Raw genomic sequence first — 56,080 nt, 5'->3', positions numbered from 1 at the left:
AAAGCCGACCTCGGACGATCTCGACGTCGCCGTCAATCTCGCCAAAACCGCCCGCGCCTCCGGGCTCAAGCATGGCGTGGTGCAGGACAAGCTGTTCCTGCCCGGCCTGATGAAGCTCAAAATGCTGCGCGACAGCGGTTTCTTCGGCAAGATTTTGTCGGTGCGGGGCGAGTTCGGCTATTGGGTGTTCGAGGGCGACTGGCAGAAGGCGCAACGCCCAAGCTGGAATTATCGCAAGAACGATGGCGGCGGCATCATTCTCGATATGCTCTGCCACTGGCGTTACGTGATGGACAATCTCTTCGGCGAGGTGAAAGCTGTCTCCTGCCTCGGCGCCACCCATATTCCGCAGCGCCTCGACGAGAAGGGCAATGTGTTCGACTGCGACACCGATGACGCCGCCTATGCCACCTTCGAACTTGAAGGCGGGGTGATTGCCCAGATCAATTCCAGCTGGACCACCCGCGTCCGCCGCGACGATCTGGTCACCTTCCACGTCGATGGCACTCATGGCTCGGCGGTTGCTGGCCTCCACAAATGCTGGACCCAGCATCGGGTGAACACGCCCAAGCCGGTCTGGAATCCCGACCAGCCGCAGACCATGAACTTCTTCAACGATTGGGAAGAAGTGCCGGACAACTGGCCCGCCGATAACGGCTTCAAGGCCCAGTGGGAAATGTTCCTGCGTCACGTCGCCGAGGACGCGCCTTGGGAATATGGCCTTGAAGCCGGTGCCAAGGGTGTCCAGCTCGCCGAACTTGGTTTGAAGAGTTGGGCAGAACGCCGCTGGCTGGATGTGCCGAAGCTGGAATTCTAAGTCGCTGACGGAGTAAGCCCCCTCACCCGTCTCGGCCTTTGGCCGATCCACCCTCTCCCGCGAGGGGAGAGGGGGCACCGAGACAAACCTCGCCCTCGACGCTTGCCTTCTCCCCTTGCGGGAGAAGGTGCCCGAAGGGCGGATGAGGGGTATTCATGACTACCATCAATCTACCAAATGCCGATCGCTCGATAACGCCCTATACGCTGACTGGCGACCCCATTCCCTTCGTCAAGGTCAAGGCCAGCGACTTTCCCCGCATTGCCTATTCGGCGGCCCATGTCGTGGCCGATCCGCTGGCATTGAACGATCCCTGGCTGACCCCGGTCATCGACTGGGACACGACGCTGAAATTCCGCCATCGCATGTGGGATCTGGGCCTGGGCGTCGCCGAGGCTATGGATACCGCGCAGCGCGGCATGGGGCTGACATGGACTGAAGCCCAAGAGCTGATCCGCCGTTCGCAGGCCGAAGCGCGGACCCGCGATGACAGCCTCATCGCCTATGGCGCCGGTACCGATCACCTCATGCCCGGGCCCGATGTCACCATCGACGACATCATCAAAGCCTATGAAGAACAGGTCGGTTTCGTTGAAGCGCAGGGTGGCCGCGTCATCCTGATGGCCAGCCGCGCTCTGGCGGCGGCGGCGAAATCTCCGGACGACTATGCCCGCGTCTATGGCCATGTGCTGAGCCAGGTAAAGCAGCCTGTGATCATGCATTGGTTGGGTGAAATGTTCGATCCCGCCCTGCAGGGCTATTGGGGCAATATGGACCACGACAAGGCGATGGATACCTGCCTCGAGGTCATCGCTGCCAATGCCGACAAGGTCGATGGCATCAAGATTTCCCTGCTCTCTGCCGAGAAGGAAATCGCTATGCGCCGCCGCCTGCCTGTAGCGGTCAAAATGTATACCGGCGACGACTTCAACTATGCCGAACTGATTGCCGGGGACGAACAGGGCTATTCTCACGCCCTGCTGGGGATTTTCGACGCCATCGCCCCCGCCGCCTCTGCAGGCCTCTCTGCCCTTGGACGTGGCGACACCAAAGCGTTTTTCGATATCCTCGAACCGACCGTACCGCTCAGCCGCCATATCTTTGCGGCGCCAACGCGGTTCTACAAGACGGGCGTGGTGTTCCTTGCCTATCTCAATGGCTTGCAGGACCACTTTGCCATGATTGGCGGGCAGCATTCGACGCGCTCATTGCAGCATCTGGCGGAGCTGTTCCGCCTCGCCGACAAGGCACGGGTGCTGGCTGACCCTGAACTTGCAACGGCACGGATGAAGGCTGTGTTGGCCGTGCATGGAGTGGCATCATGACGACGCGCGGTATCTCCCTCAATCTCGCCACGACCCGCCAGCAATGGGGCTTTGCCGAAGCAGTGGATGGATGCCTGCGCGCTGGAATCACCGCTATCTCGCCCTGGCGCGACCAGATTGCCGCCATCGGCCTGGATGAAGCCGCCCGTATCGTGCGCGAGAACAAGTTGCAGGTCACGGGCGTCTGCCGTGGCGGTATGTTTCCGGCGGCAACGGCCGAAGGTCGCCAGGCCAATATCGAGGACAATCTGCGCGCCATCGACGAGGCGGCAGCGCTTAATGCCGATTGCCTGGTGCTGGTGGTTGGCGGGCTGCCGCAAGGCAGCCGCGATATCGGCGGCGCCCGCCAGATGGTAACGGACGGGATCGCTGCCATGCTGCCGCATGCCAGGGCCTCGGGCGTGAAAATCGCCATCGAGCCGCTACACCCAATGTATGCGGCGGACCGCGCCTGCGTGAACACCATCGATCAGGCGCTCGATATTTGCGAAATACTGGGCGAAACCGTTGGCGTCGCCATTGATGTCTATCACGCCTGGTGGGACCCGAACCTCGCCAATGCCATTGCCAGGGCTGGACGGATGAAGCGCATCTTCGCCCATCACATCTGCGACTGGCTGGTTCCGACCAAGGACATGCTGCTCGATCGCGGCATGATGGGCGATGGCGTCATCGACCTGCCCGGCATTCGCGCCATGATCGAAAGTGCCGGCTTCTTCGGCCCGCAGGAGGTCGAAATCTTCAGCCAAGACAATTGGTGGAAGCGGGACGGCAACGACGTACTCGCCGTAATCAAGGAGCGGGTCGCCACGGTCTGCTGACCCCGCCAAACAAAAAGCCCCGGCAGAACCGGGGCTTTTCTTTTTAACCGACGCCTCGTTTAGGAGACGCGCTCATAAGTCAGCGTCTGGCAGAGGATGGCCGCACGGCAACCGGTAATGGTCAGCGTATTGGCGTCAACCTGCTCGACTATGGCCTTGGCAGTACCACCGCCCATGGCGATCTGGCCTTCCCACTTATTATCCGCGGTCTGGGCAGCGGTCACGACCTGCGAGTTGACGAAAGCCAAGTTCTCAGGCGTACGCGAATTGCCCTGAACGTCGTTCAGCGTACCGCAGAGCTGGGTGCCATCACCGCAGGTCTTGAAGGTAAAGGTGGTCCCCCACTGGTCCTTCCAGACACCATCGGGATTGGCTGCAGACTGGGCCATGGCCGGAACAGCAAGTGCTGCAAGAGCGATGGAGGTGGCGACGAAGGATTTGAACATGGATTTCTCCGCAGACAAAGATGAAGGCGACGTGGCCGAACCACGTGCCGGAATTGGTGATGTTGGTTATGCAGAGAAAACGTGGCGAGCATCGGATCGGTTGCAGTTTTTGCCTGCAACCGGGCGGCCTCGGGGTCCATGTAAACGCCGAAATCGGACCTAAATAGCCATCAGTTCAAGAAATTCTTCTCGCCGTTTGGGCGATCACGTTTTTCTAGAGCGCCGGAAGGTGGCGGCGATTTCGATGTGACTGGACCAGGCAAACTGGTCCACGGCGACCAGGTTGGACATGGAAAAGCCACCTTTGAGCAAGGTTGCGGCATCGCGCGCAAAGCTGGCCGGGTCGCAGGCAATCATCACCACATGACCCAGCTTGGAGGCGACGATCTCGCGGACCTGGGCATCGGCCCCAGCGCGGGGCGGATCGAGCACCACGCAGTCGAAATCGAGCTCGAAGCGCGTCAAGGGATCGCGGAAGAGGTCGCGGGGCTTGGTGGTGATGGTCTTGAGGCCCTTGGTAAAACGCACGGCCTTTTCCAGCGCCTGGGTGGCGGGCTTGTCGCTGTCGGCAGCATAGACAGCTGACTTCTCTGCCAGGCGCAGCGCGAACGGCCCGATCCCGCAAAAGAGGTCGGCGACGCTTTTCACCTTGCCTACCGCGGCGACCACATAATCGGCGAGCACCTCTTCGGCGGCAGCCGTGGCTTGCAGGAACGAGCCAATAGGCAGATCCACCTCGGCGCGCCCCATGGTGATGGTTGGCGATTGGCGCAGCAGCACCATGTCGCCCTCCAGCGCCAGCCGAGCAACGCCGAGACTATTGGCCAGGGGCACGAGCTTTTCCACCCGCACTGACTTGGCGGCCTTGCGGATGCCGACATCGATCCCCGCATTTGTGGCGGTGAAACTGATGTCGCAATCGCCAAGGGCCGCGCCCAGAGCGCGCGCGATATCGGGCGCACGCGCCAGGGCAGGCACGAGGATCGGACATTGATCGAGATCGAGAAGATCGTGGCTGCGCAGTCGCATATAGCCGGCGCCGTCGCGGCGGGCGTGCAGCGTGGCGCGGCGCCGACCGGCGCCATGAGCCAGTACAAAGCCTTCGACCGACTGGTCGATGCCTGCCTGGCGCAAGGCGTTTTCCACCAGCCCGGTCTTGAATGCGGCATAGCTGGGCGCATCCAGATGCTGCAACTGGCAGCCTCCGCAGACGCCGAAATGCGCACAGAACGGGGTGGCACGATGGCGGGATGGCGCGGCGATCGCTTCAGCCCTGCCGCGATCCCCCTCAAAGCTCAGCTCGATCGTTTCGCCCGGCAGGGTGAGGGGCACGAACACACGCTTGCCATCGACAAGGGCGATGCCCTCGCCCTTGTGGCCAAGGGATTCAATAGTGGCGGTGATGGTCATGGCTCATCCGGGGCTTGCTGGCCCGAGCCCTAACGGGTTTGACGCTGTACGGCAACAGTCGCCGGTCGCAGACATCCTCGCCCGGCAGGTTTGACCAGCGGGTGGCCGAGACGATCAGGGCGCGTAAAAGATGTGGGAGTCCACTGCCGCCACCCGCGAGAAGGTGCTGGCCCAGGACGGGCGCACGGCGGTGGTGTGGTAGTATAGCGCTGAGCGCGGCAGCACGCCGATTTCTTGCCCGGTGGCATATTCTGCATAGACCTTGCCGGCCAGGGCGACCGAGCGCGACCAGGCGGCGCGTTCACTCGGCGTATCGTCACGGCCATCGCAGGCGAAGGTGAACTGGCAGCGATAGCGGCCCTTGTCGGCATTCTGGTAGACGACGCCGCATAGCGAGGACGGGAACTTGCTGGAACGGGCGCGATTGACGATGACATTGGCCACGGCCAGCTGGCCGGTTGCAGTCTCGCCGCGCGCTTCGTGGTAGATGGCCTGCGCCAGGCACTGCCGCTCATTGTCGGCGAATTCGACACGCTTCGCGGTCGGCTGATAACCGCTTTCGACATAGGCGGCCAGCAGGTCGGGCGTCACGGTCGGCTCGGGGCGCGGGACGGCCGGCTCGGTGAAGCTGGCAATAGCCGAAAGGGCGGTGTTGCCGCCTCCCAGCGAACCGCGGGCAATATAGCCCATCAGCAATTCGGTATTGAGTTCGGGCTGCGGACCGGCCAGCGTCACATCGACCGAGCGCAGTTCCTGCTGGCGCTTGACGTAATTGGCGAGCAGCGCCTCGGTCAGGGGCTGTTCACCCGCGCGCACCGGCACGGCGGTCGGGCCGATGGCGGGCTGCAGGCGGAGTTTTGCAACAGCTTCGGGAATGGGCGCCGGCAGGACCGGGCTCTCATTGGCATGGCTCGGCGACAGGGTGACAAACAGGACGAGGGCGGCGGCGCACAATGCCAGCCCCTGCGATGCAAGACGTCCGAATTTACCCTTGCCGCTGTTCTGCAATGCCCCGACCTTGCCCCTGAGCTCGTCCGGCCGTATCCGGCGAGCCTTCTATGTGGACAGTGCGCAAGGGCCCTGTCCTCAATTCCGGCAGCACACTAGCCAAGCCGGACGCACTATGGAAGCTGAAATTTACAGCCTATTAACCATAGCGCTTAGCATGTTAAAGTACGGTTAATCCAGGCGCGGGGCGATTGAAAGCCTTGATTTTCAATGACTTGATTGTTGCTGAACGGGAGGTTTCGCCATTCCGTACAGTTTTATCTGTTTACCGGAGTGGTTAATGCGTCTTCACGTTTTGGGCTCACGCAGACAAGCCCCAGCCGGCAGCGGCCGGGGTTGAAACGCTGCTGCTGCGAGGAGGTCAGCGGCGCAGGCGCGGGAAAGCGGCTAGATGCACATCCACCATGCTGGTCATCACCGAGACGCCCAGCGCATGGATCTCGTCACTGGGGCCCACAAGGTCGGGAACCATGATGGTCTGCATGCCGGCGGCATGGGCGGCGCGGACGCCGGTATGGCTGTCTTCCAGTGCCAGGCATTGGGTCGGCTCGACGCCAAGGCGTTGCGCAGCCAGCAGGTACGGTTCCGGATGCGGCTTGGGGAAGGTCACGTCGTCCCGTGTCACCACGGTTTCGAACAGGTCGAGCAAGCCGACAGCGCTCAGATGGTGCTGGGCATGAGGATTGCGTGAGGATGTGGCCACCGCCGCCGGAATGCCGCGATCGCGCAACTCGGTGATGAATTCGCGTGCCCCGGCTTTGACCGGTACGCCATCATGGCTGCGCTCGCGCATGATCACCCTGCACTTTTCGTCGAACAGCGCATAGGGGAAGGCGACGCCATAGGCCTCGAGCAGCAGACGATTGGTGGTTTCGTGGCTCGAGCCGATCATCGAGCGATGCACGTCCTCGGTCATCTCGAAGCCCAGTTCGGTGCAGACCTCGAAGACGATGGTCTTGAACACGGATTCGGTGTCGAGAATGGTGCCGTCCATGTCGAAGATGACGGCGGTGAAGGGGCTGAGGTGGCGGGTATCGGCAAGCATGGTCATCTGGCATGCTATAGTCCGATTTTGTGACAACCTCCAGACCGCGCCCTTGCAAGGCCGGTCTGCACGGACAAGAAGCCAAGGCCCGCCTCGATGACCGTTTTTCAAGCCGCGCGACGCCATGCCGAGCTCGGGACAGATTTTTTCGACCCTGTAGCCCCGGCCGATTTTCCGCGCCTGACACTACGCCATCGCGACCGCCGCTGGGCAGCGCGCCTCGGGCTTGATGGCTTGAACGAGGCGGAATGGCTAGCCCATTTCGGGCGCTTCGAGCCCCTGCCCGGCTCACTGCCAGAGCCGCTGGCCCTGCGCTATCACGGCCATCAGTTCCGCTCCTACAATCCCGATCTCGGCGACGGGCGCGGCTTTCTCTTCGGCCAGTGCGTCGATCCCGTCGATGGGCGGCTGCTCGATTTCGGCACCAAGGGCAGTGGCAAGACCCCCTGGTCGCGCGGCGGCGACGGGCGGCTGACGCTCAAGGGCGGGGTGCGCGAGGTGCTGGCCACGGAAATGCTGGAAGCCCTGGGTGTCTATACGTCCAAGAGCTTTTCGCTGGTCGAAACCGGCGAGCAACTGCATCGCGGAGACGAGCCTTCACCGACCCGTTCCTCGGTACTGACGCGGCTGAGCCACAGCCATATTCGCATCGGCACCTTCCAGCGCCTCGCTTATCTCGAAGACACGGCCAATCTCGCGCGATTGGTCGACTACGCCATCGCCAATTATTACCCGGAGCTGGCGGACGCAGATGACAAAGCCGTAGCCTTCTTGGAAGCGGTGACAAAAAACGTGGCCCGGTTGGGGGCACAATGGATCGCCGCCGGCTTCGTCCATGGGGTGCTCAATACCGACAATATCAACGTAACCGGCGAGAGTTTCGATTATGGCCCCTGGCGGTTTTTACCCGCCTATGATCCCGATTTCACCGCCGCCTATTTCGACGAAACCGGTCTCTACGCTTTTGGCCGCCAGCCCGACACACTGGCCTGGAACCTGACTCGGCTGGCCGAGTGCCTGGTGCCGCTGTCCTCCATCGAAGCGCTGGAGCCGGCGCTCAATGCCGTCTGGCCGAGTTTCCGCGCCGCCCTGCCCGCAGCCATCCTCAGGCGGCTGGGCTTGGTACCGCGCGATGTCGAAACCGATGGCGCCTTCGTCACCGCGCTGTTCGGGTTCCTGGGCGCCACCCGCGCGCCTTATGAGCAGTTCTTTTTCGACTGGCGCGGCGGGGCCCTCAGCGCCGAACGCGCTGCCCGCAGCCCATCGGCGGAACATTATGCCAGCGAGGCGTTCCGCCCGGTGGCCGACGGGCTCGAAGCCTATCACCCCACCGCCGAGGTCAATCTCGACCATCCCTATTTCGCCCGCACAACCCCGCGCACCATGCTGATCGATGAGGTCGAAGCCATCTGGGCGCCGATCGCGGCGAGCGACGACTGGTCGCTTTTCGAAAGCACACTTTCGGAAATCGCCGAGATGCGTCAAGCATATGGCATCGTTCCCTGACGGAGGCCCGCATGCCCGTTTATGCCCTTGATGGCGTTTCGCCCGAGATCGATGCTGACATCGCCTGGATCGCGCCAACGGCGGTTCTGGTTGGCGATGTGGTGGTGGGTCCCGAGGTCGGCATCTGGTTCGGGGTGGTGGCGCGCGGCGATATCGAGCGCATCACCATCGGTGCTCGCACCAATGTGCAGGAAAACTGCGTGTTGCACACCGACAGTGGCCATCCGCTTGAGATTGGCGCCAATGTCACCATCGGTCACGGTGCCATCGTGCATGGCTGCACCATTGGCGATAACTCGCTGATCGGCATGGGCGCCACGGTGCTCAATGGGGCGCGCATCGGGAAAAACTGCCTGATCGGCGCCAATGCACTGGTCACCGAGGGCAAAGTCATTCCCGACAATTCCCTGGTCATGGGCGCCCCGGCCAAGGTGGTGCGGGAGATCGACGCCGAGGGCGTGGCGGCACTTACCGCCTCGGCCGAGCGCTATGTGAAGAATGCCCGGCGCTTTGCAGCAGGGATGACGCCTGCTGATCGCTTGGCACCCGATTTCGACCCGGCATAAAGGCTGAACCCCCAGTTCAGTTCCGGTTCAGCCACAGGCCGGTAGCGTGACCTCACAACAGTTGATGAGGGAACCGAACATGAAACGCCGTCTTGCTGCCGCGCTCGTTGCCATCCTTGCCATTCAGCCGGTTGCCGCTTTTGCGCAATGCCATATCTATCAGCATCGCGACTATGGCGGCTCCAGATGGACGGTGGGGAGCAACACTATTCTCTATATGAAGAACAACCCCAATCCTGGTCTGTCCTCGACCACCAATGGCCACGGCATCGATCCGGAATATAACAAGTCCTGGAACGACCAGCTGTCCTCGTTCAAGGTCGCCCCGGGCTGCACCATCACGCTGTGGAAGAACCACGACGCCAAGGGCGACCGCTGGGAAGCCAATTCGAACTACAGCTATGTCGGTGGCAAGTGGAACGACGAGGCCTCCACGGTCATGTGCAGCTGCCGCCGCTGACGCAATCAGCCGATCTCGTAGGGCACGACGCTGCGCCGGTCCGTCGGGACACTGATACTGGCCGCCAAGGGCGGGACCGAGCGCTGCGGGCAATTGCGCCGCTCGCAGATGCGACAGGAAATGCCGATGGGATCGAAACCGGCTTTGCCCAGATCGAGATCGTCGGCATAGACCAGCCGCCCGGCATGGGTGATTTCGCAGCCCAGCGCATAGGCATAGCGCCGCGTGGTGCCGCGATAGCCGCCCAGACGCTTTTCATGGCTCCAGGCGAGGCAGAGATATTGCTTGCCATCCGGCGTTTCGGCCAATTGCCTGATGATCTGGCCATGTGCCTCGAAGGCCCGGTGCACATTCCAGAGCGGACATGCCCCGCCGAAACGGGCGAATTGCAGGGCTGTCGCGGAATGACGCTTGGTGATGGTCCCGGCCGCATCCACCCGGGCAAAGAAGAACGGCACGCCGCGTTCGCGCGGCCTTTGCATGGTGGAGAGGCGATGGGCCACCTGTTCAAGGCTGGCCCCGAACACCCGCGCCAACTGCTCGATATCGAAACGATAGCCATCGGCCGCTTTGAGAAAGGCGCCATAGGGCATGTGCAATGCCCCGGCATAGTAGTTGGCCAACCCCATGCGGGCGATACCCCGCGCCTCGGCGGTCTTGAAATTGGCGCCATCGAGCAGGCTGTCGAGAAGCGTGGTCTGCTCCAGCCCGCACAGAACGGTGGCAATCTGGAAAAACTGGCTTGATGGCTCCAGCAAACTGTTGATCCAGAGATCGCGATTGGCGCGGTCGAAATCCACCAGCCGCTCGGTCTGGCCCGGCGCATCGCGAATGACCCTTATATTGTGCATTTCGGCGCAATAATCGATCAATCGGCGCAGCCGGTCGGGGCCGAACTCACCCAACTCGGCGGCCAGCGCCTCGGCGGCGCGGTCGAGCGGATCGATATAGTTGTCGGCATAGTGGAAGAAGTCGCGCACTTCCTCATAGGCGGTCTGCACGCTGGAGCCGGGGTCGCGGGTCAGCGCCGCATCCATGCCCGCCAGGCGCTCATTGGATTTGCGATAGGCGTCGTAGAGCGCCAGCATGGCACGCGCCATGTCCGGCGCATTGCTGGCCACGGTCTTGAGATCCTGCAAATGCGGCACCGCCTCACCGAATACCGGGTCGGCCAGGGCTTCGCGCAAATCCAGCACCAGCCGGTCCGAGGCATCGGTGGCCAGGCTCGCCAGATCCAGGTGAAAATGCTCCGAAAGCGCCAGCATGACCGCCGCGGTCAGCGGGCGCTGGTTGGATTCGAGCTGATTGACATAGGACGGCGAAATATCGAGCCGCCCGGCCAGTTCGGCCTGGGTTAATTTGTGCTGAGCGCGCAGGGCCCGCAAACGCGCGCCGGCGAACACCTTCCTGGCGCCCATATTCACAACTCCACAATATCACATAGCTCGTTTTGTGTGATTGTAGCATACCCACCCTTTCCGGCCTTGGACAGGCCATAAGGCGTCGTTATGGTTTAACCCGCCCAAGAGCCGGAGAGCCGCCAATGCAGGACATCATCACCGCCCTCGAACATAAGCGCGGCGAAGCGCGGCTCGGCGGCGGTCAGCGCCGCATCGATACCCAGCATGGCAAGGGCAAGCTCACCGCCCGCGAACGCCTCGACGTGCTGCTCGATCCGGGGTCTTTCGAAGAATACGACATGTTCGTCACCCATCGGGCCACCGATTTCGGCATGGCGGATACCATCATCCCCGGCGACGGCGTCGTCACCGGTTGGGGCACGATCGATGGTCGCATGGTCTATGTGTTTTCCCAGGACTTTACCGTCTTCGGCGGCTCGCTGAGCGAAACGCATGCACAAAAGATTTGCAAGATCATGGACCTGGCCATGCAGAACGGCGCGCCGGTGATCGGGCTCAACGATTCTGGCGGCGCCCGCATTCAGGAGGGCGTGGCGGCTTTGGGCGGCTATGCCGACGTGTTCTGGCGCAATGTGCAGGCGTCGGGCGCGGTGCCGCAGATTTCGGTGATCATGGGCCCCTGCGCTGGCGGCGCGGTCTATTCCCCGGCCATGACCGACTTCATATATATGGTCGAGGATTCGAGCTACATGTTCGTGACCGGCCCGGACGTGGTCAAAACCGTGACCAACGAGATCGTCACCCAGGAAGAGCTGGGCGGCGCCTCCACCCACACCAAGATTTCCTCGGTGGCCGACGCCGCCTTTGCCAACGATATCGAGACCCTGCTCGAAGTGCGCCGGCTCTTCTCCTATCTGCCATTGGCCGCCGGGCAGAAGCCGCCGCGCCTGCCCAGCCATGACCCCAGTGATCGACGCAATGACAAGCTCGACACCATCATCCCGGACAGCGCCACCAAACCCTATGACATGCGCGAGGTGATCGAGACGGTTGCCGACGAGGGCGAGTTTCTCGAACTGCAAAAAGCCCATGCCGGCAACATTCTCATCGGCTTCATCCGCCTCGACGGGCAGACGGTGGGCGTGGTCGCCAACCAGCCGCTGGTGCTGGCCGGGTGCCTCGACATCAATGCCTCCAAGAAAGCGGCGCGCTTCATCCGTTTCTGCGACAGTTTTGAGATTCCAATTTTGACGTTTGTCGATGTTCCGGGGTTTCTTCCCGGCGTGGCGCAGGAATATGGCGGCATCATCAAGCATGGCGCGAAGCTCTTGTTCGCCTATTCGGAAGCGACAGTGCCGCTGGTGACGGTCATCACCCGCAAGGCCTATGGCGGGGCCTATGACGTGATGGCCTCAAAACACATCAAGGCCGACGTCAATTATGCATGGCCCAGTGCTGAGATCGCCGTGATGGGCGCCAAGGGCGCGACGGAAATCCTTTATCGCTCCGAGCTAAGCGACAAGGACAAGATCGCCCAGCGCACGGCAGATTACGAAGCGCGTTTTGCCAATCCGTTCGTCGCCGCCGAACGCGGCTTCATCGACGACGTCATCATGCCGCATGGCACGCGGCGACGGGTGATCCGGGCTTTCTCGACGCTCCGGCACAAGAGCGTGCAGGGGCCGAAGAAGAAGCACGACAATATTCCGTTGTGAGGAGCGAAAAAATGAAAATCCAAAAGCTCCTCATCGCCAATCGCGGCGAGATTGCCTGCCGCGTCATCAAGACGGCGCGGAAACTGGGTATCGCCACGGTGGCGGTCTATTCCGATGCCGACCGGGAGGCGCTGCATGTGCGCATGGCCGACGAGGCCGTGCATATCGGCGCCTCGCCCGCCAAGGAGAGCTATCTCCAGATCGACAAGATCATCGCGGCCTGCAAGCAAACCGGCGCGCAGGCGGTGCATCCCGGTTATGGCTTTCTCTCGGAAAACGCTGCCTTCTCCGCGGCGCTAGAAAAGGAAGGCATCATCTTTGTCGGCCCCCCGCCCAAGGCCATCGAGGCCATGGGCGACAAGATCACCAGCAAGAAGCTCGCCGCCGAGGCGGGTGTCTCGACTGTGCCCGGGCATATGGGGCTGATCGATGATGCCGCGCATGCGGTCACCATCGCCCAGTCCATAGGTTATCCGGTGATGATCAAGGCTTCCGCCGGCGGCGGCGGCAAGGGCATGCGCATTGCCTGGAACGACGCGGAAGCGCGCGAGGGCTTTGAACGCTCCAAATCGGAAGCCGCAAGCTCCTTTGGCGATGACCGCATCTTCATCGAAAAATTCGTCACCGAGCCGCGCCACATCGAAATCCAGCTCATCGCCGATGGCCATGGCAATGCGCTCTATCTCAACGAGCGCGAATGCTCGATCCAGCGCCGCAACCAGAAGGTGATCGAAGAAGCGCCATCGCCCTTTCTCGACGAGGCAACGCGCAAGGCCATGGGCGAACAATCGGTGGCCCTCGCCAAGGCGGTGGGCTATCGCAGCGCCGGGACGGTGGAGTTCATCGTCGACAAGGATCGCAATTTCTATTTCCTCGAGATGAACACGCGCCTCCAGGTGGAACATCCGGTGACCGAATTGATCACCGGACTGGACCTTGTGGAACTGATGCTGCGCGTGGCCGATGGCGAGGCCCTGTCGCTCTCCCAGGACGAGGTGCAGCGCAATGGCTGGGCCATTGAAAGCCGGCTTTATGCCGAAGACCCCTATCGCAATTTCCTGCCCTCGACCGGGCGGCTGACCCGCTACCGCCCGCCTGCCGAGAGCACCTCGGAAACGCTTGTGGTGCGCAACGATACCGGCGTCTTCGAGGGCGGCGAAATCTCCACATTCTACGATCCGATGATCGCCAAGCTGTGCACCTGGGCCCCGACACGTCTTGAGGCGGTGGACGCCATGGCCATCGCGCTTGACAGTTTCGAAGTGGAAGGGGTGGGCAACAACCTGCCTTTCCTCTCCACGGTCATGGAGCAGCAGCGGTTCCGTGATGGGCGGCTGACCACCGGCTATATCGCCGAGGAGTTCCCGGAGGGGTTTTCCGGAGCGGTGCTCAGCGACGACCATCATTTCGATGTCGTGGCCGGAGCCGCCATGCTGATGGCGCGGCGGCAGCAGCGCCGCACCGGCGCGGAGGCGGAAAGCCGCTGGCATGTGCAGGTGGGCGAGCGCGCCGAAACCGTGGTCCTGCACCAACACGGCCCCGACATTCTGGTTGATCTCGACTGGCGGTCCGAAGCGGTGCGCCTCTCATGGCAGCCGGGCGACACACTGGCGCATCTCGACTGGTCCGGTGGCCGCCATGCCGTGCTCAAGGTCAACCCCACCACGTCAGGCTTCCGCATCCGCTATCGCGGCGCCGATCTCAAGGTGTTGGTGCTGCAACCGCATGTGGCGCACTATCTCAAATATATGCCGGTGAAGGTGCCTCCGGATATGAGCCGGTTCCTGCTCTGCCCCATGCCCGGGCAGGTGGTGCGGATCGACGTGAAGGAGGGCGATGTGGTCGAGGACGGCCAGACCCTGGCCGTGGTCGAAGCCATGAAGATGGAAAATGTGCTCAAGGCCGAGAAGCGGGCACGGGTGAGCAAGGTGCATGTGGTGCCAGGCGCCGTGCTCGCCGTGGATCAGGTCATGCTTGAGTTTGAGGTGGTGTGATGATGGATCATTTCTTACGCTGTGACCGCCCGGCTCTCTTGCATCCCTCCCCCTTGAGGGGAGGGACTGAGGGAGGGGGTCCATCAGTGAATCACTGAACCACCCCCCACCCCGGCCCTCCCCCTCAAGGGGGGAGGGAGGCGACGGAGCAGCATCAACCAGAACGTGAAAAACTCTAAGCCTTACCCAAAAATCTCTCCGAAGGCCCCGCTACTCCCATGGCGGGGCTTTTTTGCTGTTTCGGAACACCCCCACCTAACCTCCCCCTGAAACAGGGGGAGGGACCGATCGAGCGCGGCGAGCTTTCCGCGACGCACCTCTTCTCCTCCCCCTTCTGCAGTGGGAGGCCCGTTGGGGGCCTGTTAGCCCCCTATTGCGGCAACCCGGTATAGTTCTCCGCGAGACTCTGCTGGGCCGCCACCGAGCCGGTGAGATAGTCGAACTCGGCCCGCTGGATGCGGCGGCCGAAATCGCCGCTATCGGGGAAGACGTGGAGGAGACTGGTCATCCACCAGCTGAACCGCTCCGCCTTCCAGATGCGCGACAGCGCCTTGGCGGAGTAGAAATCGAGCCCGGCCGTTGATGTCTCGCCATAGAACTCGATCAGCGCATCGGCCAGCATGGCCACGTCGCTCATGGCGAGGTTGAGACCCTTGGCGCCGGTGGGCGGCACGATATGGGCGGCGTCGCCGGCCAGGAACAGCCGTCCGAAGCGCAGCGGCTCGGCGACGAAACTGCGTAAGGGCGCGATGGACTTTTCCAGCGACTCCCCGGTCTGCATGGCTTCGGCCGTGGCCGGATCGAGCCGGCGCCGCAACTCGTCCCAGAAACGATCATCGCTCCAGTCCTCGACCTTTTCGCTATTGGCCACCTGCACATAATAGCGACTGCGTGTCGGCGAGCGCTGCGAGCAGAGGGCAAAGCCGCGCTCGTGATGGGCATAGATCAGCTCATGCGCCACCGGCGGCTTGTCGACCAGAATGCCGAGCCAGCCGAAGGGATAGATGCGCTCGAAGGTCTTGATCGCATCCTGCGGTACGCTGGCGCGGCTGGCGCCGTGATAGCCATCGCAGCCGGCAATATAGTCGCAGTCGACGCGGTGGCTGACCCCATCCTTGCGCCAGGTGACATAAGGCTTGCCGTCGAAATCATGCAGTTGCACATCCTCGGCCTCGTAGATGGTCTGCCCCTGCCGGGCATCCATCAGGTCGCGGGTCACCTCGGTCTGGCCATAGACGGTGACGCGGCGACCGACCAATTGCGCGAAGTCGATGCGATGGCTGTCGCCGTCAAAGCTCAGCACCGTGCCGTCATGGATCAAGCCCTCTTCGTGCAAGCGCTCGCTCACCTGTGCCCGGTCCATCAGGTCGACGGCGCCCTGCTCCAGCACACCGGCGCGGATGCGGCCCAGCACATAATCGGCGCTCTTGCGCTCGAGAATGAGATTTTCGATCCCTGCCAGGTCGAGCAGGCGCCCGAGCATCAGCCCGGCCGGGCCCGCTCCCACGATCACAACTTTGGTGCGCATTCAGCTCCCCCATTTTTCCCCCAGCATGCGCATCTCCGCCCAATTGGTGAATGGACAGCCACGTCAATCGCTTGCACTATCCGAACATGAAGATGATCCCCACCTATGCCCTTTATGGCGAACAGGACAGTACGCAGGACTGGCTGCACTGGGAGACCATTCCAGCGCGCAGCCGCCTGCACGGCTTTCGCATAGCGCCGCATCGGCACGAGCACCTGTTCCAGGTGCTGGCGCTGACCCAGGGCACTGCCCGCGTCACGCTGGACGGCGCCGAATTTCGCCTGACGCCGGGGGCGCTGGTGGTGGTCCCCGCCTTGGTGGTCCATGGCTACACCTTTTCCGAGGATGTCGATGGCGTGGTGCTGACGCTGTTCGAGCGGGATGTGCGGGCGCTGGATCTCGGCTTCGCCCATCCCGCAATCATTCGCTCCGGCGGCGGCGTGGTGCGCGAGGCCATGGCGCGGCTGGTCGATGAGGCCGACCATCCCGGTGAACGCCATGACCTGGCGATGCGCGCCCATCTCTCGCTGCTGCTCCTGGCGCTGCACCGGGCCCATAGCCAGGCGGTGGCCAGCGAAATCCCGCCGGACCGGACGCGGCTGCATGCGGCCGCCTTTCGGCAATTGGTGGATGAGCGCTTTCGCAGCAGCCGCCGCATCACCGATTATGCCGAGACGCTGGGGGTGAGCCCCACCCATCTCAATCGCATCTGCCGGCAGGCTCTGGGCGCTTCGGCGCTGGCGATCATCGAGCGGCGCATCGCGCTCGAGGCGCGGCGGCAATTGTTATTCTCGACCCTTTCCATCAAGGAAATCGGTGCCGAACTGGGCTATGATGACCCCGCCTATTTCACCCGCTTCGTCACCCGCATGCTCGGCATGTCACCGGCAAAGTTCCGCCAGCAGATGAGCCGCGCCTAGCTCAATCGCCCGCAGCCGACGCGACCGGCCCGGCGCCCCGCATATTTTCCGACACTTCGCGCACCGTCTGCATGAAGGCGGTGGTGGCAAAACCAGGCACGGTGTCGGCGCGGGTGGTAAAGCCGACCGGCCCCTGCGTCTCGCTCATGTCGACGGGCAGGAGATAGAGATAATTTTCGGCCACATCGTCGGCCACTACACCCTCGGAGATGAACCACACCGCATCGCTCTGCCGGATATAGGCCCTGCCAAAGGCGTTGGAGACCGTCTCGACCTCCTCGTGCTGGCCGCCAATGCCATAGGCAACCAGCATGCGCTGCACCAGGGGCCGGATCACCGAGCCGGGCGTCGGCATCAGCCGCTGATAGCCGTCGATCATGCCCAGGTTGAAATCGCGCTCGCCCAGCAGGGGATGGTCGGGGCGCACCGCCAGCACCACACGCTCGGAATAGAGATGCTCAAAACTCAGCCCCAGCATGGAATCGGGCTCGGCCATGCGCCCGATGACCAGATCGACATCGCCGGTACGCAGCAGCGACAAGAGGTAGGAATTGGGTCCGGTGACGATGCGACTATTGATCCCTGGCTCGGCCTTGAAGAATTTGCGCACCGCCTCGGGTAGGATGCGCGCCGATACCGATGGCAGCGCGCCGATCTTGACCACCGCCGCCTCCTCGCCACCACGCGCCGCATCGATCCCCTGTCGCAGCGCGGCAATAGAGGTGGAGGCATAACGGTAAAACACCTCCCCGAACGGGGTCAGCGCCAGCCGGCGCCGGCTGCGGTCGAACAGCGCTCCACCCAGCACCTCCTCGAGTTCCTGGATCGTTTTGGTGGCCGCCGGCTGGCTGATATTGAGCATGTCGGCGGCATTGACCACACTGCGCAACCGCGCCACTTCCAGAAAGCAGGCGATGTGGCGGATCTTGATCCGGGGATCGATAATGCGCGGCGCCATTGTCAGCCTCGGTTATTCTATGTCACAAATTCAGCGCTTTTCGCGGCGCCACCGGCGAGTTCGATAAGCCCGGAGTTATTTTATCGTCATGAGTAATCATTTTACTTGGCGGCGACCAGCCCCTTAAATCGGCCTGAAGAGGGGACCATGAACTTCATTCGCATCCATGATGTGTTGCTGCATTATCGCCTGGCAGGGCCGGTCGGCGCGCCTGGTCTGGTGCTGGTCAATTCGCTGGGCACCGATGCCCGTATCTGGGATGGCGTGATCGACCAGCTCTCCGGCGACTTCCGCATTCTCTCCTATGACAAGCGCGGCCATGGGCTCAGCGACAGCCCGCCCGGCGATTACAGTCTCGACGACCACCTGCGCGATCTCGAGGGTCTCCTGGCCCATATCGGCTTCGAGCGCCTCGCCCTCGGTGGCGTCTCCATCGGCGGGCTGATCAGCCAGGGCTTTGCCCTGAAGCATCCCGAACGGTTGAACGCGCTGGTGCTGTGCGATACCGCCGCCAAGGTTGGCGACGATGCCATGTGGAACGCCCGCGCCGACACCGTGCTGACCAAGGGACTGGGCGCCATCGCCGACGCCGTGATGGAGCGCTGGTTCAGCCCCGGTTTCCGCCAGCATGAGCCCGCGGCGCTGGCCGGCTGGAAAAACCTCTTCCTGCGCACCGACCCGGCCGGCTATGCCGCCACCTGCGCCACTTTGCGCGACACCGATCTGCGCGACAGCATCGGCGCCATTGCCACGCCCACCCTGGTGGTGGCCGGCGCCGAGGACGGCTCGACCCCGGTGGAGCTGGTGCGCAGCTGCGCCGATGCCATTCCCGGAGCGCGGTTCGAAATTCTGCCCGGGGCCGGGCATATCCCATCCATCGAGCAGCCGGAACAGCTCGCGGCGCTGATGCGGCAGTTTCTCAAGGAGGCCATCAATGGCTGACGACAGCCTTTTCGCGCAGGGCATGGCGACCCGCCGCGCGGTGCTGGGCGACGCCCATGTCGACAATGCCACGGCGCGCACCACCGAATTCGACGCCGATTTCCAGACCTTCATCACTGAAGGCGCCTGGGGGTCGGTATGGTCGCGACCCGGCCTCAGCAAGCGCGAGCGCTCGCTGGTCACCCTCGCCCTCCTGGCCGGGCTGGGCCACGAGGAGGAATTCGCCATGCATGTGCGCGCCACGCTCAATACCGGCGCCACGCCGGCCGATATCAAGGAAGCGCTGCTGCATGTGGCCGTCTATGCCGGCGTCCCGGCGGCCAACAGCGCCTTCAAAATCGCCAAGCAGGAACTCGCCAAGCGTCAGGAGGCAGCACAATGAGCGGCATCATTCTACCCGGAGCCGATGGCGTGCTGTTCCAGCGCGATCGCGCCTGGCACCCCCCGGCCGATACGCCGGGCTACAAGAGCTCGACCTTCCGCGCCCCCAAGCACAGCCTGCTGGCGCTCGGACCCACCAAGTCGGAAATGAGCGGCCCCACTTTCGGCCACGAAAAGCTGGGCGAACTCGACAATGATCTCATCCGCAATTTCAGTCAGGACGGCACCGAGGCCATCGGCCAGCGCATGATCGTCTATGGCCAGGTGCTCGACGAGAATGCGCGGCCCGTGCCCCATACGCTGGTGGAATACTGGCAGGCCAATGCCGGCGGCCGTTATCGCCACAAGAAGGAAGGCTATGTCGCCGCGCTCGATCCCAATTTCGGCGGTTTCGGCCGCTCGATCACCGACGAAAACGGCTTCTACCACTTCCGTACCGTCAAGCCCGGCGCCTATCCCTGGCCCAATGGCGGCAATGACTGGCGCCCGGCCCATATCCACTTCTCGGTTTTCGGCCACGCCTTCGCGCAGCGGCTGATCACCCAGATGTATTTCGAGGGCGATCCGATGATCTGGCAATGCCCCATCGTCGGCACCATTCCCGACAAAGCGGCCATCGATCAGTTGATTGCCCGGCTCGACCGGCAGAACACCGTGCCCATGGATGCGCTCACCTATCGCTTCGACATCGTGTTGCGCGGCCGCCGCTCGACCATGTTCGAAAACAAGCTGGAGGGGAATTGATGAGACTGCACCCCGTTCCCGTGCTCAAGGAGACGCCGTCCCAGACCGCCGGCCCCTATGTGCATATCGGCATGACCCCGAATTTCTGCGGGATCACTGGCGTGATCGACGCCGATCCCGGCATCACCATGCTGACGCCCGAGGCCAAGGGCGAGCGCATCACCATTACCGGCCGGGTCATCGACGGCTCCGGCGCGCCGGTCAATGACGCGGTGCTCGAACTCTGGCAGGCCGACAGCACAGGCAGCTTCGTCGCGCCCATGGCTCCCAAGTCCAACTCCGTCCCCGCCTTTACCGGCTGGGGCCGCCAGCCGACCCGGCCCGACGGCACCTTCAGCTTCGAAACCATCAAGCCCGGCCGTGTCGACGGTCCGGACGGCAAGCCGCAGGCGCCGCATGTCTCGCTATGGATCGTGGCGCGCGGCATCAATATCGGCCTGCAGACCCGGCTCTATTTCGCCGACGAAGCCGAGGCCAATGCCGCCGATTTCGTGCTCAACAAAATCATGGACCCGCGCCGCCGCGACACCCTGATCGCGAAACGCGACGGCTCGACCTACACCCTCGACATCCACCTGCAGGGTGACAAGGAAACCGTGTTTTTTGATTTCTAGGGCGACCGCATGCATGAACGCCGACCATCCCATAAACTCTGGTCGTCACCCTCGGGCTTGACCCGAGGGGCCTCGCCATTCAGGCAATTGAAGAGCAGAACCCTCGGGTCAAGCCCGAGGGTGACGGCGGGTAGTGGGATGGCGGGTGGAGGGATGGCGTGCTCCCCCCAAAAGGGCCGGTGCCGCTGGATCGAGTCTGCTTCACAGCCCATGCCCTGACATGATCTAAGAGACCGTCATGACCCTGCTCTCCGCCCTTGCCGGCGATGCCGACATCCAAGCCCTGCTCTCCGACGCTGCAGAGATCGCCGCCATGCTGCGGGTCGAGCGGGCGCTCGCCGACGCCTCTGCCGATGCCGGCTGGATTTCACCCGAGGCCGCAGCCGCTATTGCCACCGCCATCGATGGCTTTACCCCGGACTTCGCGGCGCTCGAGGCCGGCATGGCCCAGGACGGCGTGGTGATCCCTGCGCTGGTCAAGCAGTTGCGGGCCCGCGTGCCCGAGCCGCATGGCGCTGCTCTCCACAAGGGCGCCACCAGCCAGGACATCATCGACACGGCACTGATGCTGCAACTGGTGCCGATCTTCGATCTCTATGAAAGCCGGCTCGGCGGGCTGCTCGCCCGGCTCGACCGGCTGGCCTATGACTGGTCCGGCCGCGCGCTCATGGCCCATACCCGCATGCAGGTGGCTCTGCCCACCACCTGGGACGCCAAGCTCGCATCCTGGTCCGAACCGCTGCAGCGACATCTGCGCGCCCTGGCCGCCATGCGCCGGAGCCTGCTCGTCGTGCAGCTCGGCGGACCGGTGGGCGATCGCTCGAGCTTTGCCGGGCGGGGCGACGCCATCGCCGAGCACCTGGCGCACCGTCTCGATCTTGGCCTGGCCGCTCCCTGGCATACCACCCGCGACCCCATCGTCGCACTTGGCGCCCTTCTAGCCCTGATCTCCGGCACGCTAGGCAAGATCGGCGCCGACCTCGCGCTTCTGGCGCAGAACGAAGTCGCGGCAATCAAGCTCGAAGGCGGCGGCGGCTCCTCGGCCATGGCGCACAAGGCCAATCCGGTCAATGCCGAGGTGCTGGTCGCCCTGGCCCGCGCCAATGCCGGCCTCTCCGCCAATCTGCAGCAGGCCATGGTGCATGAATATGAGCGCTCCGGCGCCGCCTGGACGCTCGAATGGCTGACCCTACCGCAGATGCTGATCAATACCGGCGCCAGCCTGCGCCTTGGCCTCAAACTGCTCGACCAACTCCGCCAGCCCTGAGCAGAGATTATTTGAAACTGAGGTAGACTTCGCGCGCTTCTACCACACGGCGTGTTTAGCCTTGTGCGACAGGTGAATGCCCGTCAGAATCGGCGTGCCGAGCCGCCGATCACTTCGCGCCCGGCTGGAGGATGCCCCATGAGCGACAAGCAACCCCGCTACCAGACCTATACGCATCCGGCCGGCGGCTGGGGTGCGGCGGCGGCTACCGCCAAGGTGCTGATGGAACAGAGCGTCATCACCAAGGGCTCGCGGGCACTGCTGGACATGAACCAGCCCGGCGGCTTCAAATGTCCCTCCTGCGCCTTCCCCGATGCCGACGAGCGCAAGAAGCTCGAATTCTGCGAAAACGGCGCCAAGGCGCTCGCGCATGAGGCGACCCGCGCACGCGTGAGCCGCGACTTCTTCGCCGAGCACAGCGTTTCCGACCTCATGGAGCAATCCGATTACTGGCTCGAAATGCAGGGCCGGTTGACCGAGCCCATGCGCTACGACGCCACGACCGACCATTACGTCCCCTGCACCTGGGACGAAGCCTTCGCGCTGATCGGCAAGCATCTGCGGGCGCTCGATGATCCCAACCAGGCGGAGTTCTACACCTCCGGCCGTACGCCCAACGAGGCGGCCTTCCTCTATTCGATCTTCGTGCGCGAATTCGGCACCAATAATTTCCCCGATTGCTCCAATATGTGCCACGAACCGACCAGCCGCGGCCTGCCGCCGGTACTGGGCATCGGCAAGGGCTCGGTGGTGCTCAAGGATTTCGAAGAGGCCGAGGCCATCTTCATCATCGGGCAGAATACCGGCACCAATTCGCCGCGCATGATGACCAATCTGGTCGAGGCCCGAAAGCGCGGCATCCCCATCGTCGCCGTCAACCCGATGCCGGAGCGTGCGCTGCTCAAATTCACCGAGCCGCAGGACGTGGTGCAGATGGCCACCTTCGGCTCGACGCCCATTGCCAGCGAATTCGTCCACATCAAGATCGGCGGCGACCTGGCCCTGCTCAAGGGCATGATGAAGGTGATGTTCGAGCGCGAGGCGGCAGGCGAAGATGTGCTCGACCAGGCCTTCATCGCCGAACACACAGCCGGCCTTGAGGCGCTGCGCGCTGATGTGCTGCAGCATGACTGGCCCGAACTGGTCGCGGTCTCCGGCATCAGCGAAGAGCAGATCCGCCGCGTCGCCGAAATCTATATCCGCTCCAGGGCCACCATCATCTGCTACGGCATGGGCCTGACCCAGCACCAGCAGGGGTCGCGCCTGCTGCAGCAGGTTGCGGCGCTGCTGCTGCTCAAGGGCAATATTGGCAAGCCCGGCGCGGGGATCGCCCCCATTCGTGGCCATTCCAACGTCCAGGGCGATCGCACCGTGGGCGTCGACGAAAAGCCGACAGCTGAATATCTCGACCGCGTCCGTGAGGTTTTCGGCTTCGAGCCGCCGCGCGAACACGGCCACCACGCTGTGGAATCGGTCGAGGCGATGAAGCGCGGCGAGGCCAAGGTCTTCATCGGTCTAGGCGGCAATTTCGTCCGCGCCGTGCCCGACACCAACGAAGCCTATGCGGCCATGCGCAAGCTGGCGCTGACCGTAGGGATCGCCACAAAACTCAATCGCGGCCATCTGGTGCATGGGCAGGACGCGCTGATCCTGCCGGTGGTGGCGCGCTCCGAACATGTGCGCACCCGGCTCGGCGAGCAGGTGGTCACCATCGAGGACGCGATGAGCAATGTGACGCCCTCGCGCGGCGTGCTGGAACCGGCCAGCGAACACCTGCTGCCCGAAACCGAAATCGTCTGCCGCATGGCCATGGCCACCCTGCCCGACAGCAAGGTCGATTGGGCCCGCTATATCCATGACTACGCCGCCATCCGCGACAAGATCGCCGAGGTCTATCCGGCCATCTATTCGGACTTCAACGACAAGCTCAAAAATCCGCGGGGCTTCCACCTCGACGTGCCCTCGCGCCGCCGCGTCTGGAAGACCCCGAATGGCAAGGCCAATTTCCTGGTGTTCGAGGGGCTGCATGTCGATGCGCCGGTCGAGGACAAGGACATGCTGCGCCTGGCCACAGTGCGCAGCCACGACCAGTTCAACACCACCATCTATTCCAATTCCGACCGCTATCGCGGCGTCTACAATGACCGCATGGTGCTGTTCATGAACGCCGAGGACCGTGCCGAACGCGGGCTGGAAGCAGGCCAGAAGATTAGCCTCGAGACCATCTTTCACGACGGCATTTCGCGCCGCGTCGATGCCTTGACCGTGCTCGACTATCCCATGCCGCGCGGTTCGGTGGCCGGCTATTATCCCGAGCTCAATCCGCTGCTGCCGCTCGACTATTACGACCGCATCAGCGGCACGCCGGCGGCAAAATCCATCCCGGTGCGCGTGGTCCGCTGATGCCATCTACGGGCGCGACGGAGGATATCGACGTCCTGCGCCTGGGGCTGGGCGTTTTGGGCGATGAAGAGACCAGGCGCGCCGTACCGGTCGAAGCGCCCATTGCCATCGATATCGGCGGCATCGGCTATGCAGTGATGATGGCGACCCCCATCGATCTCGAGGACTACATCACCGGCTTCGCCCTGTCCGAAGGCTTGATCGCGTCACCGGACGGAATCGTCAAGCTGGTCATTTCCGACGTCGAGGGCGGCTTTGTCGCCCGGCTGACGCTGCCGCCGGAGGGCATGCAGAATGCTTTGGCACGAGCCCGGAAGCGCGTCGGCGAAAGCTCCTGCGGGCTTTGCGGCATCGACAATATCGCCGAGGTGCTGCGGCCATTGCCCAAGCTCACCGCGCGGATAAACACCACCCGCGCCGCCCTTGCCAGCGCCCTTGCCACTCTGCCCGAACATCAGCCGTTGAGCCGCCTCACCGGCGCCGTGCATGCCGCTGCCTTCTGCCTGCCGGATGGCACGATCACCCTCGTGCGCGAGGATGTCGGCCGCCACAATGCGCTCGACAAGCTCTTGGGCGCCATGGCCCGCAGCAAGATCGACCCGGCCAGCGGCTTCATCCTGCTCTCGGCCCGCTGCTCCTATGAGCTAGTGGAAAAAACCGTCCGCGCCGGCTGCCCGATGCTGGTCACCATCTCCGCCCCCACCAGCCTCGCCGTCCAGCGCGCCACAAATGCCGGCCTCACCCTCGTCACCCTCGCCCGTCCGGATGCGGCCCTGATGGTCAACGGCCGAGACACGATCAAGGACTGATCTCAAAGCCTAGCCAAGCGCAATCGCGCCACTACCAAACCGTAGCGCCAGCGCAGGAAATGTGGTGGTGAAAAAGAAATGGCGCGCCCGCTGCGACATAGATGGGCACTGCAATGACTGGGAAATGCTGATCCAACTATGACAGAGTTCGGCATTGTCTAAGGCAAGCGGAACGACAGCCGACCTGCGGCGAAAGTCTGAAATGGGGTGGGAAGGAGACTGTCTGCTTTCAACTTCTGAGATGTAAAAGCAGACACCCGAATTGAAGGACAGCCAGAAGCTGCCGCCTCGGCTACTCGTTGGATCCTTCGCCCTCAAGCCAGGTCACCATTTCAGCAATCTCAGCCTCTTGAGCATCTATTATTTTCTGGGCCATTGCCTTCGCCCAGTCATTGTCACCGTGCTGAAGCTCGGCCTTGGCCATGTTGATAGCTGCCTGATGGTGAGGGATCATACCGCATACGAAGGCCACGTCGATGTCTTCAACCATCATGGCATCCATCATCCGCTTGTTGGTCTCTTCCATGCCTGCCATCAAGTCCATATGAGCCTGGTCCATCTCGTGGTCCATGCCCATCGACATGTCGCCTGACATGCCGTCTTCGGCCACGCATATTTTCGGAAGATTGGCGCCCATCCCAGACATATCATGTCCAGCATGGGCATCTTGCGCGACCGCTGGCAACGATGACATGCCGAAAATGGCGAGCACGATAAGTGAGTTCTTCATAGTCATCTCCTGAATTTAAGACGTTGAATTGCTGACAACTACATGATGTGCGCCGCGGCTATGAATCCGAGCCCGGAAAGACCCATCCAGATGGCCATAGCGATCATCATCAGGTTTTCAGTTAGGGAGACAAAGCCCAAGGGCACGTTGCTCGAGCCACCAACGCAGGCGCATTTGAGTTCGCGCCTATCGACATAAACGGCTTTGAAGACTGAAACTGCCCCGACCGTGCCGATGAAGAGCGCAACCGGTACCGACAGCCAGGTCAGCGCGCCGGCAACCATCAAGATTCCAGCCAGCCCTTCGGCATAGGGATAGATATAGCTGTAGGGCACCCATCGTTTCGCCAGCAGATCGTAGTTGAGGAACATGGTCGCGAAGCTCTCGACGTTTTGCAACTTTAGCAACGCAAGCACGACCATCGAAAAGCTGATGAACCATTCCAGTGCCCGCACGGTGAATGGGGAGCCAGTCACGGCGTAGCTTACCGCCATTGCCGTCAAAGCCGTCATTGCGAACAGCACGATCACGGGGCGATATGTGGTCGCCTTTGGGTCTACAACCGTCTTGCCCAAGAAACGACGCGTGTCATCGTGTCCCCCGATCCGCTCACCATCGATAAAGACCTGGGGTGTTGTTTTGACCCCATGCTTGGCTTTGAAGGCGTCTGTTTCTTCACGCGACTTGAGGTGATGATCTTCGACTTCGTAGCCGGATCGCTGCAGCAAATCCTTGACCTTGAGGCCGTAAGGACAGGTATGGCTCGGCATCACCATGCGGTAAATTACGGCCCTCTTCTCGGAAGCCGTCGTGTTCATAGCGAGCGTCGACATAACCCTGGTCCTTTCCGCCTTGTTTGCAGTCGGACCACGAACATGGGGCTTCCCACTGTGGGAAGGTCAAGAGTTCAACTGCAAGTTTCGACTATTTGCCTGCTGGGCGGCAGTAGATGTCATAGAGAGTGATCAGGACCTTAGTCACCGGCTCGGATGCAAGCCGATAAAAAATGGTCTGCCCGTCGCGACGGGTCTTTACCAGACCAAGCGCCCGCAGCTTTGAGAGGTGCTGCGACAATGGCGACTGCTCGAGCTCCACGATACGGGAGAGCTCGCCAACGCTGCGTTCCTGTTCGATAAGGTTGCAAAGAATAAGCAGCCGCTTCGGGTTTGCCATGGCAGTCAGCAGTTGGGCAGCTTCTTCGGCACGCGGTTCGAGTTCGGCGACGTTCATGGCGGCAGGGTCTTTCGTTTCCATGCTTGACATATTAGAACATTCGAATATATGAAGCAACGAAATTGATTGCTGGCTGGCGAAATAGCAGCGGCCAATCCGAAGCACAAGAAGGTACAATGGAAACGACGTTTACCCCATTCCAAGCACTGATCGGCGGTTCTCTCATCGGTCTCGCCGCTGTTGGCCTTATGGCCCTGCACGGCAGGGTCGCTGGTATGACCGGCATCCTCAATGGCGTCATCCTTCCAAAGGGCGACTGGGACTGGCGCGTTGCCTTCCTGCTCGGCGCCGTCGCTGCACCCGTCGTGATCCTGCTGCTGACAGGCCAATCCTTACCACTTCAGGAGGAAATACCATCCCTCGCCATAACTCTGGGTGGTCTGCTGGTCGGCGTCGGCGTAACCTTCGGCGGCGGCTGCACTTCTGGGCACGGCGTGTGCGGCATAGCCCGGCTCTCCCCTCGCTCCATTGCTGCCACCCTGACCTTCATGGTGACGACCTTCATCACGGTCTTCGTGGTTCGCCACCTGCTGGGGGGCTTCTGATGCTCCGCGTCGTTTCAGCAGCCCTGATCGGCCTTGTCTTTGGCATCGGCATCGTCGTTTCAGGCATGGCCAACCCAGCCAAGGTGCTCAACTTCTTCGACGTCTTCGGCACCTGGGATCCCAGCCTCATGCTGGTGATGGCGTCAGCCCTGGTCGTGACCTTTGTCGGCTACCGTTTCGTCCTGAAACGCCAAGCGCCAGCCTTTGACCGCACATTCCATTTGCCGACAAAACGGAATCTCGACGTGCCTCTTATCGCAGGCTCTGCCCTGTTCGGTATTGGCTGGGGCATTGCCGGCTTCTGCCCAGGCGGCGCTATCCCAGCATTGGGTTCGGGCGAACTGAGCCCGCTCATCTTCGTGGCCGCCATGATCGGCGGCATCCTCGGGGCCAATGGCCTCAGGGCGGCCTTTGCTCGTCGCCGCGTCCTGGCCTGATCTTCGAACTAGAAGGAGATTTCCGTGTCCACCCACCCTATTCCGTTTACGCCCGACCTAGCCGTTAAACCGGAAGTTGTCGCGTTCTTCGACGAGCCGACCAACACCATCAGCTACATCGTCAAGGATCCAAATTCCAACGCCTGCGCCGTGATCGATTCTGTCATGGACTTCGACTACGCATCCGGCAACATCGCCTATGATGGTGCCGACAAGATCATCGGGCACATCAGGGCTAATGGCTGGACGCTTGAGTGGCTGATCGAGACCCACGTCCATGCCGATCACCTTTCCGCTGCCCCGCACATCCAGTCCAAGCTGGGCGGCAAGCTCGGCATTGGCGACCAGATCTGTGTTGTCCAGGACACCTTCGGCAAGATCTTCAACGAGGGCACCGAGTTCCAGCGCAATGGATCGCAGTTCGACCGCCTGTTCAAGGATGGCGACAGCTACCAGATCGGCACCATGACAGCGCACACCCTGTTCACGCCCGGGCACACGCCGGCTGACATGGTGCATGTGATTGGCGACGCCGTATTCGTCGGTGACACCCTCTTCATGCCTGATGGCGGCTCGGCCCGTGCCGACTTTCCCGGCGGTGACGCTCGCACCCTCTATCAGTCGATCCAGCGGCTGCTGACCCTGCCGGGCGAGATGCGGCTCTTCATGTGTCACGACTACGGCCCGAACGGTCGCGACATCCAGTGGGAGACCACAGTCGCAGAAGAACGCGACCATAACATCCATGTCGGTCACGGCACCTCTGAAGACGAATTCGTCAAGATGCGGGAAGAACGCGACAGCACCCTCTCAATGCCCAAGCTCATCATCCCGAGCCTGCAGGTCAACATGCGGGCCGGGCAACTGCCGCCCCCCGAGGACGACGGCAAAACCTACCTCAAGGTGCCCATCAACGGGCTCAACACATCCAAGGATCAATGACCATGGCCATCCAGAAGATCGACGACAGCTTTGCCCAGTCCCCACAGATTCAGCCCGATGATGTCAGGCTGATCGCCGAGGCTGGCTACAAGGGCATCGTCTGCGCACGTCCAGACAACGAAGACCCGAACCAGCCTTCGTTTGCCGATATCGCCGAAGTCGCCGAACGCTTCGGCATCAAGGCCTTCCATATCCCCGTTTCCGGCCATTTGACCGAGGGGCAATTGATCCGCTTCGAACAGGCGCGTGCCGAGACCGATGGCCCCATTCTTGGTTACTGCCGCTCTGGCGGGCGTGCCGGCAGCCTTTACGCCGCCTCGCTCTGACTGAAAGACCACAATGCTACTGGAACCCCTGCAATATTTGTTCGGCGCCTTTTCTGGCAGCCTGGTGGGCTTCACCCTTGGCCTCTTCGGCGGCGGTGGCTCCATTCTGGCCGTCCCGCTCATGGTCTATGTCGTGGGGGTCCCAGTCGCACACGTGGCCATCGGAACAAGTGCCTTCGCAGTCGCAGCCAACGCCGCCACCAATCTTGTCACCCATGCCCGCAAGGGCAACGTGATCTGGCGTTGCGCCCTCATGTACACTGTCGCTGGCATTGCCGGAGCCTTCCTTGGCTCCACACTGGGCAAGGCCATGGATGGGGACAAGCTGCTGTTCCTGTTCGCGATCCTCATGCTGGTCGTCGGCGTGCTGATGTTCCGTGGGCGTGGCAACCCTGGAATGCCTGGTGCCACCTGTAACCGGGAGAAGGCACCGAAGGTCCTGGGTTATGGCGGGCTAACGGGCGCCTTCTCCGGGTTTTTCGGCATCGGCGGCGGCTTCCTGATCGTTCCAGGTCTTGTTGCCTCGACCGGCATGCCGATCCTAAATGCCATCGGATCCTCGCTGGTCGCAGTCACAGCGTTCGGGCTCACGACTGCGTTGAGCTACGCCTTCTCAGGCCTGGTGGACTGGCCGCTTGCTGCCGTGTTCATCGGGGGTGGGGTACTCGGTGGCCTGGTCGGCGCCCGCGTCGCTGGGTTGATGGCCAGCAAGAAGGGACTGCTGAATATCGCTTTGGCCGGTCTCATCGTGGCCGTCGCCATCTACATGGCAGCCCAGACCGTTACCGCCTTCATCTGAAGAGGAGACCAACCATGTACACGTTCGACAAACAGCTACCCGGCATGACGTTCGATGCGGCTGTTGCCCGTACCAAGCAGGTGCTTGGCGACAAAGGCTTCGGCGTCCTTACCGAAATTGACGTTCAGAAGACCATGAAATCCAAGCTGGACGCCGACATGCCAGGCTACGTGATCCTGGGTGCCTGCAATCCCAAGATGGCGTTCGAAGCGGTCAAGCTGGAACCTCGAGTGGGCGCCATGCTGCCCTGCAATGTGATAGTGCGGGAACAGGAGAATGGCACGGTCGAAGTCAGCGCCATCGACCCTGTGGCGTCCATGCAGGCCATCGAAAATGATCAACTGCATGCCGTGGCCGGCAAGGTTCAGGCCATGCTGTCCGATGTCGTGAAGGCAATCTGAAGCCTGGGAAGAAGGCCGGAGCTTGCTCCGGCCTTCTTATTGTTGCGCTACTGCAAGACCACGATAGGCGCGCCCCAAGTCACCCGGTCATAGAGATCGATGACATCCTGGAACAAAAGCCGGACGCAACCGCTCGAAACAGCCTGGCCGATCGAGCGAGCATCCATATTTCCGTGCAGGCGGTAGAGCGTGTCGCGATTTCCTTGATGAATGTAGAGCGCCCGTGGCCCGAGCGGGTTCTCTAGGCTTGGCTCCATACCGTGGCGATATGGTTCAAGCTCAGGTTGCCGGCTGATCATTTCGGACGGCGGTGTCCATGTCGGCCATTCCCGGCCATAGGCGATGTGTCCTCGGCCTTCCCAGGCAAAGCCATCTCGACCAATGCCAACACCATAGCGCATGGCGCGACCGTTCGGCATGGTCCAGTAGAGGAAGCGGTTGGGCGTATCGACCACGACAACACCAGCCCTTTCGCCAGTGATGTTCTCCACCTCCTGTCGCCAGTAAATGGGATCGACAAGATGGATATCCGCAGCGGGAATTGGGAACCGCTCGTCGGGTATGGCTACATACATGGCCAGAACATCAGATGAAATGTTTGGCACCACAGGGGCCGTGGGAGCAGCAGGGACCGTGGGCGTTGTGGTGGCACACCCCGCAAGAGCAAGGGCGGCAAGGCTGGATGCGCCGAGCATCATGTGCCGGCGTGAAATCGTGTTCGGAAGCATGTGTGTTCGCAGCAGTCGCGTAGACTGCCTCTCAAGATGACAGAATCAGAAAATTGGCCGGCTTGAGGTGCCGTAGTCCTCAGACGGCGCGGGGAGGTCGAAAGCGCCTGTCAATTCCCGATAAGGTCACTGCAACGCTGTCGCCTGGGGCATAGACCGTGTCCCGCTGCCCCGAAATGTGCTCTGCGAGCGAAGGCAGTATGGCGGCCATATTCTGGCACAGAACGGCATGGCCGTTGATTTACTTTGAACAAGGTTTGAACGTCGGGGCCTTCTCGACGAGCGAGGCTGGCTCCAAGCAGAGTTCTTGATTGTTGATGGTCCAGAAGGCGCCGTTACCAACACCTGCAGCCAGGCTCGGGCCTGAAATGGACGCCAGGCCGAACAAGACAACGATGATGAGAACCAAGGCTCTTTTCATACGCAACTTCTAATACATGCGTCGCAAGAATGCGAGATGTGGCACCATAGAGTTTCTGTGCGTTGCCGCTCAACAACAGGGTTCGGCTTGGTGGCAGGCTCCGATTCCGTTGATCTGGAGCGGTTGCCTCGATGGTAAACATTCATTAAGGCGTCCCACTCATCGTCCAACGACAGAACCGGGGGTCAACGCCACATGAACGTATTCAGCGTACAACCTGCGCAAGCGGACGCCGACAGCGGCTTTGGCAATTGCGTCACCGTTGAAGCACTGTGCCCGGTTGGTGCTGGGGAAATGGTGTTGTCAGAACCGTTAGCCCTGCATGGGTCGGTTGTGCGTGCCAAAATCTGGTTCCTCAAGGAGGACTACACGCCGCAATCGATTGAGCTGTACGCGGGCCAAGAAAGGGATCGATAGATTTCGTCGCACTGGCGAAACCTTCATGACCTTTCCTCACGATAGGAAGCGTAGGAGGAAAGCGCCTCGGTGGAGTTCTGTGGACGTAGGGAGCGCCCGCTCCGGTTGGTCGGCGCCGCAAATCCCGGAAGGGCGGTCATCCTTGCATACACTTACGGTCGTCTTTTCACGCTGATTATGCAGGCCCGACGCTCAAGCGGCTGGGTCGTAGTGCGGGTGATCCATCCGAACCATGGTGACGGCCTCGTCGTGACCCACGTTCCAGCTGATCTGCCCCTCCTCAGGAACGGAACGCCTTTTTCACCTCGTGAAGTGCGTTGATATCACTCGGCGCTTGCAACGCTCGCTCCGCACGATGCACTGCATCCGTTGCTGCCTGGATCGCTTCCTGTCTGAGGAAAGGGTTGGTCTCCGCGATCACTTCGAGCCCGTGAAGCAGCCGCAGCACGATTTCGATGGTTCCAGCACCGTCGCGCGCAATTGGCCGGAAAGCGTCTTCGATGAGGTCACGCGGACGCAGTTGTGGCGCCGACACTCTCTCGTGCTCCACAGAGGCATCAGCCGCATCCGGGTTCCACTCCGACAGGAGGCGCGTCAGCCGGCCCAGGACATCGATAGCTGTGCCCGCGTCGTTCACGGCGGGAGAGAGCGCTCGGTCGGCAATCTCGGCAAGGACACTCAGTCCAAAGCGTGGATCATAGTCGAAGGTGCGACTGTCACCGATTACGAACGCGCCCGTCAGCTTCGATTTCAACTCGTCGCTGACGGTACCCACGATCTTCATCAAGGGGCGCACGGACGAAACATATGTTCCGGGCAGAGCGGTGATGGCGATCTGCAGGTCATGTTCTTCCCCCAGAGAATTCAGCCGTGCAGCATCGAAGTGCTGCACATAGCCAAGCTGATCGGCGAACAGTGCCTGTCCCTTGGCTTCGCCTTCGAGGCGCCGGCATCCGAAGAAGGGATGTTCAAGCAGTTGGGACAGTGCCTTGCCCGTTGCTGTTTCCACTCGATCGATCGTGTGTCCCACCCGCCCGATATCCGAAATCTGAGCGATCCAGCGGATGAGGGCGGCAATAACGATGGCGACGACGGCCAGCGTTGCCGAAAACAGGATTAGGCGGCTTGCAGACCCGTAGATGCCTGCCGAGAGGCCCAGGATCGCGACGATGGAAAACAGGAAGGCGCCGATAAAAACAGAGATCGAAGTCTGTGCTGCGCGATCCCCGACGATCAATGGCACGGCTCGTGGAGACGTCGACCCTGAAGCCGAGCTCAGGGCGCTGATCAGCGTCGAGAGGGCAAAGACCGAAACGGTCAGCAGACTGGTTGCCAGGATCTCGAGGATCGACTGCACCGCCTCCTGCGAAATGGTCCAAGGCAGTTTATCGGGCGCCCAACGCGCGAGGTAAAGAGCAAGGCCGACAGTCAGCAGCGCCACCACCGAAAAGGCTGCAGGCAGGAACCAAATCTTGTTGAGCAGGCGCTGGAAATAAAAGGAAAGCTGGGTCATGCTGGGGGCTATTGTCTTTCCTCGCGATGCAAGTCAGGGAGGTTTGCCGAGGCTGCCTTCATCACGACACCATTCGATGCAGCGGGTGCTGATCAGACAGGATGAGGAACAACGGTTTGAGCCCAAGCATCTTCAAGATCCCTTGGCCTCACTGGAAGCTCGTGGCTCGTGCTCCGGAGCTGCATGCAACAACTGCGTGGCAGAAGAGTGGGTCAATTGCAGGTAGCGTTCGAATTGCGCCAGGACATCCGCAATGAGCTGGTCGCGATGCATGCCCATGACGTCGTAGCCGCTGCCACCGCTCGAGAAGTAAGTGCGGGCTTCGTATCGCAGCTCCGGCTCGCCTGCCGCCAGAGCGAAGTTGGCAACGGGGACCGACGTCAGAGCGACGCCATAGACGAAGTCGCGCACTCCTTCTGCAGGTGATCGGAGCGCCACATTGCCGGAGCCGGCTTTCTCTACGCTCGCCGGCCGACCTCGATTCGTAAGTTCGCGGGCCACTTGCTCCAGGGCCGGCGCGGCGTTGGCCTCGAGGAAGTGTTCGACGTCTCGCCGGTCAGGGGCATGCATAATTAACGCCAGACGACGCTGCCAGGTGAGGCCGGCCGCTGGGTGCGCGGCAGTTCCTCCAGCGGGAGCATTGGTCTGCGGATACTGCTGCGCCAGATCGGCCCGCATCCCGAGGTAGAGCGACCATACCAGTCCCAGCATGACAAAGGTGAAGGGCAAGGCGCTGGCAATGGTGGCCGATTGTAGCGCGCCAAGTCCACCCGCCAGAAGCAGCGCGGCAGCGACGACACCTTCCATCACGCACCAGAATACACGCTGGCCGGTGGTGGTCTCGGTCTCCCCGCCTGCTGCGATGGAGTCGACCACGAGGGAGCCGGAATCCGATGAGGTGATGAAGAAGATTGCCACCAAGAGAATGGCCAGCGTCGAGGTAATGCCGGAGAACGGCAGGTACTGGAAGAACTGAAACAGTCCGGTCGCCACGTCGGCGGCAATCGCCTGTCCAACTTCGCCGGCCGCTATTCCTGTGTCGATGAACATGGCCGTGTTGCCGAAGACAGTCATCCAGATGAAGGTGAAGCCCGCCGGGATGAACAGCACCGCCGTCACGAACTCCCGGACGGTGCGGCCGCGCGAGATGCGGGCAATGAACATTCCCACAAAGGGCGACCAGGAAATCCACCATGCCCAGTAGAACAGCGTCCAGGCGTCGATCCAGGGCGTCGGTTGATAGGCGTAGATGTTGAAGGTGCGTAGCACCAATGTGTCGAGATAGAGCCCCAGATTCTGTACCAGATCGCGGAACAGCTGCGCTGTCGGCCCGACGACCAGCACGAACAGCATAAGCAGGATTGCGACCACGAGGTTGGTCTCGGAGAGGATGCGAACGCCGCGATCGAGGCCGGTCGCCACGGATATGGTCGCGAGGGCCGTAACCAAGGCGATTAGCGGCAGCTGGACGATGGGTCCAACTGGAAAGTCTAGAAGGTAGGAAAGCCCTGCATTGATCTGCGATACTCCCACGCCCAGCGAGGTCGCTATGCCGAACATTGTCCCGACAATGGCGAAGATGTCGACGGCGTGTCCGATGGGGCCGTTGATCCGTTCCTTGAGCAGCGGGTAAAGGCCGGACCGTATGGTCAGCGGCAGATTGTACCGATACCCGAAATAGGCGAGCGACAGTCCGACCACGGCATAGATAGCCCAGGCGTGGATGCCCCAGTGGAAGAAGGTGACGGTCATCGCCTCACGCATGGCGGCGACCGAGCGGGGCTCGGCGGTCGGTGGCGCCATGAAGTGGGTCATGGGTTCGCCGACGGCATAGAACATGAGGCCGATGCCCATGCCGGCGGCAAAGAGCATGGCGATCCAGGAGGTGAATTTGAAGTCGGGCGTCGCGTCGTCAGGCCCGAGCTTCAGCCGCCCGTAGCGGCCAAAGCACAGGAGCAGGACCGTCACCAGAAAGATCCCGACGGCCAATAGGTAGAACCAGCCGAACCCCTGCAGTATATTAGTCTGGATCGCACCGAAGATATCGCCGGCCTGATTGGGCAGCAGCACCCCGACCGCAACGAAAGCGCCGATCACAAGGAGCGCGCCGAAGAAGACGGGCTTGTTGATGATGAATGGCTTGAACATTATGCCGACCAGTTCCGCAATGTGGGAGCCTAGGGCAAAGCCTGCGGGGACACGTGTGGTTCCCTCGTCAAGACCATCCGTCGTCCTAGCCCCATATGCGCAAGGCGAAGGGCAGCAGGAAGAAGAGGATCCACGCGCCAATGAAGATCATCGGAGCACGGCTGGAGAATCTGCTGCCGGCGTGCTGACGCAGTTCCAGCCGCTTGCGGCTCTGCTCATCGGTTGCGAGGGTGAAGGCGCGCAGAGCGGGCTCTTCATTGATCAAGTGATTTTCGCGGCGGCGCCAATGGCTGATCGCTTCCTGCGCCGCGGCAATGCCCGGTCGTGCTTCTAGCACCAGCGCGATACCCAGGATCGCAAAGAGTGGCGGCAGTGTTATCGTGAAGAGGCCATTCCAGTTGCCGTATCCGGCGCTGAGCGAAGATCCATAGGCGATCACCAAAAACGACTGTGAGGAGATGAGCGCGTTAAGACGGCTATTGAGCAGGTTGATCTCCGCCCGAATCTCGCCGCAGACATGGTCGAGCTCGTTGGTCGATGCGTGCTGTGTCATGGCGCGGCTCGATCGGCACGCAATGCTGCGCTGATGGTCCCATCGCTCTCGAGAACCAGATATTTGACGCTCTCGATATCCTGACCGCCTGCAGATCGCACGGCGCTTAAGGCTTCCTCTTGAGTAATGCGCTCGCGTTTCATGGCTTCGTCGCAAAATGCCCCGTCATGCGCCAAAAGCGTCGGCTCCGACCGAACAGCCTTGGCAAAGCCACGCGAACGCACAGAGATGAACGTGACGAGAAATTGCATAAAGATCAGCAGCCCGAGCGCTACGGCCCCTTCCGCCAAAGCGATCGACTCCTGGAGGAGAATGGCTGATAGGGTGGAACCGAGCGCGACGGTCACGACGAGGTCAAAGGCGTTGAGCTTTGCCAGCGTGCGCTTGCCCGAAATTCTCACGAACAGAACCAGCGTGACTTAAGCAAGAATGCCGACAAGGATGGTGCGGAATATGCCCGACCAGTTCTGAAACAGCATGCTCTGCCAATCCATGGCGATGCTCCTTGAGAATTCAGTCCTTGCCGGCAACCGCTTCAGGTTTCAAGGGTGGCAGGTCGGGTGCGGTTGCAGGCGTCGGGTTCGCTTCCAACTCCGCGATCAGCCGCTTCATCTGCGCAATTTCGCGCACCTGCGCTTCGATGATACCATCGGCCAGCTCCCGCACCCTTGGATCACGAATATGAGCTTGTGTGCTGGTGAGAACGGCAATCGAGTGATGCGGTAACATCGCCCGCATGTAGTCGATATCGGCCACCGTTTCCTGGCTCCGCACCAGCCATAGCGATGCGCCGAACACGGCAACGGCGCCAGCGAGGATCGCGACGTTTGCCACTCTGTTCTTATACATGCCCCACATGAACAGCAGCATGATGAATGCCATCACAGCCCCCATCAGCAATGCCATCCACATACGGGTCTGACTGAACATCACGTGCTCGAACGCGTAGGTGTTCAGGTACATGAGACCGAACATGATTATGGTGGACGTCGCGACCATTGCTCCGAAGCGAACATAGCTCATGGCGATCTCCCTTCCGTCGGCCAACGACCGCAGAGGGATATGGTTCAGTGTCGAATGCAGGGTATGTTGGTCTGTCGCCAAGAGCAGCTTCGAAAGGTAACTGGTGGCTGCTTTGTCCCCTAGTTGAGATACTACGAGCGGCAGCTTCCGGGGAAGAGAAACGTGGGCACGAATGACCGGGTTGGGGTCGGGAACTGCTGGGCCGAAGCGCGCCCCATTCCAGTCATTGGTCGAACCTGCGCGGCCGCCCGGAAGCGGACACGGGGAGACGATCACCCCCCAAATGTGACACTCTTTCGACTGCGATCACGACATCTCGAGATATGTCGCCAAGTTGCGGCGATAACACGCGCAGGCGGCAATCCGCTATACTACCATCAAGCGGTAGCAATTCATGTCGCGAAGCAGCTGGAGGAACAAGTCCTAAAACTCCACCCCAACTGCTTCATCGAGGTGCCAAAGCACCCCATCCTCGGCGCTCTCAGCCTTCCACATGATCATGCCGAACTGCGCCGGTTGATCGAGAACCGTCAGCCCCGCGTGCCACACATCCTGCCCGATGCATATTGCATCCTCAGGCCCGGCGACAAAGGCTAGCGCCCCACCCAAATCCGGCTCGCCATTGGCGGTCTTGGGCGCTACGAGAATGAGCCAGCGCCCAGCCTTGATCGGCAAAAAACTCTGTGTCGAATGCGGATGTCGCTCGAGCGCCGCAACACGCACCGCCCCATCCACCGGCTGCGGACACAGAATCGTAAAGGCATGCGCCCCTGGAACGTCGCCCTTTTCCATCACCTCTGGAAAAGCTCGCGCCTTGCCATCTGCGGCCTGAAGCACGGTTGCATAAGGAGCGAGCGCCGCGGCATCAACCGGCCGTGCCTTGAGAACGAGAGTCATGACAGGTCCTAATTGAGACGTTTGAAACCGGCGTGGCAGATCGGGCCACGCAAAAGCGAACTGACATCCCGCCCTGCTTCGCATTTGGCAATGAGGGCAAAGATGGGGTCGAGAGCGTCGAAATAGCCATCGACGATATCGGGAGTGTGGGCGAGGCAGGTATAGACGCTGGTGGCAGCCAGGTAACCCCTCTCAAGCATTTCCTGGCTGATCAGCGTCTTGTAGGCGGCGGCATTCGCCCCCTTGAACGCAAACCCGGTCAGGGCCGGTAGACCGGCTGTTGAGATTTCAATCCCATGCTTTGCCGCCAACTCCCGCCAGCGCTGGGTGATATCCACGCCGATCCCGGTAATGACCTCCCAGGACTGGGTTTGCTCCATGACATCGAGCGTCGCCAGTGCGGCCGCAGAGCCGATCCGCTCGGTCCAGAAGGTCGAGCTGATAAAGCTGTTCTGCGCTGCTTCCATCACCGCGCGCCGACCGATAACGGCGGTCACCGCATAGCCATTGCCCAGCGCCTTGCCAAACACCGCCATGTCGGGGTCGACGCCATAAAGCGTGTGCAGACCGCCAAAACTCTGGCGAAAGCCTGAGGTGCATTCGTCGAAAATCAGCACGATGCCATGCGCCGTAGCCAGCTCCCGCACCTTCCGCAGGAAATCTGGCGACGGATCAAAGGTGCGCGCCACCTCCATCATGATCACGCCGATCTTCCCGGTCGCGATCAATGCCTCGAGCGCGGCAATGTCATTGAAGCCAAACGGAAACACCGTGCCGCGCAAGTTCCGCGGCACCCCTTGCGGGTCGAGCCCCGGCAGGAGATGCCCGGCCAGGCTATCGTCCTCGCCGAGATTGGATGCCAGATACCAGTCGTGCCAGCCGTGATAGCCGCAAATGGCCACGCCATCCCGGCCTGAGGCCGCGCGGGCAATCCGGATGGCCACCGCATTGGCCTCGCCGCCGGTGCGCGCAAAGCGCGCCATCTCGGCCCAAGGGTGCATCGCCACCAACCGCTCTGCCAATTCCACCTCTTCAGGCGCATTGAGCGTCGACATATTGCCCTGTGCCACGGTCGCGACCACCGCCGCATCGACGCGCTCGTCCCCATAGCCGAGCGTATTGGCGCCGACGCCCATGATCGTCATGTCGATCAATTCGCGCCCGTCGAGGTCCCAGACGCGGCACCCCTTGGCCTTGCTGAAATAGGCCGGCCACTGCTCCGGCAGGAACATTTCCGGCCGCTTTGACAAAAGCATATTGCCGCCCGGTATCAACCGTTTGGCCTTTTTCCAGAGTTCCTGACCCGCCCCCACGAAATCCTCCCTTGCGCTTTGGTTATATTGTTATCAGTGTAACATGATAGTTCAAGACAAAAGGGAGCGTCGCCATGTACGATTTCACACCCACCGATCTCGACAAGCGCATCTGGGCGGAGGAACTGGAGAACTTCGTGCCGGGCCGCGTCTTCGACGTGCATACCCACATCTACCGCTGGGCCTTCAACCTCAATCCCGACAAGGAAACCGGCCCCTACGCTCCCAGCATTGGCCGCTACTTTCCCGAAGTGACGACCAAACTGGCCGACGAAATCGACGCCGCGCTCCTACCAGGTCGACAGGTCGAACGCCTGGCATTCCCCTTCCCTTTTGCCGGCCAGTGCGATTTCGACGCCTCGAACATCTATGTCGCTGCGGAAGCCGCCAGGAGCGTGGATTCCGCAGCCCTGATGCTGGTCCATCCCGGCATGAGCGAGGCCGAAATCCTTGCCACCCTCAGGCGCACCGGCGCCATTGGCCTCAAACCCTATTTGGTCTACGCCACTAACGCCGACCGCGCCGAAGCCTCGATCACCGACTTCCTGCCCGAGCATCAAATCGCCCTCGCCGACCGCCTCGGCCTTATCGTCATGATGCATCTCTCCAAGCGCCGGGCCATTTCCGACCCCGACAACATCTCGGACATGGTGCGTCTCAGCGAAAAATATCCGCGCGTGCGCTGGATCCTCGCCCATTGCGCGCGCTCCTATTCCGCCTGGGCCATCGAGAAAGCCGCTGCGAGCCTGCGCGGCCTGCCCAATGTCTGGTACGACACCTCCACCGTCTGCGAAGCCGATGCGCTCGATGCGCTTTACAATGGCGTCGGCGTCGACCGCGTCATGTATGGCAGCGACGATATGATCGGCCCAATGCGCGGCAAATACATCGCCTTCGGCTTTGCCTGGGCCTTCCTGTCCGAAACCAACCACCAGCTCTCGCTCGGCCATTGCGACGGTCGGATGACCTATATCCGCTATGAACAATTGCGCGCCATGAAGCGCGGTGCCCGCCAGTTGGGCCTCAGCACCGCACAGCGCGAAGCCCTCTTCCACGACACGGCGCGAAGCCTTGTGGATGCGGCGCGAACCGAAGTCCGCGCCGCCCTCAGCTAGATGGCGTCGAGGAAGTTGACGCCGGTAAGGCCGCGTTCCGCCTTGAAGGCACGGAATTCGGCCTTGAGGCTTTCTTCCTCGGCGGCGCTGTAGAAATTGCCGAAGGGTTTGCGGCAATAGCCGGCATCGGCGCCCTGCCAGGCCATGCTGCGCTTGATGGCGGCGATGGGGTTGCGCGGCAGGGTGAAGAAGATGACGGCATTGCCCACTTCCTGCAGCGCCTTGGCCTCGGCCATGTCGCCCGCCTTAACCGCCGCATAGAGCGCCAGGTAAATCTCGGGAATGGTATTGTAGAAACTGCCGATGATCCCGTCGGCGCCAAAGGCGAGGCCGGACATGGCCATCTCGTCGGCACCAGAATAAATGACGAAGTCGCTGCCGATCTCGGCCTTGACGCGCATGATGTCGTGATGGGTGGGCGCAGTATACTTGATGCCTTCGACGCCCGGGATCTCGGCCAGCCGCTTGATCATGTCGAAGCCGAACAAGCCTGCCAGCGGCACGTTATAGGCGCACATCGGCAGGCCGGTAGAAGCCGTGATATCGGTATAGTAGGAGACGACCTGGTCCTGCGAAAAGCCCCAATAGAAGGGCGGCACCGAGGACAGGGCATCGGCGCCCACCTTTTCGGCGTGCCGGGCGAGGTCGATAGACAGATGCGTGCTGATCGCGCCGATATGGGCGATGACCGGCACCCGGCCCTTGACCTCATCGGTCACCACCTCGAGCACCCGCTTGCGCTCCTCGGGTGACATCATGAAGGCTTCGCCGGTGCTGCCGGTCACATAGAGCCCGTCGACGCCCCGGCCGATGAGAAAATCGACGATGGCGCGCATGCGCCCCTCGTCAAAATTCTCATTCTCGTCGAATGGCGTGACGAGGGCGGGCAGCACGCCCGTAATCTTGGAAAGTGCGGACAATTCCGTCTCCAGGTTGGAAGGTCAGGCCGAAAGCGCGACAGGCTCCTGCGTCGCTTCCGGCAAATCGATGAGGTGACAGGCGGCAAAATGCTCATGCCCATCGGTTTCATAGCGCTTGAGCGGCGGCACCACGGACTTGCAAACGTCCTTGGCGTAGCGGCAGCGCGGATGGAATGGACAGCCCGAGGGCGGATTGACCGGGCTGGGCACGTCTCCCTGCAACACGATGCGCTCGGATTTCTTGTCGAGGTCAGCCACCGGAATGGCCGAGAGCAGGGCTTCGGTATAGGGGTGGAGATTCTTGGCAAACAGGTCCTCGGAGCGGCACAGCTCCACCACCTTGCCCAGATACATCACCGCCACCCTGTCACAGATATATTCGGTGACCGAGAGGTCGTGGGTGATGAAGATATAGGTCAGCTTACGCTCGTCCTTGAGCTTCATCAGCAGTTGCAGAACCTGCGCCTGGATCGACACGTCGAGCGCCGATACCGCCTCGTCGCAGACGATCAGTTCGGGATCGATGCTCAGCGCCCGGGCAATGCCGATGCGCTGCCGCTGCCCGCCGGAAAATTCATGCGGATAGCGATCCATATATTCGCGCCGCATGTTTACCGCTTCGAGCAGATCACCGATGATTTTCCGGCGCTCTTCCCTTGATTTAACGCCATACTTCTTCAGCGGATCTTCCAGCGATCCGAAAATCGTAAAAGCAGGATTGAGCGAGGAATGGGGGTCCTGAAACACGATCTGCAGGCGTTTGCGGAACGGCACCAAACCGTCATTGTCGAGCTTGCTGAGATCGGCCTCTTCATTGTCAGGCGAGCGATAGACGATCTCACCTTCGGTCGAGCGCACCAGCTGTAAAATGGTTTTGCCCAGCGTGGTCTTGCCACAGCCACTCTCGCCTACGAGCCCCAGCACTTCCCCGCGATAGACGTCGATATCGACGCCGTCGACAGCCCGTACATGGCCCACCGTTCGTTTGAACACGCCTGCCTTGACCGGAAAATGCGCCTTCACCCCGCGCAGGCGCAGGATAACATCCTTGTTCTCAGCCATTGGGGACCAGCTCCTTGTAGCGCCAGCACATGACCCGATGGGTCGGCGTGATATGGGTTTCCTCGGGCATGGTCTGACACTGCGCCACCGCGAAATCGCAGCGGTCGGCAAACTGGCAGCCCTTGGGGCGGTTGAGTGGATCGGGCGTCGAGCCGCGAATGGCCTTGATGTCCTGGTTCTTGCCCTTGCCGAGCACCGGCACCGAGGCGAGCAGCGCCTTGGTATAAGGATGGGTCGGCTGACGCAGAACCTCGTCCACCGTCCCGGCCTCGACGATATTGCCCATATACATCACGGCCACATCGTCAGCGAGTTCGGCCACCACCCCCATATCGTGGGTGATCAGCATGATACCGGTGCCATGTTCGCGCTTGAGCTTGTCCATCAGCTCAAAGATCTGCGCCTGGATGGTCACGTCGAGCGCCGTCGTCGGCTCGTCGGCAATCAGCACCTTTGGGTTGCAGGCCATGGCCATGGCGATCATGGCGCGCTGCCGCATGCCGCCCGAATAGCGGTGCGGAAAGTCGTTGACCCGCTTTTCCGGCAGGGCGATGCCCATTTCCTTAAGCAGCGAGATCGCTTTGTCATGCGCCGCTCGGCCCACCATCCTCATATGATATTTGAGGCTTTCCTTGATCTGGAAACCCACCGAATAGACCGGGTTGAGCGCCGTCATCGGGTCCTGGAAGATCATGGCGATCTCGGCCCCGCGAATGCGCCGCATGTGCCGCCCATTCTTTTCGAGCGCATGGAGCGGAATATCGCCGCGGTCAGCGTGATAGATGATCTCGCCCTGCTCGATCCGCGACAGCGTCGGCAGGAGTTGCATGATCGAGGCGGCGGTCACGGATTTCCCGCAGCCGCTCTCCCCCACGATGCATAGCGTCTTGCCCTTCTTGATATCGAAGGACACGCCGTTGAGCGCCTTGTTGCAGCGGTTGTTCGTATAGAAGAACGTCTTGAGATCGCGCACGCTGATGGCGATGTCTTGTGTGGTGCTCATCGCCTCACCCCTGCTGGCTCGGATCGGTCGCATCGCGCAAACCATCGCCTATGAAATTGACGCTGAGGACGAAGAGCGAGATCACCGTGCCCACCGGCAGCCAGATCCACCAATTGTTCTGCAGCACGCGAATATCCTGCGCCACGTTGAGAATGTTGCCCCAGGTGGGAATGGAAAGCGGCACGCCAAGCCCGAGGAAGCTCAACCCCGCTTCCTGAAGAATAAAGGCCGCAGTCGAGAGCGTGATATTGACCATGATCGGCCCAAGGGCATTGGGCAGCATGTGCTTGTAGGCGATCAGCGGCCGGCTGAGCCCGAAACTGCGCAGCGCCAGAACATATTCTTCCTCGCGCAGGCTCAGCATCCGCGCTCGGGCCATGCGGTAGATGCCGCCCCAGCCGGTCAGCGTGAAAATCAGCATCAGGTTGACCAGCGACTGGCCCATGATCGAGACCAGCATGAGCACAAGGATGATCTGCGGAAACGACATGAAGATTTCCGAGACGCGCATGGCAAGCGCATCGAGCCACCCGCCGACATAGCCGGTATAGACGCCGATCAGCACGCCAATGATCGCAGCCAGAATGGCGCTGCCAAGGCCCACCAGAATGGAAATCCGGCCGCCATAGAGCACACGGGCAAAGAGATCGCGTCCTGTCCGGTCCGTACCGAACCAGTGCTCCCAACTCGGCGCCTGCAACATGCCACGCAAATCGATCTTGTTGGGATCGTAGGGGGTCAACAGCGGCGCGAAGACCGAAGCCAGGATAATGATGGCAAAGACGATAAGGCCGAAGAGTGCCAGGCGGTTGTTGAGGAATTTCTTGACGGCGCGCGAACCGCCACCGGACTTGGCCAGACCTGCTTCTTCACGGGAACGAATGCGGTCGAACTGCGCGTCGAGCCGGGTGCGGCGGCGGGTGGTCGGATAGTTGGGACCTGACATGGACTATTCTCCCAGCCGCACGCGCGGATCGATCACCGCGGTCAGAATATCGACGATGAGGCTGGCGATGAGCACCGCCATGACCGAGAGCAGTGCGATGGTCATCACCACCGGATAGTCCTGCGAACGGACGGCGGAGATGAATTCATTGCCGATACCCGGCCACTGAAAGACCTGCTCGATGATCACCGACCCACCGATCAGCACTGGCAGGCGGAAGCCGATCAAAACCACGACCGGGGTCAGCGCCACGCGAAACCCATGCAGCAGGTTGACCCGCCATTCCGGCAGCCCCTTGGAGCGGGCAGTCTTGATGAAATCGCGGCTCAAGGCATCGAGCATGGACGAGCGTGCATAGCGCATGACGCCCGCCGTGAGCATGATCGAGAGCACCATGGCCGGCATCACCATATGCGGCAGCCGGTCCCAAAGCGTCACATGGCCGGGCATGGAACGCCCACCGACCGGAAACCACCCCAGGTTCAGCGCAAAAATGGAAATGGCGACGAGGCCGAAGAAGAATTCGGGGATCGACACGCCCAGCATGCCGACCACCGTCAGCGCGCTATCGGTCTTGCTGCCGCGCTTGAGGGCGCTGACGACGCCCAGAAGACTGCCGACGACGGTGGAAAAGACCAGCGCCACGGCAGCCAGCTCCAGTGTCGCCGGAAGGCGCGTTGCGATGATGTTGGAAATGGGCACTCCGCCACTCATCGAGTAGCCGAAATTGCCCTGCAAGAGATTGGTGAACCACGCCCAGAACCGCACATAAAACGGCTGCCCAAGCCCCAGCGATTGACGCAGGGCTTCGAGCTGGGCCGGATTCATGCTGCCCGCGGCATCGGGATTGATCATGTGGGAGACAGCGTCTCCCGGCGTGAGTTCAAGTCCCAGATAGACCAGGAAGCAGATGACAAAAGCCATCGGGATCAGGATCAGGACGCGCCTGATGATGTAGGTCAGCATGGTGTCTGGCCAATCCCCGTCGATAAATGGAAAAGAGCCACAGGGGCATCGGCGTCACTGCCAATGCCCCCGCAGTTGGGGTCAGTTCGTCGGATGCGGGAACTGGTTGATCCAGAGCATGCGGGTATAGGGAATGTCGATCGGGTGGACATGCATGTAGTCGAGGGCTTCGAGACCCGGCACGTCGCCTGCCGCCTTTGTATAGCCGAAGTCCGCCTTGCGGGCCTGGGCATTGACCAAGAGGTTACCGTCATTATCGCTCGAGGGACGGGCGATGATCTGTTCGATCTTCGGCGCGCCCTTGTGGTAGCTCTCGAAGGGGACCAGCGTGGTGTAGTCGTTCATCACCACTTCATCGATCTTGAACGGGCCCGAGCCGATCGGCTTTTGCCAGAACGGCGCCTGCTGCAGCGTCACCGGGTCCACACCCTCGAAATACTTGGCCGGAAGCGGCGCGAACTGGCTGAAGGTCAGCAGCACATTGGGATCGATCGTGCTGAACTTGATGGTGACCGTGTTGCCCTCTGCCGAGACGCCGGCCAGCGTTTCCGCCTCGCCCTTGATGAAGGCATCGGCGCCCTCGATCTTGTTCAAGGTGGTCTTGACCACCGGATGGGTGACGGGGAACTTGGCTGCGGCACCGATCGACCACACGACATCCGCTGCCGTGATCGGCTCGCCGTCATGCCAGGTCAGCCCATCCTTGAGGGTGAAGCTGAAGGTCAGGCCATCTTCGCTGATCTCATAGCTATCGGCCATTTCGCCGCCGATAGGGGTCAGCGCGCCATCGGCTTCGAGCACGGTGTCGAAGGCGAACTTGTTGGCCACCCAGATACCCAGGTTCTGCCATGGCACTTCGAAAAACTGCGCCGGGCCGGCATTGGTATAGAGCACAGCCTTGCCCGAGGCATCGGGATCGATCGTCCAGTTCTCGACGCCCCAGTTATAGTTGTACTGCTCGTTGCCATAAGGCGCGTCGTTGCGGTGCAGGCGGTCGCTCTCATAGGTGTAGAGCTGCTGGTAGTAGAGCGGGATCTGGTACACATTCTCATTGATGATGTGTTCCATCTCGAAGTAGCCCTCGCGCTGCACCTCGGGATCGGTCGTGCCGTTCACCTTGGCGACGAGCTCGTTCATCCGCGGAATATTCGGGATCATCGGCTTGAGGCCATAGGCGTAGCGGTTGAAATATTCCTGCAATGCCAGCGCGGCGCGGGCGCCGTAGAGCATGTCCCAGGTCACCTTGGACGGTCCGTTCACCGGATCATCCGGGACCACGGAAATCTGTGAAGCGACATCGCCTTCGACGAGGCGATAGTTCATGGTGATGCCGACATCGGCGAGATAGGCCTGGAGCGCGGCCATCAGGTCAGCAGTGGCCTGGTCGGTATAGTAATAGACCATGTCGAGCTCGCGGCTCGAATCCCAGCCTGCTTCGGCCAACAGCGCACGCGCCTTGTCCGGGTCGTAGTCGTAGCGGATGAGGTCGGTGGGCTTGTTCGGGCCATCGGGCAGCATGCCGACGGCGCGAACCGCCTGACCTTCGAAGATGGTCTCGATGATGGTGTCCATGTCGATGGCATAGGCAATCGCCTTGCGCACGCGCGGGTCGGACAATGGATTTTCGTTGATCGGCTGCGCGAGGGCATGACCGATGGCGGTTGTCGACATCAGCGCGGCGAGGCCGACGGCGATGAGCTTCTTGAATTGCATTTGCGTTCCCCTGTTATGAAACTTGTTCAATGGGTCCGGGCCGAATCCCCACTCGGTGACGCCGGACGGTTGCGGTCTCCACACCGCGTGTAGTCAGTCGTTCTGGCTCAAACCTCCGGGCTCTGATTGCTGTCCTCGAGTGGGGTCAGCACGTGATTGACGTAGATCGCGTAATTACGCGTCAGGTGTTTGGTGAGGATGGTCACGGCGGCCTCCGCGTCATGCGCGATGATGGCCTGGACCACGCCCTTGTGTTCGTCATTGCTGCGCCGGTTGTGGCTCACGACATCCTTCGGCCCCGGCCGCGACATCATCAGCCCGCCCACGAACGCATCGTGCAGCGCCACGAAGATCGGATTGCCCGGCACCTCGGCCAGCGCCCGATGAAACTCGACATCGGCGATGCGGAAAGCCGGCAGATCGTCGAGGGCTTTATCTCCCCGCTCGATGGCGGCAACCATCTTGCCGATCTGCGCCGCCGTTGCCGATTGGGCGGCATAGCGGGCAAGACCTGTTTCGAGAAAGAGCCGGGCCTGTTCCATATGCGCGCCGCCCTCGGTGCCGCGGAAAAACAGCTGGGACGCCGCAGAAATGCTGCCCAGGAGCTGCGTCAGAGTTGGATAGGCGACCCGAGGCCGATATCCCTTGCGCAGTTCCACCAGCCGCATGGCCTCGAGCCGCTTCACCGCCTCCCGGATCGTCGTCCGGCCAACCCCGAAGCGATCGCAAAGATCGCGTTCGGATGGGAGCATCGCCCCCGCACCCAGAATTCCGCCATGCACTTCCTCCGCCAGCATGCTGGCGATCTCCGCCGCCCCCAAAGCCACCGTGTCCTCCTCTTGATCGCGCACTACACGCAACCACGATCCAGAATTTGGTGTCAAATTTTCCATTTTTGGTCGACCAAACTGACTAAGGACACTGAAAGAACTGGTTTTTAGCGCTTCAGGAGAGGCTGATTTCGACATAATCGGCGGATCTCCTGAAAATCTGTTTCGCAAAATTGCCTATTCAGCGCTCAATGCGAAAGATTATTCTATCTTTCTTGACCTTCGGAGCCCAACGCCCTTGTTTGGCCCCGAAAACCGTTATTGACACCTTAAGCTATCTCATTAACATAACAACATAGTTTTTCGAGGTGTCAAGCGGCATTCATCATTGCGCTTGGTTGAGGGACAGGGACGGGATGAAGAGGGTTCTGATTATCGGGAGCGGCGGCATCGGCCGTCGGCACCTGCGCGGCTATGCGGCAACGGGGCGCGCCAGCCTCTCCATTGTCGAGCCTCATGCAGAAAGACGTGCGGAGGCCGAGGCGATGTTCGCTCTTGCGGGCAGCTATGCCGATCTCGATGAGGCCGACCTCTCGTCCTTCGATCTTGCCGTCATCTGCGCCCCGGCCCATCTGCATGTCCCGCTCATGCTCAAATGTGCTGCGGCAAAGCTCGCCTTCATGGTCGAAAAGCCGCTCGCCGTGACCATGGAAGGTGTCGATGCGGCGCTCGAGGCTGTCGAAAAAGCCGGGATCCTGGCCAGGGTTGGCTATATCCGCCGCATCGCCCCGGAAGTGCTGGCGGTCCGCCAACAGATCCATGACGGAAAAATCGGGGCGCTAAAGCTCGCCTACGTCAATTCCTCGCAGGAATTTCCAAAATACCGCCCCGACTTCCAGCGCACCTACTATGCCCGCCCGGAGATGGGCGGTGGCGCCATTCTCGATGCCGCCAGCCACACCTTCGATATGCTGGTCTGGCTCATGGGCCGGCCCGTTGCCGTTGGCGCCATGTATGATCGGCTGGTTCTGGAAGGCACGGACACCGAGGATACCTGCCTCGTGAACATCTGTTTTGCGAACGGCGCCATGGCCAATGTGACCATCAACCAGTTCCAGAAACCCAATATAAGTCAGGCCTCCTTCATCGGTACGGAAGGCAATCTCTTCCTCGAACACTCCGTCCTCAGTTTTGCCGACGACGACAGTGGCCACTGGAAAGATCGCCACGACTATATGGACGGGCTGGTGCCGACCGAGGCCCATCAGGCCCGCTTCACCCTCCAGGCCAATGCCATGCTCGATGCGCTGGACGGCAAACCCTGCCATCTCGCAACGCTTGGCGAAGCCCGCCAGAACCTCCAGATCGCTCTTGCCGCCAAGAAATCCTGGCAGGACCGCATCATTGTCTCGATCAACGACTGAGGCTGAACATGTTTTCTCTTGATGGCCGCAGTGTGCTCGTCACCGGCGGCGCCGGATATCTCGGCACCCCCGTCTGCCTGCTGCTGAAGGCACAGGGTGCCAATGTCATCATCGCCGACCGCGATATGGACCGGCTCGAAATCGCACGCACCACCATCGCCGCGGCGCCCGGAACCGGCGGTGTCGCCACCCTGCCCCTCGACATGTCCGATGAGGCCTCGATCCTCGCCTGCGTCGATGGAGCGGCAAAGGCTTTCGGCAATTTGTCCGGCCTCATCGCCGCCACCGCCTTCAATTCCGGCAAGGCCTTCGATGACCTCGACGCCGAAACGTTCGATCTCGCCAACCGCGTCAACCTGACCGGCACCTTCCTCCTTGCCCGCGCCGCGGCCGACAAAATGCCATCCGGCGGCGCTGTGGTGCTCTATTCCTCCATGTATGGCGTCGTTTCGCCCGACCCGAAAAACTATCCCGGCAAGATGACCCCAAACGCCATCGAATATGGTGTCGGCAAAGCCGGGCTCAACCAGATGGTCCGTTACATGGCCGGGCATTACGGGCCGAAGAATATCCGCTTCAATGCACTCTTTCCCGGCCCCTTCCCGCATGCGGCGGTTCAGCAGTCCCATCCCGATTTCATCGCCAATCTCGAAGCCGAGACCATGCTGGGCCGCATCGGCCGCCAGCATGAAACCGCCGGCGCCGCAGTCTTCCTCGTTTCCGATGCCGCCTCCTACATTACCGGCCAGGTGCTGGGCGTAGATGGCGGCTGGACCGCCTGGTGAGAACCATGACCTTTCCCTTTGCCGACCGCACCATCCGTCTCGCCATGCTCGGCATGGTCGAAGGCAATGGCCATCCCTATTCCTGGTCGATGATCATCAACGGCCGTTATGATGCCGAAGCGCTGAAGACCTGCCCCTATCCTGCGATCATCAACTATATCGGCAAGCAGCCGCCCGAGACGCTGGGCATTCCCGGCGTCGAAGTCACCCATGTCTGGACCGACAACCCTGCCGAAGCGTCGCAAGTGGCCGCGGTCGCCAAGATCGCCAATGTCGTCACCCGTGCCGAAGACGTGATCGGCCAGGTCGATGCCGTCGTCATCGCCACCGACAAGGGCTTTGAGCATGTCGAGCGCGCCCGCCCCTTCGTCGAAGCCGGGCTGCCCGTCTTTGTCGACAAGCCGCTTTGCGACAACCGCGCTGACCTCGAAACCTTCTCGACCTGGATCGCTGAAGGCAAGCCGATCATCTCGTCCTCCGGCATGCGCTTTGCCAAGGAATTTGCGCCTTATCACGGCGCCACCCACGAATTCGGCCCGCTGCGCACCGTCTTTGCCACCATGGCCAAGAAATGGGAGACCTATGGCATCCACGCGCTGGAATCGATCTATCCGATCACCGGCCCCGGCTTCGTCTCCGTCCGCAATACCGGCACCTATGAGCGCAATGTCGTGCACCTGAAGCACTCCAAGGGCATCGACATCGTCATCACCGTCACGGCGGACCAGATCGGCGGCTCTGGTTTCATTACCCTTGCCGGCACCGAAGGCGGCGTGACCCTGCGCAGTCAGGACACCTATACCGCCTTCAAGACCCAGCTCGAGAGCTATGTCGGGTTCCTGCGCACCGGCGTGCCGCCCGTGCCTTTCGCCCAAACGCGCGAATTGATGCAACTGGTCATCGCCGGCATCGAAAGCCGCGAGGCCGGCGGTGCTGAAATCCTGCTTTCCAGCTTCGGAGCCTGACCCGTGGGTGTACTCGATAGTTTTTCGCTCAAGGGCAAGGTCGCCCTCTGCACCGGCGGCGCCGGCCTTTATGGCCGCCAGATCGTCGCTGCGCTCGCGGGGGCCGGCGCCACAACCTATCTCGCCGCCCGCGACCAGACCAAGCTCGAAGCCGTCGCCGCCGAAGAGCGCGCAGCCGGCAATGACGTCACCGCCCTCTCGCTCGACCTCGACTCCGACGCCTCTATCGAATCACTGCACAAGACCATTTTCGAGCGCAGCGGGCGCTGCGACGTGCTGGTCAACAATGCCGTCACCCGCTCGGCCACCGATGGCTGGGACCACGATCTCGAAGCCTATGACCGGAGCCTTCGAGTCAATGCCTCCGCGCTCTTCAAGATCACCTCGTTGTTCGGCAAGTCCATGGCCGCCAACAAGTCTGGCTCAATCATCAATATCGGCTCGATGATGGGCATGGTTGGGGTCGAAATGGGCAATTATGCCGGCACCGACATGAACCCCAATCCCTCGCCCATCTATTTCTACGAAAAGGGCGGCATGATCAACTTCACCCGCTGGGCCGCCAGCATTCTGGGCAAGGACAATGTCCGGGTGAACTGCCTCTCGCCCGGCGGGCTCTTCTCCAACCAGCCCGCGCCCTTCGTGCAGAACTATTCCGATCGCACCCAGCTCGGCCGCATGGCCAATGACACCGATCTCATGGGTGTCATCGTCTTCCTCGCTTCCGATGCATCCGCCTACATCACCGGCACCAATATCCCGGTCGATGGTGGCTATACCGCAAAGTAACAGCCATGACCGAAAAGCAGCTTTATTCCGCCACCCCAGCCACCCAGCACCGCATGCGCAGGAGCCGCGTCCTGCGCACTATCGCCGCCGGCGGTGTCGCCAAGGTGCTCAAGCTCAATACCTTTGACGCAAAGGTTGCGGAGATTTTTGCCCAGGCCCAGCCCGATGCCCTTTGGCTCTGCCAGGAGCACACATCGGCCAGTCTCGAAGCCATCGAAAACCAGATCCGCGCGGCAAAGATCTACGATGTCGACAGCCTCGTGCGCGTTGCCCGCGGCAGCTATTCGGACTATGTGCGTCCCCTTGAAGCCGATGCCACCGGGCTCATCGTCCCGCACGTCATGGGCGCAGCCGATGCCCGCGCCGTGTGCGACATGACCAAGTTCGCCCCGCTGGGCCGCCGTGCCGTCGATGGTGGCAACAATGACGGCATGTTCACCCGCGTCGGCTTCCTCGATTATCTCGAAACCGCCAACAAGGAACGCTTTGTCTGCCACCAGATCGAAGACCCCGAGGCGCTTGAGGACATCGAAGCCATTGCCGAAATCGACGGCGTCGATGCCCTCTTCTTCGGCCCCGGCGACTATTCCGTCCGCCTCGGCATTCCGGGCCAGATCCAGGCGCCCGAGATCATCAAGGTGCGCGAGCGCGTCGCCGAAGTCGCCCGCAAGCACGGCAAGATCGCCGCCACCGTCGCCGGCAAGGCTAATGTGAAGGACTATGTGTCCATGGGCTACAACCTGCTCAGCGTTGGCGCTGACGTGGTGGCCCTCGCCACCTATGCCGACGATGTCCTTTCTGCGTTCGACGCGATATAGGACGGAAACATGCTCCTCGACGCGCTGCAGAAAACCCTGCTCGACGGCCGCACCAAAGGCATCCCGGCCACCGCCGAACCCTTTGCACTGAGGGACATTGCCGGCAAAGGCTGGAATGTCCTCCGCGAAGACCTGCCCATGCCGTTGATGCTGCTCAAACGCAGCGCGCTCGACCACAATGCCAGCGTCTTTGGGCAATATCTGACGAGCCACAACCTGTCCCTGGCGCCCCATGGCAAGACCACCATGAGCCCGCAAATCTTTGCCGAGCAACTAACGAGCGGCGCCTGGGGCATGACAGCGGCGACCGTCCAGCAGGTGCAGGTCATGCACCACTATGGCGTCAAGCGCATCATCCTGGGCAATCAGCTCATCGGCAAGGCGCATCTGGCAGGCATTGCCGCCTTGATCGATGCCGACCCGGAATTCGAGTTCTCCTGCTTCCTCGATTCCGCCGCCCAACTCGACAACATGCTGGTCCATCTCCAGGTGCTGGCGCCGAAGCGGCCGATAAAGGTCCTCTTGGAAATCGGCGCCAAGGGCGGCCGCACCGGTCTTCGCACCGAGGCCGAGGCCCTGTCTCTGGCGGACAAACTCGCTTCATCGGACCAGAACCTTGTCCGCTTCGCCGGCATCGCCACCTTCGAAGGCGTCGTCCCCGGCATCGACAAGAACCCGATGCTGATCGAACCCTTCGCCCAAGCCATTGTCGACATCGCCCGTGCCCTACCGAAAAGCCTCTATGCCGGCCTCGACGAATTCATCCTCTCGGGCGGCGGCTCCTCCTATTTCGACATCGTCGCCGACCGCTTTTCGACGCTCGACCTGCCCCTACCTGTCCGCGTGCTGCTGCGCTCGGGCTGTTACATCACCAATGATTCCGGCGCCTACAAGAAGGCCCAGGACGAGGCCAGGTCCGATCCGCGCCGCTCGTGGAAATCCGATCTGCAGCCGGCGCTAGAAGCCTGGGCCTATGTCCAGTCCATGCCCGAACCCGGCCTCGCATTCCTCTCCATGGGCAAGCGCGACGTGCCCTATGATGCCGGCCTTCCCGTCCCGTTCAAGCGCTACCGTCCCGGCACCGGCTTCTTGCCCGTCGGCGAGGCCACAATCTTCGCCACCAATGACCAGCACGCCTATGTCCGCCTTGGCGCTGACACCGATTGGCAGGTGGGCGATCTCGTTGCCTCCGGCGTCTCGCATCCCTGCACCGCCTTCGACAAATGGCGGTTCCTGCCCATCGTCGATGACGATTATACCGTCATCGACGGCGTCCTGACCTTTTTCTGAGGCTCGGCCCATGTCCAAGACCGTCCTTTTCGGCGGCCTCTATCACGAGACCCACACTTTCCTCGCCGACAAGACCGGCATGGCCCAGTTCGAGGATGGCGGCATCCGCATCGGTCAGGCGGCCCTGGACCAGAACCGGGACAATGGCTCTCCGAGCGCCGGCTTCATCGACTATGCCGAAAAGGCGAGTTGGCGCATTCTGCCTACCATTCAGCTGGCCGCCCAGCCCGCCGGCAAGGTGACCGACGATGTGGTGGAGCTGTTCTTCAGGCATTTCCTCGCCGGGCTCGATCGGCACATCCACGAGATCGACGGCATTTTCCTCGTCCTGCACGGCGCCATGGTCAGCGAAGGCTCGGATGACGTTGAAGGCCTCGTCATCAAGACCATTCGCGACCGTCTGAAAGCCGCTGGTCGCGGCGACCTGCCGATCGGCGCCGTTCTCGACCTGCACGGCAATATTTCGCAAGTCATGGTCGAAAACGCGACGGTCCTTCGCGCCTATCGCGAAAACCCGCATACGGACGCCTATGAAGCCTCCGTAGCAGCCGCCGAACTGCTGGACCGCGCTTTCGGCGAACCCAACATCCGGGCGCTGCACCGTTCGACCAAATACGTGATCTCACCCGTAGGCGTCGGCTCCGCCAGTGAGCCGATGAAGAGCGTCCTCGCCGCTGCCCGCGCCATTGAAGCCAGCGATCCCAATATCCTCACCATCAACGTCATGGCCGGCTATGCCTATTCCGACATTCCCGATTGCGGCTTCAGCCTCAATCTCGTTACCAGGGGCCCGCTCGCCAACGCCGAAAAACACCTCGACGCATTGGTCGGCGTGCTTGAAGCCAATATCGAAGCCGGTTATCCGCACGAAGACGATCTTGCCACCGCCCTCAAAAAGGCCGACGCGCTGCCACCGGGCAATGGCCCGATCCTTCTCATCGAACCCGCCGATAATATTGGGGGCGGCACGCCGGGCGATGCGACGGGCCTCCTCGGTCCCCTTCTCGACACCGGCCGCACGAACATCCTCGCGGCGCTCGCCGATCGCGAAGCCGTCGCGGCATGCTTTGCGGCCGGAACGGGCGCCACACTGTCCCTGATGATCGGCGGCAAGACCGACCAGCACCACGGTGCGCCCATCGCTTTCACCGGCACCGTCGAGCATCTCAGCGACGGCGTCTTCCAGCTCGAAAACCCAAAATCGCACCTGGCGTCGATGGGTGGTACAACCATCCGCATGGGCCGCTGCGCCGTCATCGCCAATGACCAGGCGAAAATCCTGCTCTCGGAGCGCAAGACCGCCCCCATGGATCTCGGCCAATACCATTCGCAGGGACTGCGCCCCGAAGACGCCGCCTATATCGTGATCAAGGCCGCCGTATCCCATCGCGCCGCCTATGACGCCATTCAGCGGGCCAGCTTTTATGTCGACAGCCCCGGCCTCTGCACCAGCGACCTGCGCCGCCTGCCCTTTACCAAGCTCCGCGGCAAGGTCATTTCCCTGAGCTGACGATGACCAGCGCCCCGCAAGATCGGCAAGATTGGTGGCGGAGCCCTTCAAGGCTCCGCCGATGCCGTTCAGATCTTGCCGGCGGCCCGCAGGTCGGCCTGGAGCTTGGCCTGGTAGGCCGCCCGCGCCGCTTCATCCACCTTGGCGCTCTCGCCGAAATAGACAAAGCCGAGCGCCCGCCTTGCCCGCGTCGGCGAGGTATTGGGCCCGGCCCAGTGGATGGTCTTGGAGTGGTGCATCAGGAAGGTGCCCGCATCGCCCGGAAAAGCCACCGTATTGGCCGTGTCGTCCGGCGTGCCGAAATCGGTAATGCCCTGGGAGAATCCAAGGATTTCCGATCGCCCGTGCGGGCGGTAGCCATCGATCTTGTGCGACCCGCGCACATAGTGGATGCAGCCATTCTCCGGGTCGACCCGTTCCAGCGCGAGCCAGCCGGTCACGGCCGCCGGCGGGTTGAAATGGAAGTAGTACCCATCCTGATGCGGCGGGGTCGGCTTGCCGATGCCAGCGGGCTTGTTGAAATATTCAAGGTTCACCG

General features: G+C 61.7%; 57 protein-coding genes (2 of these 57 running past the window's edge). 31 read left to right on the top strand and 26 right to left on the bottom strand.

The features are described from left to right. The 3 genes from DEVEQU_RS01140 to DEVEQU_RS01130 form a co-directional block, all read left to right on the top strand. A protein-coding gene (locus tag DEVEQU_RS01140) for a Gfo/Idh/MocA family protein (RefSeq protein WP_126148717.1) crosses the window boundary here: on the top strand, positions 1-817 show its 3' portion. It extends 335 nt beyond the left edge of the window; only the last 817 of its 1,152 coding nucleotides appear in the window; the start codon falls outside the window, past its left edge; it ends in the stop codon at positions 815-817. 155 nt (positions 818-972) lie between these two features. Continuing rightward, positions 973-2,142, top strand: a complete 1,170-nt coding sequence (locus DEVEQU_RS01135; protein WP_126148716.1) for a dihydrodipicolinate synthase family protein — start codon at positions 973-975, stop codon at positions 2,140-2,142. Continuing rightward, on the top strand, positions 2,139-2,963 hold the full coding sequence (locus tag DEVEQU_RS01130; RefSeq protein ID WP_126148715.1) for a sugar phosphate isomerase/epimerase family protein: 825 nt from the start codon (positions 2,139-2,141) through the stop codon (positions 2,961-2,963). Before DEVEQU_RS01135 ends, DEVEQU_RS01130 begins: the two co-directional genes overlap by 4 nt. Positions 2,964-3,022: 59 nt before the next feature. On the opposite strand, the gene DEVEQU_RS01125 is transcribed toward DEVEQU_RS01130, so the two are convergent. From DEVEQU_RS01125 to DEVEQU_RS01110, 4 genes are all read right to left on the bottom strand, one after another. Continuing rightward, positions 3,023-3,409 carry a DUF2147 domain-containing protein gene (locus DEVEQU_RS01125; RefSeq protein ID WP_126148714.1) on the bottom strand — a complete coding sequence of 129 codons (387 nt, stop codon included), beginning with the start codon at positions 3,407-3,409 and terminating at the stop codon, positions 3,023-3,025. Between the two features lie 204 nt (positions 3,410-3,613). Further along, positions 3,614-4,819, bottom strand: a complete 1,206-nt coding sequence (locus DEVEQU_RS01120; RefSeq protein ID WP_126148713.1) for a class I SAM-dependent RNA methyltransferase — start codon at positions 4,817-4,819, stop codon at positions 3,614-3,616. Between the two features lie 114 nt (positions 4,820-4,933). Next, positions 4,934-5,773 carry a cell wall hydrolase gene (locus DEVEQU_RS01115; RefSeq protein ID WP_126148712.1) on the bottom strand — a complete coding sequence of 280 codons (840 nt, stop codon included), beginning with the start codon at positions 5,771-5,773 and terminating at the stop codon, positions 4,934-4,936. Positions 5,774-6,188: 415 nt separating this feature from the next. Next, positions 6,189-6,878, bottom strand: a complete 690-nt coding sequence (locus tag DEVEQU_RS01110; RefSeq protein ID WP_223214062.1) for an HAD family hydrolase — start codon at positions 6,876-6,878, stop codon at positions 6,189-6,191. 90 nt (positions 6,879-6,968) lie between these two features. Between DEVEQU_RS01110 and DEVEQU_RS01105 the strand changes: the two genes are divergently transcribed. From DEVEQU_RS01105 to DEVEQU_RS01095, 3 genes are all read left to right on the top strand, one after another. Then, entirely contained in the window at positions 6,969-8,378 is a 1,410-nt protein-coding gene (locus DEVEQU_RS01105) for a protein adenylyltransferase SelO (protein WP_126148711.1), read from the top strand. Positions 8,379-8,389: 11 nt separating this feature from the next. Then, positions 8,390-8,944: a gamma carbonic anhydrase family protein gene (locus DEVEQU_RS01100; protein WP_126148710.1), complete on the top strand. Its 555-nt coding sequence runs from the start codon at positions 8,390-8,392 to the stop codon at positions 8,942-8,944. A 79-nt stretch (positions 8,945-9,023) separates the two neighbouring features. Then, on the top strand, positions 9,024-9,404 hold the full coding sequence (locus DEVEQU_RS01095; RefSeq protein ID WP_126148709.1) for a hypothetical protein: 381 nt from the start codon (positions 9,024-9,026) through the stop codon (positions 9,402-9,404). Positions 9,405-9,409: 5 nt separating this feature from the next. Here DEVEQU_RS01095 and DEVEQU_RS01090 read toward each other — a convergent pair whose 3' ends face one another. Continuing rightward, positions 9,410-10,822: a helix-turn-helix domain-containing protein gene (locus DEVEQU_RS01090; protein ID WP_126148708.1), complete on the bottom strand. Its 1,413-nt coding sequence runs from the start codon at positions 10,820-10,822 to the stop codon at positions 9,410-9,412. A 125-nt stretch (positions 10,823-10,947) separates the two neighbouring features. Here DEVEQU_RS01090 and DEVEQU_RS01085 point away from each other — a divergent pair, with 125 nt between their 5' ends. Both DEVEQU_RS01085 and DEVEQU_RS01080 read left to right on the top strand, forming a co-directional pair. Next, positions 10,948-12,480, top strand: coding sequence for an acyl-CoA carboxylase subunit beta (locus DEVEQU_RS01085; RefSeq protein WP_126148707.1), 1,533 nt, complete (start codon positions 10,948-10,950; stop codon positions 12,478-12,480). A gap of 11 nt (positions 12,481-12,491) precedes the next feature. Continuing rightward, positions 12,492-14,474, top strand: coding sequence for an acetyl-CoA carboxylase biotin carboxylase subunit (locus DEVEQU_RS01080; RefSeq protein ID WP_126148706.1), 1,983 nt, complete (start codon positions 12,492-12,494; stop codon positions 14,472-14,474). 370 nt (positions 14,475-14,844) lie between these two features. On the opposite strand, the gene pobA is transcribed toward DEVEQU_RS01080, so the two are convergent. Further along, complete coding sequence (pobA, locus tag DEVEQU_RS01075; RefSeq protein ID WP_126148705.1) at positions 14,845-16,002, bottom strand: 4-hydroxybenzoate 3-monooxygenase; 1,158 nt, start codon at positions 16,000-16,002, stop codon at positions 14,845-14,847. Positions 16,003-16,052: 50 nt separating this feature from the next. On the opposite strand from pobA, the gene DEVEQU_RS01070 reads away from it, so the two are divergent. Then, positions 16,053-16,922: a helix-turn-helix domain-containing protein gene (locus tag DEVEQU_RS01070; protein WP_223214061.1), complete on the top strand. Its 870-nt coding sequence runs from the start codon at positions 16,053-16,055 to the stop codon at positions 16,920-16,922. A gap of 1 nt (position 16,923) precedes the next feature. Here the strand turns inward: DEVEQU_RS01070 and pcaQ are convergent, their stop codons facing one another. Next, entirely contained in the window at positions 16,924-17,868 is a 945-nt protein-coding gene (gene pcaQ, locus DEVEQU_RS01065) for a pca operon transcription factor PcaQ (protein WP_164550202.1), read from the bottom strand. 159 nt (positions 17,869-18,027) lie between these two features. Here pcaQ and pcaD point away from each other — a divergent pair, with 159 nt between their 5' ends. The 7 genes from pcaD (at position 18,028) to fdhD (ending at position 25,040) form a co-directional block, all read left to right on the top strand. After that, the gene (gene pcaD, locus DEVEQU_RS01060; RefSeq protein WP_126148703.1) at positions 18,028-18,822 is read left to right on the top strand and encodes a 3-oxoadipate enol-lactonase; all 795 of its coding nucleotides are present in this window, start codon (positions 18,028-18,030) and stop codon (positions 18,820-18,822) included. Beyond that, positions 18,815-19,204 carry a 4-carboxymuconolactone decarboxylase gene (gene pcaC / locus DEVEQU_RS01055; protein WP_126148702.1) on the top strand — a complete coding sequence of 130 codons (390 nt, stop codon included), beginning with the start codon at positions 18,815-18,817 and terminating at the stop codon, positions 19,202-19,204. Before pcaD ends, pcaC begins: the two co-directional genes overlap by 8 nt. Further along, complete coding sequence (pcaH, locus tag DEVEQU_RS01050; protein ID WP_126148701.1) at positions 19,201-19,947, top strand: protocatechuate 3,4-dioxygenase subunit beta; 747 nt, start codon at positions 19,201-19,203, stop codon at positions 19,945-19,947. Before pcaC ends, pcaH begins: the two co-directional genes overlap by 4 nt. Positions 19,948-19,952: 5 nt before the next feature. Beyond that, the gene (pcaG, locus tag DEVEQU_RS01045; protein WP_386849549.1) at positions 19,953-20,561 is read left to right on the top strand and encodes a protocatechuate 3,4-dioxygenase subunit alpha; all 609 of its coding nucleotides are present in this window, start codon (positions 19,953-19,955) and stop codon (positions 20,559-20,561) included. 238 nt (positions 20,562-20,799) lie between these two features. Continuing rightward, entirely contained in the window at positions 20,800-21,828 is a 1,029-nt protein-coding gene (locus DEVEQU_RS01040; RefSeq protein ID WP_126148699.1) for a 3-carboxy-cis,cis-muconate cycloisomerase, read from the top strand. 138 nt (positions 21,829-21,966) lie between these two features. Next, entirely contained in the window at positions 21,967-24,231 is a 2,265-nt protein-coding gene (locus DEVEQU_RS01035; RefSeq protein ID WP_126148698.1) for an FdhF/YdeP family oxidoreductase, read from the top strand. Beyond that, positions 24,231-25,040, top strand: a complete 810-nt coding sequence (fdhD, locus tag DEVEQU_RS01030) for a formate dehydrogenase accessory sulfurtransferase FdhD (protein ID WP_126148697.1) — start codon at positions 24,231-24,233, stop codon at positions 25,038-25,040. Before DEVEQU_RS01035 ends, fdhD begins: the two co-directional genes overlap by 1 nt. A gap of 292 nt (positions 25,041-25,332) precedes the next feature. On the opposite strand, the gene DEVEQU_RS01025 is transcribed toward fdhD, so the two are convergent. The 3 genes from DEVEQU_RS01025 to DEVEQU_RS01015 form a co-directional block, all read right to left on the bottom strand. Beyond that, the gene (locus DEVEQU_RS01025; protein ID WP_126148696.1) at positions 25,333-25,770 is read right to left on the bottom strand and encodes a DUF305 domain-containing protein; all 438 of its coding nucleotides are present in this window, start codon (positions 25,768-25,770) and stop codon (positions 25,333-25,335) included. Between the two features lie 38 nt (positions 25,771-25,808). Continuing rightward, the gene (locus DEVEQU_RS01020) at positions 25,809-26,603 is read right to left on the bottom strand and encodes a MauE/DoxX family redox-associated membrane protein (RefSeq protein WP_386849548.1); all 795 of its coding nucleotides are present in this window, start codon (positions 26,601-26,603) and stop codon (positions 25,809-25,811) included. A 91-nt stretch (positions 26,604-26,694) separates the two neighbouring features. Further along, positions 26,695-27,000, bottom strand: coding sequence for an ArsR/SmtB family transcription factor (locus DEVEQU_RS01015; protein WP_223214060.1), 306 nt, complete (start codon positions 26,998-27,000; stop codon positions 26,695-26,697). 119 nt (positions 27,001-27,119) lie between these two features. Between DEVEQU_RS01015 and DEVEQU_RS01010 the strand changes: the two genes are divergently transcribed. Genes DEVEQU_RS01010 through DEVEQU_RS00985 form a run of 6 tightly spaced genes read left to right on the top strand, consistent with a single transcriptional unit; the run spans position 27,120 to position 30,453 of the window. Beyond that, entirely contained in the window at positions 27,120-27,548 is a 429-nt protein-coding gene (locus DEVEQU_RS01010; protein ID WP_126148694.1) for a YeeE/YedE family protein, read from the top strand. Next, positions 27,548-27,985 (top strand): DUF6691 family protein, encoded by a 438-nt coding sequence (locus DEVEQU_RS01005; RefSeq protein WP_126148693.1) that lies wholly within the window; start codon positions 27,548-27,550, stop codon positions 27,983-27,985. Before DEVEQU_RS01010 ends, DEVEQU_RS01005 begins: the two co-directional genes overlap by 1 nt. A gap of 24 nt (positions 27,986-28,009) precedes the next feature. Continuing rightward, complete coding sequence (locus DEVEQU_RS01000; protein WP_206437759.1) at positions 28,010-28,927, top strand: MBL fold metallo-hydrolase; 918 nt, start codon at positions 28,010-28,012, stop codon at positions 28,925-28,927. 2 nt (positions 28,928-28,929) lie between these two features. Next, complete coding sequence (locus tag DEVEQU_RS00995) at positions 28,930-29,253, top strand: TIGR01244 family sulfur transferase (protein WP_126148691.1); 324 nt, start codon at positions 28,930-28,932, stop codon at positions 29,251-29,253. A gap of 13 nt (positions 29,254-29,266) precedes the next feature. Further along, positions 29,267-30,052, top strand: coding sequence for a sulfite exporter TauE/SafE family protein (locus tag DEVEQU_RS00990; RefSeq protein ID WP_126148690.1), 786 nt, complete (start codon positions 29,267-29,269; stop codon positions 30,050-30,052). 14 nt (positions 30,053-30,066) lie between these two features. Continuing rightward, complete coding sequence (locus DEVEQU_RS00985) at positions 30,067-30,453, top strand: DUF302 domain-containing protein (RefSeq protein WP_126148689.1); 387 nt, start codon at positions 30,067-30,069, stop codon at positions 30,451-30,453. A 47-nt stretch (positions 30,454-30,500) separates the two neighbouring features. On the opposite strand, the gene DEVEQU_RS00980 is transcribed toward DEVEQU_RS00985, so the two are convergent. After that, positions 30,501-31,181, bottom strand: a complete 681-nt coding sequence (locus DEVEQU_RS00980) for a L,D-transpeptidase (RefSeq protein ID WP_126148688.1) — start codon at positions 31,179-31,181, stop codon at positions 30,501-30,503. A gap of 616 nt (positions 31,182-31,797) precedes the next feature. Here DEVEQU_RS00980 and DEVEQU_RS00975 point away from each other — a divergent pair. After that, positions 31,798-32,019: a hypothetical protein gene (locus DEVEQU_RS00975; RefSeq protein WP_126148687.1), complete on the top strand. Its 222-nt coding sequence runs from the start codon at positions 31,798-31,800 to the stop codon at positions 32,017-32,019. A gap of 280 nt (positions 32,020-32,299) precedes the next feature. On the opposite strand, the gene DEVEQU_RS00970 is transcribed toward DEVEQU_RS00975, so the two are convergent. The 7 genes from DEVEQU_RS00970 to DEVEQU_RS00940 form a co-directional block, all read right to left on the bottom strand. Beyond that, a complete protein-coding gene (locus DEVEQU_RS00970) occupies positions 32,300-33,532 on the bottom strand; it encodes a DUF2254 domain-containing protein (RefSeq protein WP_126148686.1) in 1,233 nt (410 codons plus the stop codon). Between the two features lie 132 nt (positions 33,533-33,664). After that, positions 33,665-35,680 (bottom strand): BCCT family transporter, encoded by a 2,016-nt coding sequence (locus DEVEQU_RS00965; protein WP_126148685.1) that lies wholly within the window; start codon positions 35,678-35,680, stop codon positions 33,665-33,667. Between the two features lie 85 nt (positions 35,681-35,765). Then, positions 35,766-36,233 (bottom strand): hypothetical protein, encoded by a 468-nt coding sequence (locus DEVEQU_RS00960; protein WP_126148684.1) that lies wholly within the window; start codon positions 36,231-36,233, stop codon positions 35,766-35,768. Continuing rightward, the gene (locus DEVEQU_RS00955) at positions 36,230-36,640 is read right to left on the bottom strand and encodes a DUF421 domain-containing protein (protein WP_329601436.1); all 411 of its coding nucleotides are present in this window, start codon (positions 36,638-36,640) and stop codon (positions 36,230-36,232) included. Before DEVEQU_RS00955 ends, DEVEQU_RS00960 begins: the two co-directional genes overlap by 4 nt. Before the next feature lie 106 nt (positions 36,641-36,746). Continuing rightward, the gene (locus DEVEQU_RS00950; protein ID WP_126148683.1) at positions 36,747-37,256 is read right to left on the bottom strand and encodes a DUF305 domain-containing protein; all 510 of its coding nucleotides are present in this window, start codon (positions 37,254-37,256) and stop codon (positions 36,747-36,749) included. A gap of 423 nt (positions 37,257-37,679) precedes the next feature. After that, the gene (locus DEVEQU_RS00945) at positions 37,680-38,153 is read right to left on the bottom strand and encodes an ureidoglycolate lyase (RefSeq protein WP_164550191.1); all 474 of its coding nucleotides are present in this window, start codon (positions 38,151-38,153) and stop codon (positions 37,680-37,682) included. 8 nt (positions 38,154-38,161) lie between these two features. Next, positions 38,162-39,409, bottom strand: a complete 1,248-nt coding sequence (locus DEVEQU_RS00940; protein WP_126148681.1) for an aminotransferase class III-fold pyridoxal phosphate-dependent enzyme — start codon at positions 39,407-39,409, stop codon at positions 38,162-38,164. A gap of 131 nt (positions 39,410-39,540) precedes the next feature. On the opposite strand from DEVEQU_RS00940, the gene DEVEQU_RS00935 reads away from it, so the two are divergent. Continuing rightward, entirely contained in the window at positions 39,541-40,581 is a 1,041-nt protein-coding gene (locus DEVEQU_RS00935; protein ID WP_126148680.1) for an amidohydrolase family protein, read from the top strand. On the opposite strand, the gene DEVEQU_RS00930 is transcribed toward DEVEQU_RS00935, so the two are convergent. From DEVEQU_RS00930 to DEVEQU_RS00900, 7 genes are all read right to left on the bottom strand, one after another. Beyond that, the gene (locus tag DEVEQU_RS00930; protein WP_126148679.1) at positions 40,578-41,501 is read right to left on the bottom strand and encodes a dihydrodipicolinate synthase family protein; all 924 of its coding nucleotides are present in this window, start codon (positions 41,499-41,501) and stop codon (positions 40,578-40,580) included. The two genes, DEVEQU_RS00935 and DEVEQU_RS00930, sit on opposite strands and share 4 nt — an antisense overlap. Before the next feature lie 21 nt (positions 41,502-41,522). Beyond that, positions 41,523-42,563: an ABC transporter ATP-binding protein gene (locus DEVEQU_RS00925; protein WP_126148678.1), complete on the bottom strand. Its 1,041-nt coding sequence runs from the start codon at positions 42,561-42,563 to the stop codon at positions 41,523-41,525. Continuing rightward, a complete protein-coding gene (locus DEVEQU_RS00920) occupies positions 42,556-43,566 on the bottom strand; it encodes an ABC transporter ATP-binding protein (protein ID WP_126148677.1) in 1,011 nt (336 codons plus the stop codon). The genes DEVEQU_RS00925 and DEVEQU_RS00920 overlap by 8 nt, the downstream gene beginning before the upstream one ends. A gap of 4 nt (positions 43,567-43,570) precedes the next feature. After that, positions 43,571-44,512, bottom strand: a complete 942-nt coding sequence (locus tag DEVEQU_RS00915) for an ABC transporter permease (RefSeq protein ID WP_126148676.1) — start codon at positions 44,510-44,512, stop codon at positions 43,571-43,573. Positions 44,513-44,515: 3 nt separating this feature from the next. Further along, positions 44,516-45,478, bottom strand: a complete 963-nt coding sequence (locus tag DEVEQU_RS00910; protein ID WP_126148675.1) for an ABC transporter permease — start codon at positions 45,476-45,478, stop codon at positions 44,516-44,518. Positions 45,479-45,559: 81 nt separating this feature from the next. Beyond that, on the bottom strand, positions 45,560-47,191 hold the full coding sequence (locus tag DEVEQU_RS00905) for an ABC transporter substrate-binding protein (RefSeq protein ID WP_126148674.1): 1,632 nt from the start codon (positions 47,189-47,191) through the stop codon (positions 45,560-45,562). 107 nt (positions 47,192-47,298) lie between these two features. Beyond that, positions 47,299-48,159, bottom strand: a complete 861-nt coding sequence (locus DEVEQU_RS00900) for an FCD domain-containing protein (protein ID WP_126148673.1) — start codon at positions 48,157-48,159, stop codon at positions 47,299-47,301. Positions 48,160-48,377: 218 nt separating this feature from the next. Here DEVEQU_RS00900 and DEVEQU_RS00895 point away from each other — a divergent pair, with 218 nt between their 5' ends. From DEVEQU_RS00895 to DEVEQU_RS00865, 7 genes are read left to right on the top strand one after another with little or no spacing between them, the layout of a single operon-like run. Then, positions 48,378-49,385 carry a Gfo/Idh/MocA family protein gene (locus DEVEQU_RS00895; RefSeq protein WP_126148672.1) on the top strand — a complete coding sequence of 336 codons (1,008 nt, stop codon included), beginning with the start codon at positions 48,378-48,380 and terminating at the stop codon, positions 49,383-49,385. A gap of 8 nt (positions 49,386-49,393) precedes the next feature. Continuing rightward, complete coding sequence (locus DEVEQU_RS00890) at positions 49,394-50,170, top strand: SDR family NAD(P)-dependent oxidoreductase (RefSeq protein ID WP_126148671.1); 777 nt, start codon at positions 49,394-49,396, stop codon at positions 50,168-50,170. A 5-nt stretch (positions 50,171-50,175) separates the two neighbouring features. After that, the gene (locus DEVEQU_RS00885; RefSeq protein WP_206437758.1) at positions 50,176-51,135 is read left to right on the top strand and encodes a Gfo/Idh/MocA family oxidoreductase; all 960 of its coding nucleotides are present in this window, start codon (positions 50,176-50,178) and stop codon (positions 51,133-51,135) included. Between the two features lie 3 nt (positions 51,136-51,138). Beyond that, a complete protein-coding gene (locus DEVEQU_RS00880; protein ID WP_126148670.1) occupies positions 51,139-51,924 on the top strand; it encodes an SDR family oxidoreductase in 786 nt (261 codons plus the stop codon). Between the two features lie 5 nt (positions 51,925-51,929). After that, the gene (locus DEVEQU_RS00875; RefSeq protein ID WP_126148669.1) at positions 51,930-52,742 is read left to right on the top strand and encodes an HpcH/HpaI aldolase family protein; all 813 of its coding nucleotides are present in this window, start codon (positions 51,930-51,932) and stop codon (positions 52,740-52,742) included. Between the two features lie 9 nt (positions 52,743-52,751). Continuing rightward, positions 52,752-54,032 carry an amino acid deaminase gene (locus tag DEVEQU_RS00870; protein ID WP_126148668.1) on the top strand — a complete coding sequence of 427 codons (1,281 nt, stop codon included), beginning with the start codon at positions 52,752-52,754 and terminating at the stop codon, positions 54,030-54,032. A 10-nt stretch (positions 54,033-54,042) separates the two neighbouring features. Next, on the top strand, positions 54,043-55,542 hold the full coding sequence (locus DEVEQU_RS00865; RefSeq protein WP_126148667.1) for a M81 family metallopeptidase: 1,500 nt from the start codon (positions 54,043-54,045) through the stop codon (positions 55,540-55,542). Between the two features lie 68 nt (positions 55,543-55,610). Here DEVEQU_RS00865 and DEVEQU_RS00860 read toward each other — a convergent pair whose 3' ends face one another. After that, on the bottom strand, positions 55,611-56,080 hold the 3' portion of the coding sequence (locus DEVEQU_RS00860; protein ID WP_206437757.1) for a phytanoyl-CoA dioxygenase family protein. The gene runs 307 nt beyond the window's last position; only the last 470 of its 777 coding nucleotides appear in the window; its start codon lies beyond the right edge, outside the window; its stop codon occupies positions 55,611-55,613.

This window comes from Devosia equisanguinis, from assembly GCF_900631955.1.
In the GTDB taxonomy this organism is placed as follows: Bacteria; Pseudomonadota; Alphaproteobacteria; order Rhizobiales; family Devosiaceae; genus Devosia; species Devosia equisanguinis.
This window is presented reverse-complemented; position numbering and strand designations above follow the sequence as displayed.

Bases quoted from the DNA above. Each gene is read 5' to 3' on its own strand.
- DEVEQU_RS01135 (WP_126148716.1), top strand. From the start codon at position 973: ATGACTACCATCAATCTACCAAATGCCGATCGCTCGATAACGCCCTAT.
- DEVEQU_RS01130 (WP_126148715.1), top strand. From the start codon at position 2,139: ATGACGACGCGCGGTATCTCCCTCAATCTCGCCACGACCCGCCAGCAA.
- DEVEQU_RS01125 (WP_126148714.1), bottom strand. From the start codon at position 3,409: ATGTTCAAATCCTTCGTCGCCACCTCCATCGCTCTTGCAGCACTTGCT.
- DEVEQU_RS01120 (WP_126148713.1), bottom strand. From the start codon at position 4,819: ATGACCATCACCGCCACTATTGAATCCCTTGGCCACAAGGGCGAGGGC.
- DEVEQU_RS01110 (WP_223214062.1), bottom strand. From the start codon at position 6,878: ATGACCATGCTTGCCGATACCCGCCACCTCAGCCCCTTCACCGCCGTC.
- DEVEQU_RS01105 (WP_126148711.1), top strand. From the start codon at position 6,969: ATGACCGTTTTTCAAGCCGCGCGACGCCATGCCGAGCTCGGGACAGAT.
- DEVEQU_RS01100 (WP_126148710.1), top strand. From the start codon at position 8,390: ATGCCCGTTTATGCCCTTGATGGCGTTTCGCCCGAGATCGATGCTGAC.
- DEVEQU_RS01095 (WP_126148709.1), top strand. From the start codon at position 9,024: ATGAAACGCCGTCTTGCTGCCGCGCTCGTTGCCATCCTTGCCATTCAG.
- DEVEQU_RS01090 (WP_126148708.1), bottom strand. From the start codon at position 10,822: ATGGGCGCCAGGAAGGTGTTCGCCGGCGCGCGTTTGCGGGCCCTGCGC.
- DEVEQU_RS01085 (WP_126148707.1), top strand. From the start codon at position 10,948: ATGCAGGACATCATCACCGCCCTCGAACATAAGCGCGGCGAAGCGCGG.
- DEVEQU_RS01080 (WP_126148706.1), top strand. From the start codon at position 12,492: ATGAAAATCCAAAAGCTCCTCATCGCCAATCGCGGCGAGATTGCCTGC.
- pobA (WP_126148705.1), bottom strand. From the start codon at position 16,002: ATGCGCACCAAAGTTGTGATCGTGGGAGCGGGCCCGGCCGGGCTGATG.
- DEVEQU_RS01070 (WP_223214061.1), top strand. From the start codon at position 16,053: ATGGACAGCCACGTCAATCGCTTGCACTATCCGAACATGAAGATGATC.
- pcaD (WP_126148703.1), top strand. From the start codon at position 18,028: ATGAACTTCATTCGCATCCATGATGTGTTGCTGCATTATCGCCTGGCA.
- pcaC (WP_126148702.1), top strand. From the start codon at position 18,815: ATGGCTGACGACAGCCTTTTCGCGCAGGGCATGGCGACCCGCCGCGCG.
- pcaH (WP_126148701.1), top strand. From the start codon at position 19,201: ATGAGCGGCATCATTCTACCCGGAGCCGATGGCGTGCTGTTCCAGCGC.
- DEVEQU_RS01040 (WP_126148699.1), top strand. From the start codon at position 20,800: ATGACCCTGCTCTCCGCCCTTGCCGGCGATGCCGACATCCAAGCCCTG.
- DEVEQU_RS01035 (WP_126148698.1), top strand. From the start codon at position 21,967: ATGAGCGACAAGCAACCCCGCTACCAGACCTATACGCATCCGGCCGGC.
- fdhD (WP_126148697.1), top strand. From the start codon at position 24,231: ATGCCATCTACGGGCGCGACGGAGGATATCGACGTCCTGCGCCTGGGG.
- DEVEQU_RS01025 (WP_126148696.1), bottom strand. From the start codon at position 25,770: ATGAAGAACTCACTTATCGTGCTCGCCATTTTCGGCATGTCATCGTTG.
- DEVEQU_RS01020 (WP_386849548.1), bottom strand. From the start codon at position 26,603: ATGTCGACGCTCGCTATGAACACGACGGCTTCCGAGAAGAGGGCCGTA.
- DEVEQU_RS01015 (WP_223214060.1), bottom strand. From the start codon at position 27,000: ATGAACGTCGCCGAACTCGAACCGCGTGCCGAAGAAGCTGCCCAACTG.
- DEVEQU_RS01010 (WP_126148694.1), top strand. From the start codon at position 27,120: ATGGAAACGACGTTTACCCCATTCCAAGCACTGATCGGCGGTTCTCTC.
- DEVEQU_RS01005 (WP_126148693.1), top strand. From the start codon at position 27,548: ATGCTCCGCGTCGTTTCAGCAGCCCTGATCGGCCTTGTCTTTGGCATC.
- DEVEQU_RS00995 (WP_126148691.1), top strand. From the start codon at position 28,930: ATGGCCATCCAGAAGATCGACGACAGCTTTGCCCAGTCCCCACAGATT.
- DEVEQU_RS00990 (WP_126148690.1), top strand. From the start codon at position 29,267: ATGCTACTGGAACCCCTGCAATATTTGTTCGGCGCCTTTTCTGGCAGC.
- DEVEQU_RS00985 (WP_126148689.1), top strand. From the start codon at position 30,067: ATGTACACGTTCGACAAACAGCTACCCGGCATGACGTTCGATGCGGCT.
- DEVEQU_RS00980 (WP_126148688.1), bottom strand. From the start codon at position 31,181: ATGCTTCCGAACACGATTTCACGCCGGCACATGATGCTCGGCGCATCC.
- DEVEQU_RS00975 (WP_126148687.1), top strand. From the start codon at position 31,798: ATGAACGTATTCAGCGTACAACCTGCGCAAGCGGACGCCGACAGCGGC.
- DEVEQU_RS00970 (WP_126148686.1), bottom strand. From the start codon at position 33,532: ATGACCCAGCTTTCCTTTTATTTCCAGCGCCTGCTCAACAAGATTTGG.
- DEVEQU_RS00965 (WP_126148685.1), bottom strand. From the start codon at position 35,680: ATGTTCAAGCCATTCATCATCAACAAGCCCGTCTTCTTCGGCGCGCTC.
- DEVEQU_RS00960 (WP_126148684.1), bottom strand. From the start codon at position 36,233: ATGACACAGCACGCATCGACCAACGAGCTCGACCATGTCTGCGGCGAG.
- DEVEQU_RS00950 (WP_126148683.1), bottom strand. From the start codon at position 37,256: ATGAGCTATGTTCGCTTCGGAGCAATGGTCGCGACGTCCACCATAATC.
- DEVEQU_RS00945 (WP_164550191.1), bottom strand. From the start codon at position 38,153: ATGACTCTCGTTCTCAAGGCACGGCCGGTTGATGCCGCGGCGCTCGCT.
- DEVEQU_RS00940 (WP_126148681.1), bottom strand. From the start codon at position 39,409: ATGCTTTTGTCAAAGCGGCCGGAAATGTTCCTGCCGGAGCAGTGGCCG.
- DEVEQU_RS00935 (WP_126148680.1), top strand. From the start codon at position 39,541: ATGTACGATTTCACACCCACCGATCTCGACAAGCGCATCTGGGCGGAG.
- DEVEQU_RS00925 (WP_126148678.1), bottom strand. From the start codon at position 42,563: ATGGCTGAGAACAAGGATGTTATCCTGCGCCTGCGCGGGGTGAAGGCG.
- DEVEQU_RS00920 (WP_126148677.1), bottom strand. From the start codon at position 43,566: ATGAGCACCACACAAGACATCGCCATCAGCGTGCGCGATCTCAAGACG.
- DEVEQU_RS00915 (WP_126148676.1), bottom strand. From the start codon at position 44,512: ATGTCAGGTCCCAACTATCCGACCACCCGCCGCCGCACCCGGCTCGAC.
- DEVEQU_RS00910 (WP_126148675.1), bottom strand. From the start codon at position 45,478: ATGCTGACCTACATCATCAGGCGCGTCCTGATCCTGATCCCGATGGCT.
- DEVEQU_RS00905 (WP_126148674.1), bottom strand. From the start codon at position 47,191: ATGCAATTCAAGAAGCTCATCGCCGTCGGCCTCGCCGCGCTGATGTCG.
- DEVEQU_RS00900 (WP_126148673.1), bottom strand. From the start codon at position 48,159: ATGTCGAAATCAGCCTCTCCTGAAGCGCTAAAAACCAGTTCTTTCAGT.
- DEVEQU_RS00895 (WP_126148672.1), top strand. From the start codon at position 48,378: ATGAAGAGGGTTCTGATTATCGGGAGCGGCGGCATCGGCCGTCGGCAC.
- DEVEQU_RS00890 (WP_126148671.1), top strand. From the start codon at position 49,394: ATGTTTTCTCTTGATGGCCGCAGTGTGCTCGTCACCGGCGGCGCCGGA.
- DEVEQU_RS00885 (WP_206437758.1), top strand. From the start codon at position 50,176: ATGACCTTTCCCTTTGCCGACCGCACCATCCGTCTCGCCATGCTCGGC.
- DEVEQU_RS00875 (WP_126148669.1), top strand. From the start codon at position 51,930: ATGACCGAAAAGCAGCTTTATTCCGCCACCCCAGCCACCCAGCACCGC.
- DEVEQU_RS00870 (WP_126148668.1), top strand. From the start codon at position 52,752: ATGCTCCTCGACGCGCTGCAGAAAACCCTGCTCGACGGCCGCACCAAA.
- DEVEQU_RS00865 (WP_126148667.1), top strand. From the start codon at position 54,043: ATGTCCAAGACCGTCCTTTTCGGCGGCCTCTATCACGAGACCCACACT.